Source organism: Streptomyces sp. NPDC001157 (assembly GCF_053598255.1).
The window spans coordinates 159,535-217,205 of sequence record NZ_JBSFJW010000007.1 but is presented as its reverse complement, the minus strand read 5'-3'; the positions used below and the strand labels follow the sequence as shown (position 1 = coordinate 217,205).

Genomic DNA, 57,671 nt, shown 5'->3' with positions numbered 1-57,671 from the left:
GAAGTCCACGAACGGATCTCCGTACGTCCGCCGGTGCCCCGCGACCGCGAAGTTGCCCTCCTGCCCCAGCTGCGCGGTGTTCGCGTAGTGACCGAGCCCCTTCTTCAGCGTGCCCACGGCGGTGTCCTCGAGCACGGGCTTGTTCCACGTGAAACCAAGCCGCGGAATGTACATGATCGCGAAGGGCTTGCCCGCGACATACGGTGCCGGCCTCCTGGGGCCGGTCGAACCGCCGGCCCCGGCGCTCACCCTGGGATGCGCCGTCTGCTTCGCCCACTGCTCGTGCAGCACATCGATCTGATGGCTCATCGCACCATCCGCCCGCACGCCGGTCCAGAACAGCACATAGACGACGAAGAGGACGATCAGGCTGCCCACGGTGATACAGAGTTCACTGACGGTCCTGACGACGACGCGCACCGGCAGCTCCCGAAACGGCTCAGTTCACTCCACGGGCTGGGCGTAGTGCAGATCCACTGTGCCCGAGTAGCCAGGCAGAGTCACCGTCCCGTCATGGGTCACTTTCCAGCCGAGGCCATACACATTCACGTAGACCATGTAGTTCTGGATCGCCGTGGAATCCGACAGCGCCTTGTTCAGCTTGTCGGGGTCCCCGATCGCCGTGATCTTGTACGGCGGTGAGTAGACGCGCCCCTGAAGGATCAACGTGTTGCCCACGCAGCGCACGGCACTGGTGGAGATCAGCCGCTGGTCCATCACCTTGATCCCCTTGGCGCCGCCCTGCCACAGCGCGTTCACCACGGCCTGCAGATCCTGCTGGTGGATGACCAGGTAGTCGGGCTGCGGCTCGGGATAGCCGGGCAGCTTGGCGGTGGCGTCCGGCGGGGCGTCGTTGAGTGTGACGGTGATCGCCTCGCCCTTCAGCTTCTGCGTGCCCGCACCCTTCTCCAGGCCCGCGAGCTTCTCGTCCTGCGCCTTGGTGCTGCCGTCGTCACGCTCGGCGAGGGACTCGACCTCCCGGCGCAGGGAGCCGTTGGACTCGTCCAGTTCGCCGTTCTTACGGCTGCGCTCCTGGATGAGGTCGGAAAGCTTCAGCAAGGACGTGTCCGTACGGATATTGGTGCCCTTGGCCGTGTTGAAACTGGTGAAGAAAATGAGCCCCGCGAGGGCGAAGACGGCCACCGTGAGCACCCGCACCGGCCTGAAACGGCGGCCGCGGGCAGGACTGGATCCGTCCTGGGGGGAGTCGGCAGAATTGCTCAACGTACCCTTATCTCCTTCGGCGCCGCGGAACCACTACGCTAACGGACGCCCGGGGGAGCGCTAAGAGTCCCCTTGTACGCTGCTCCGGAGCCAGCCACAGTTCCCTGCGCGGCCACGCAGCGCATCGACAGGAGAGACCCTCGTGCCGAAGTCACGTATCCGCAAGAAGGCCGACTACACGCCGCCGCCGGCGAAGCAGGCGACCAGCATCAAGCTGACCAGCCGCGCCTGGGTCGCACCCGTCATGCTGGCCATGTTCCTCATCGGCCTGGCCTGGATCGTCGTCTTCTACGTGACCGACGGTTCGCTGCCCATCGATGCGCTGGACAACTGGAACATCGTGGTGGGCTTCGGCTTCATCGCCGCCGGATTCGGCGTCTCCACTCAGTGGAAGTAACAGTCGAAGCCACGACCACGGGCCGGTGAACTCAGCTCTGCCCAGGACTATCCGCTGAGTTATCCACAGCCGGTTTCCACACGCTGGGGAAAAGAACGACCATCCAACGACCGTCTGTGGATAACCCAACGAATGTTGACGCCGGTGTGACTGGCACACCGGCAACCGCAAGCCTGTTCGCCCCCTTCCTGACCTGCGGAAACACCGGTCAGTGACAGGGGGCACAGCTGTTCCTGCACACTATGCACAAGATTGGCCACGCGCTGTGGACAAGCGGGCACATCAGGTGAGCTGAGCCGTCCTGAGCAGGGTGAGGACCACCACGACGACCAGGACCAGGGCGCAGGTGCCGTACTGGACGAGGGCGCGGTGTTCACGTGGAGCGTGGACCATGGCGTAGCCGGTGATGACGCCGGCGACGAGGCCGCCGATGTGGGCCTGCCAGGCGATGTTGCTCCAGCCGAAGGTGAAGATCAGGTTGATCACCAGCAGGGCGATGATCGGCCGCATGTCGTAGTTGAGGCGGCGCATGAGGACGGCGGTGGCGCCGAAGAGGCCGAAGATGGCGCCGGAGGCTCCGAGGGAGGCTTCTGACGGTGCGGCCAGCAGATAAGTGAGGGCACTGCCGGCCAGGCCCGAGACGAAGTAGAGGGAGAGGTAGCGGGCGCGTCCGAGGGCGGCTTCGAGGGGGCCGCCGAGCCACCAGAGGCTGAGCATGTTGAAGCCGATGTGCCAGGGCTCCTGGTGCGTGAACATTGCGGTCACCAGGCGGTACCACTCGCCGTCGGCGACTCCCTGGGTGGCTTTGAAGGGTGCCGGGGGCCATTCGCCGATGAGGACGAGGTGGTCCAGGAGCGAGGTCTGTACGTGGACGGCGATGAACACCGCCACGTTGATCCCGATGAGGATTTTGGTGAGCAGGCGGGGGTCGGCGGCGACGGTGCCGCCGGCGATGGTCCGGGGCCGGGCCGCGGCCGGGCTGTGTCCGGTGCCGGAGTCGCCGCGGGCGCATTCGGGGCACTGGAAGCCGACGGAGGCGTTGACCATGCACTCGGGGCAGATGGGGCGTTCGCAGCGGGTGCAGCGGATGCCGGTCTCGCGGTCGGGGTGGCGGTAGCAGCCGGGCAGGCTCTGGGCGTGCCGGGGTCCCTGGTCGTCCGGGCCCTGTGGGCTGCCTGGCGCCTGGTCCATGAGATCCCCTAGGTCGTCGTTCGGGTGCCGTGCACAAATGCACCGCCCCGCCCATCTTTACGGATGAGCGGGGCGTTTGGTTCCTGCTGTGCGGGGACTCGACCTTGCGGGTGGGGTCCTCGTGGGTCTCAGCCCTCGCGGGTCTCGACGACGACGGACTCGATGACGACGTCGTTGACCGGGCGGTCGGTGCGGGGGTTGGTCTGGGTGGTGGCGATGGCGTCGATCACCTTCTGGCTGGCCGCGTCGGTGACCTCGCCGAAGATGGTGTGCTTGCGGTTCAGCCACGTCGTGGGGGAGACGGTGATGAAGAACTGCGAGCCGTTGGTGCCCGGACCGGCGTTGGCCATGGCCAGCAGGTAGGGCTTGTTGAAGGAGAGGTCGGGGTGGAATTCGTCCTCGAACTGGTAGCCGGGACCACCGGTGCCGTTGCCCAGGGGGTCTCCGCCCTGGATCATGAATCCGCTGATCACCCGGTGGAAGACCGTGCCGTCGTAGAGCTTGTCCGTGGTCTTCTGGCCCGTCTCCGGGTTGACCCACTCACGCTCGCCCGTGGCGAGCTCGACAAAGTTCCGGACCGTCTTGGGCGCGTGGTTCGGCAGGAGCCGGACTTCGATGTCGCCGTTGTTGGTCTTCAGGGTGGCGTAAAGCTGCTCAGCCACGATCTGCCTTCCGTTGTCTTCCTGTGACCCCCTGATCCTCGCACGGTCTGGGTCGTGCGTCGCCCGGCGCCCGTCTGTGGGTGCTCGGCGGGGGATGTTGCCTGCAGAAAACCGGTCGAGTGTGTCCGGGCCGGGAGCGCTCGACGGCGATCCGTGGCATTGTCGACGACAAGCGCCTGTTGCCCCGTATTCATCCTCTATTGGACTCGATCGACTCTTGATCAGCTCTTGATCGGGATGGTCCTGAGTCGGTGTGCATGACCCGGATGCCCGCCCTCACATGCCCCGTTGTCGGTTGACAGGCATGATCCGTAAAAGGGTGGAAAGTCGAAATACCGTACGCCACCGAGGAGGAGGAACCCGTGACCCGCATCGACAGCGTGCGCGCCGCGACCGGTTCGGCGAAGGACAGCGTGCTGCACGCCGCGGAAGTGGTGGCGCCCTACGCCGACACGGCCAAGGACAGGGCCGCACACTACGCACACGAGGCACGCGTACGGCTCGCGCCGAAGGTGTCCCAAGCCGCGGATCAGGCCCGCGTCCAGTACGACGCCCATGTCGCGCCGCGTCTGGAGCTGGCCCGTACGCATGTGCCGCCGAAGGTCGACCAGGCCGCCCATGAGGCTGCCGTCCGCACCCGGCAGGCGGCCCGGCAGGCCGCCGACTATTCCCGGCCGAGGCTGGAGCAGGCGGTGGCTGTGGCCGGACCTGTCAGGGACGAGGCCGCCGCGCGCGGTGCGGCCGCATTGGCTGCGCTGCGCGGTCAGGTCTCGCCGAAGGAGATTCAGAAACTGGCTCGTCGGCATGAGCGTCGGGCGAGGGCCGGGAGTGCGGCGAAGGTGCTGCTGGTGCTCGGTGCTCTCGCGGGCGGTGCTTTCGCTGCCTGGAAGTGGTGGGACAAGCAGGCCAACCCTGACTGGCTGGTCGAGCCGCCTGCTGCGACGGAGGTTCCGGAGTCGAACCGGCTGTCGTCGGTGGACGGCAGTGGTCAGTCCTTGCTCGACCCTGAGGTGCAGGCCAAGGAGGCCGAGGAGGAGGCCGCGCGGCGCGACGACAGCCGGTGACGTGCCGTGGGCCCAACTACGGCGTGGGGCGGGAGACTTGAGGGTCTTCCGCCCCACGGCTGTGTTTCACGTGAAACACGTCTGGCGGCGCAGTCACCTCGCTGACGGCGTCCGTGGCGTCAGCGCCTTTCGGTGCCGGGGGGCTGCCTCGCTCAGCCTGGTGTGCGCTGACTTTTCCGGGTGTCGTGTGCAGGCGGGTCAGGTAGTCGTCGAGGGCGAGGCCGTGCTGGGGGACCGGCAGGCCGAGCGTTTCGCCGAGCAGGGCGACGAACTCGCGCAGTATCGGTGGGTGCGGATGGGCGGCATGGTGCACGGTGCCGAGTGGGATGGCTCGGGTTGCCCGGGCGAGGGTGGCCAGCAGTCGGGCCAGGTCGTCGACCGCCACCAGGGAGAGGAGGGCCCGGCCGTTTTCCGGCAACGCCGGTACCCGCTGCAGGAGTTCGGCAACGTCGGGGACGCCGGCGGTGGTGCTCACCAGGAGGGTTCGGTGGACGCCGGCGCGTTCTGCCTCGACAGCAGGGCGCGGTGCCGTCGACATTGACTGGCAGATGTCCCGCAGGGTGGTCGGTCTCCGGTCAGTGCGCGCAGGGCGGCCGAACGATGAACCCGGTGCCGCCCACGACCAGGATCTTGTCCATGCCCAGATGGAACGCGGTTGGCCGCTTGTGAGGCAGGCAGCCAACGGACCGACAGCAGGAACCAGACCGCTCGCCCTCTTTTTCTTCATGAGGAAATGGCACGAGTCACGTGGTGGACATCACTGTCGCGCAAGCATAGGCAGGTCAGGACGACATCACTCCTCGCGCCACCGCCCTCGGAGAGCCTACGGAAACAGACCGGGTGGTTCGGTGGGGTGACTACAGCGAACGCGCGGCCACCTCGGAGATCCTGCGCCGGGCGAAGGTCACCAAGGGTGCGATGTACTTCCACTTCCCGTCCAAAGAGTCGCCGGCCCAGGCGATCATGGGCAAGCAGACCGGTCTGGTCCCGGTGGAGCACCGGGCAGAAGCAGGGTGAGGTTCTCCCCCAGGTGGTGCCCAGGGAGACCGCGGAGTTCGTCGTCGCCGCGTTCACCGGTGTCCGGTTGGTGTCCGAGGCCATCAACCGGCGAGCCGATCTGCGCGGGCGGGTCGCCGTGATGTGGCGTCACATTCTGCCGTCCGTGGCCCATCCGGCGGCCATCTCGCGCCTGCGCCCGGAGGGCGCCACCGACCCGGCGGCCGCGACGGCGCGGGACGAGGACCGGGCCGAGGCCGACATCGAGGTAGGGGCCGTCACCGGCTGACCAGGGCGCTCGGCGGTCCGCCGCGGCGGGAGGCGGGAGGGGGCCGGCCTCGTGATGTCGGTCGCGGGAGCGAAAAATCCCCTCCGCACTGCGTTTCCGCAGGTCGGAGGGGATCCGGTGTGGAGCCTAGGGGAGTCGAACCCCTGACATCTGCCATGCAAAGACAGCGCTCTACCAACTGAGCTAAGGCCCCGGAAAGGGAGCATCCCCCGGAAGAAGCGCCTACCGGTGGGTGCCGCAGACCAGAGTACCGGGTCACCCCCGGGATCTCGCAAAAAGATTGGGGGTCCCCGTGGACGACCACTCTCCGTAAGATGCTCGGCGTGGTTCGCTACAGCGAACCACAGTACTTGGGGAAGCGATGGGGAGACGCAATGGACGCCGCACAGCAGGAAGCGACCGCAAGAGCGCGGGAACTGCAGCGGAACTGGTACGGGGAGCCGTTGGGGGCGCTCTTCCGTAAGCTCATAGAAGATCTTGGACTCAACCAGGCCCGTCTCGCGGGGGTGCTCGGGCTGTCCGCTCCGATGCTGTCGCAGTTGATGAGCGGCCAGCGGGCGAAGATCGGCAACCCGGCTGTTGTGCAGCGGGTGCAGCTGCTGCAGGACCTGGCGGGGCAGGTCGCGGACGGCAGCGTGAGCGCGGCCGAGGCCACGGAGCGCATGGAAGAGATCAAGAAGTCGCAGGGGGGCTCGGTGCTCAGCAACACCACGACCACGACGAGCAGTTCGGGAGCGCCCACGGTCAAGCGGGTGGTCCGCGAGATCCAGTCGCTGCTGCGCTCGGTGGCCGCTGCGGGCGACATCATCGACGCCGCGGACACTCTCGCCCCCAGTCATCCGGAACTGGCAGAGTTCCTCCGGGTGTACGGCGCCGGCCGCACTTCCGACGCGGTCACGCACTACCAGTCGCACCAGAGCTGAGCCCGTGGCCCGGTCGCCGAAGGGGGTTCGGCAGCCGGGCCGACGGCCGAGGAGAAGCGCGGGGGCTCGTATCACTCATCACACTCGTCGAGGAACGGCGCTGGGGGGAGTCGTATCACCCGTCGAGGGGCAGGCAAGGGGGTAGCCGAAGGGGGAGGAGCGACGCACAGCCATGGGTGAGGTCTTCGCCGGCCGGTACGAACTGGTCGACCCGATCGGGCGCGGAGGAGTCGGCGCTGTCTGGCGTGCCTGGGACCACCGCCGCCGCCGCTATGTGGCCGCCAAGGTGCTGCAGCAGCGCGACGCGCACTCTCTGCTGCGCTTCGTCCGCGAGCAGGCTCTGCGTATCGATCACCCCCATGTGCTGGCGCCCGCCAGCTGGGCCGCCGACGACGACAAGGTCCTGTTCACCATGGACCTCGTCGCCGGCGGCTCGCTGGTTCATCTGGTCGGGGACTACGGCCCCCTGCCCCCGGCCTTCGTGTGCACCTTGCTGGACCAGCTGCTTTCGGGGCTGGCCGCGGTACATGCGGAGGATGTGGTGCACCGCGACATCAAGCCGGCCAATGTCCTGCTGGAAGCCACCGGCACGGGCCGGCCGCGGCTGCGGTTGTCCGACTTCGGCATCGCCATGCGGCTGGGTGAACCGCGTCTGACGGAGACCAATCTCGTGGTGGGGACGCCGGGTTATCTCGCGCCCGAGCAGATGATGGGCGCGGAACCGGACTTTCCCGCCGACCTGTTCGCGGTGGGACTGCTCGCGTTGTATCTGCTGGAGGGCGCCAAGCCGGACGCCAAGGCGCTCATCCAGTACTTCGCGGCGCACGGGACACCCAGCGCGCCCAAGGGCATTCCCGAACCGCTGTGGCAGGTTGTGGCGACGCTGCTGCAGCCCGACCCGCAGGCCCGGTTCCGCACGGCCACAGGGGCGCGCAAGGCGCTCGCCTCCGCCAGGGAGTTGTTGCCGGAACCGGGTCCCGACGACGAGTTGATCGAGATCTTCGACCAACTCGGCCCGCTCCCGCCGGGGTTCGCTCCTTCGGGACCTCTCAAAGCCGCACCGGGGGTCGAGGAGAGGAGGGACGCTGACACTCACGAGACCGGTGTAAGTGAGGTCCCATCGCGGCGAGTTGAGCGGTCTGTTGAGGCAGAGGCGTCCTCCCTCTCGTCCGCGTCGGACGCGGACATGGTCGCGTCCACGGGCGTCACGCCGCTGCCCGATCCGCGCCAGGGCCCCGGGCACCGGCCGGAGCCGTCCGCCTCCACGCAGCCGCCCAGCATGTCGGACACCGGCAGCTTCCATCTGCCGCCCCCGCAGGCCACCGCCTCCTCCGCCCGAACTCCCGCTCCACAGCCGCCAATGCCCCACGCACAGGCGCACCCCCACCAGGGCAGCCAGTACCAGCCCGCCCACGCCTCCCCACACGACCCCACGCATGTACTGCCCTCCCCCCAGTCGCACACGCCGCTGCCCCCGGCCCAGGCCCATGCCCTGACGCCGACGCCGACGCCGTACCAGCGCGCTGATGTCTCTACTGTTTCGTACACCGCCCAGGTCCCCCAGGTTCCACCTCCCGCGCAGGCAATCTCGCAGGAGACGACGCGCCGCAGCCATCGCGCCCGCCCCGCACGTCGTCCCGGACCGCCCGCCAAGGTGGCGATCCCGCTCCTGCTTCTCGCGCTGACCTGCTACGCCGTGGGTTTCTGGGCGCTGACCCGTATCTGAGCAACCGTCTGTCCGAGCAACCGTCCGCCGCCCTCCGACCCGAGGGCCGCAGGACCTCACCGGGCCTCTGCCCCGCGCCGAGGCCGTACGCCGGGCCTACAAGGCTCGTGCTCTCCGCCGGGCCGCGACCGTCCACACCCCGAGCACGACGAGCACGACCGTGCCCGCTCCGATCCCACCCGCGGCGACCGCCTTCATCGTGGCGTGGGCGTCTGCGGTCCCGCCCTGCGCGGCTGCCTGCCGGTCCTGAGCGGTGACCTCGAAGACGTTCCCCGGCACGGACTGCCCCTCGTACGCGGGGCCGTCCTGCGCCGCGCCCTCGACCCCGACGCTCAGCGTCAGCCCGAACGGTCCGTCGCCGAACTTGTCGGCCACTGCTGCGGCGAGGTGCACCACCAGGTAGTACGAACCGGCGAACCGCATTCCGTTCACGCGGTCGGGGATGGCGTAGCGGTTGGTGTAGTCGACGGCAGGCACCGCGGCGAGGGAGGCCGACTTCTGCTTGCCGTCGTAGCCGATGTTCGCGTCCTCGACGTCGGCGCGGACGGGGTTGTAGAGCGTGAGGGCCAGGGCGTCGATGGCGTAGCCGTGGCCGTCGCCGTTCGCTCGGCTCAGTTCGGCCGTGGCGGACGGCTGTTGGCCCCAGCCGACCGGGACCTTGTAGAAGAGCGTCTGCCCGGGCGTGATCTCGGCGCTCCAGACGCCCCGTCCCACGGTGGCCGCCCGGGAGAAGCCCGCGCCGCCCTGGCTCCGCTGGACGGCGCCCGAGACGGGGGTGGGTGAGGCGGAGTTCCACACCTTGGGCGGGCTGGTCGCACCGGCCTGCTTCAGGCGCGGTTCGGTTGTGGTGGTGATCTCCAGGTCCCAGGCGCCGGGCGAGGAGTCGGCCGTACCGGTGCGTTCGACGACGACGTAGTAGGTGCCGGCCCCCTGGCACAGAGGGGCGGCCGGGGAGGTCGTTCGTGCGCCCCAGGCCGTGATGGGGTGCGGGCTCTTGGCGGCGCCGAAGCGGGCGCGCTCGTTGGAACAGGAGTGGTTGTGGGCGTCCTGCACCGACACCCTGATGCCGTCGGTGATGGAGAGCGTGGCGTCCGCGCGAGGGATCGCGGTGACGGACACGTACGCGTTGGACGCGGCGTCGAGATCAAGGCCGTAGTAGACCTTCGCGTTCCTGAGGATGGAGCTGCGGTAGGTCTTGCCGGCTTCCAGGAGCTGGGCGTCCGTGGTTCCCTTCGCTCCGTCCACAGGCTGTGCATCCTCCGCGAAGGCGTAGGAGGAGGCAGCGGTGGAGACGCCGGTGCCGGGGGTTTCGGCTGCCGCCGCGGCGGCGGTCGCCCAGGGTGTCGCAGCTGCCGTGCACAGCACCGCTGCGACGGCCGCCACGCGCGCGCGTGCCGACGGACGCTCGCGCCATGCCCTCGCGCGCCACCACGCCGTACGCCGCCCCATCACGCGCCACCCCTCGTCGTCGTCCTGACCGCTGGACCGTGGCCCATCCTGCCCCGCGAGGGTGCGCCTCATCCGGGCAACACAAAACCCCGACCGCAAGGACGGCCGGGGTCTGTTCAGATTCCGTTGTCGATACTCACGAACCCGTGGGCACGGAGTCAGTCGCCTCCGTCCACAGATCCTGCTCGGCGCGATCCGCCTGGATCTGGCGGTACACGAGGAGCCCGCCGATGGCGGCCAGTGCGACCAGGAGAAGCTTCTTCACCGCGCGACCTCGTCTTTCCTTGACGTAGGGGACCTCTGGCGCCCGACTATACACACCGACCGATACCGATCGGTGACCTGCGTGGACCCTCAACTCCCCTCCGGCAAACCGCAGTAGAACCGGAGGTCACCGCTCCGATCTGAGGGTGATCACACCCCCACGGACGGTTACTTTGCTCCCCATTCTCCTATTTACGAGCCGTTTGCGCCCATCCGGGTGTTGTTCATCTGAACATCGCCGCGCCACGGGCGTCGGTCCACCACTTCGCGGCCCCGATACACATCATGAGGAAAGTACGCAAATCGCCCGACCCGAAAGTGAGGGGCCATGGCCCAGAACCAGGTCATGAAGCTGTGGAACGTCCTCGTCACCGCCTTCCTGGCGCTGTGCACGACGCTCGGACTCATCACGACGACCGCCGCCGCGGCGGTACCGCAGACCGAGGCGACCGGCAACTGCAGCGCGCCGGTGACGATGCCGACGGCATCCCACTGGTCCTGGACCTACGCCAGGGCCCTGCCCCCCACGATGAAGCAGCGCATCCGCGCCGAGGCCCACGGAAAGTCCCCCAGCTGCCGCCACAGCCCGCTCACGGAGATGGAGACGGCCGCGGACCCCTCACAGCCGGCCACTCCCCTACAGCTGTGAGGCACCGCCCCTGCAACCTGGCGTAACGGCGAACTTGCGTACCCGAACCGCCCACGAAGAAGACCCCCAACCTGAATCGGTTGGGGGTCTTCTTCGTGCTGTGGGGCTAACAGGATTTGAACCTGTGGCCTCATCCTTATCAGGTCGATCATTGCGAGCTCTAGCCACTGGATCTTGGCTGCCATGCCGCGCGTGCGTGGTCACCAGGGTTCGCCCTGATCCGCCCTCGTCCGCCGCTGTCGGTGTCAACCGCTGGTGTCAGACACCAGTCGCCCACTCGACAGTCGTCCTGGATAGGGATTGAGGGCGGCACTCAGTCGCCGTCGCCAGCACGACGAGCCTTCGTGAATGCGCCGCCCCGGACCATAAGCACTGCACTGGGTGCGACGAGCCCCAAAGCTACGGTGGAAAGCACCATCGCCGCTCCGGAACAAAAGCCGAGGAGTCCGGGTCCTTCGTCCAGGTCGGGGCGCCGGCCATCGGGGGTCAGTGCCGTGCGGCTGCCGTACGGCGTCGCACCGCGAACAGCACGCCTGCGCCAGCCGTGATCACCACGGCGGCCGATCCGCCGATGAGAGTGGTGTCACTGCCGCCTCCGGTCTCGGCGAGTCCGGTGCCCGCAGCCGGCGAGGACGCGGACGTCGAGGGGACTGGGGACGTAGAGGTCGCAGGTGCGGCGGCCGGAGAGGTCGGCGTCGCGGTGACGGTCGGCGATGCCGAGGGGGCCGGGCCGGTCGGGGTGCTGGAGGGGTGGGAGGAGGTGGCCACGCAGGGGGTGTCCGGGGAGATCGGCAGGTTCGTCAACAGCTCTTCGTGGAAGTTGCCCGCCGTCACGTAGATGTTCCACTGGTAGCCCTGCACCCACGGCACCAGGACCGTCGTGCTCACACCTGCCGCGGTGGGGTGCTCGATGTGCCCGGTGCCGACGGTCTCGCCATCGCTACCAACCGCCATCCGCATCCGAACGGTGATGTCCGCAGGCGTGCCGGAGGGATCCTTGTCCGTGACCGTGATGGCGGCCCGAGCCTCGCCCGTGCTGGTGTCGCATGTCGCCTTCGCGGTGAAGTCGCTGATGCTGCAGGCATAGGCGCTTCCGGAGGCCAGGAGCACGGCAGCCGTCGCGGTCGCAGCGGCAAGGGTGACGGCACGCTTGAATGTCACGGGTCCCTCCCCAGGGAACGTTCCACGAAGGGTGGCCGGATGCGGGCACCCGTTCGCCGCGGGCACACACCCGCGAAAGGCTTCGAGGGGGCCGGAAGCCCGATCGGAGCGGCTCATCATTGCACCCTGGCGATCTGTCAACGGACCTGCCCCCCGGCTGCGAGAGACGGCCCGTCGGCTCCACCACCTGACGCGGCCCCGGCTGTTGGTGTCAGCCGTTGGTGTCAAAAGACCCCCGGACCAATGATCCGGGGGTCTTTTCGCTGGTGGGGCTAACAGGATTTGAACCTGTGGCCTCATCCTTATCAGGGATGCGCTCTAACCAACTGAGCTATAGCCCCGCCGCGCTCTGCGGTGTGTGTCCCGCGCGCTGACCCCTGAAGATTAGCGCACGACGTGGGCAGTCCCAAAATCGGTTGTCTCGGGACCGGTGGCAGAGGCCAGAACCCGGCTGCGGTCGGAACCGGTGGCAACGGTCAGCACCAGTGGCAACGGTCAGAACCGGTGATCGAGGTCAGTGCCGACGGCAGAGGCCAGATCCCGGCAGAGGTCAGAACCGGTGGTCAAGGTAAGAACCGGATGGCAGAGGTCAGAACCGATGGCAAAGGTTTGAAGCAACGCTCACGGTCAATGTCACTCGTCCTCGGCGAGGGTCAGCTCGATGCCGCCCACGAAGCCCGCGGAGAGGTTGTAGATGAACGCGCCGAGGGTCGCGAGAGCCGTCGCGAGGACGACGTCGATGACCGCGATGATCGACGTGAACGTCAGGACGTGCGGGAGCGACAGGAACGACTGCAGGTCAAAGCCGTTCGACTCGTTGGATCCGGTGGCTTCCGAGATCGTGCCGCCGACCGTCGAGAAGACGCCCATAGCGTCCATGACCATCCACAGCACCGCGGACGCGACGATCGTGCAGATGCCCAGCGCGATGGAGAGCAGGAAGCTCACCTTCATGACCGACCACGGATCGGCCTTCGCCACGCGCAGACGTGCCTTGCGGATACGGGGCGTGGTGCGCGCGCCGGTGCGCGGCCGCCGTACGGCACCGGTCGGTGAGTGGGTGGGCGCCTGTGCCTGGTTCTGGTAGGCCTGCGGCGGGTGGTAGGGCCCGGCCGGCTGCTGCGGCTGCCGCTCACCGGGGAGCGGAGAGGCCGCCTGCGGCGGTGCGGGCTGGGCCGGAGGCTGCTGCGGCTGCGGCTGGGCGGCCGGAGCCGCCCCGGCCTTCTGCTGCTGCGTCTGCGGGCCTCGGGCTTCCGTCACAGTTCCCCCCTGGGATCCATGAGTCTTGGACGAGGGCGAGTCGGTCTCGGCTGCGTCGATCTTGCGCAGTTGGGTCGTGTGCGGATCCGTCGCACGCGCGGCGGAGCCACGGCCGCCTCCGTCCGATTCCGTACCCGTGGGGGTAGCGGCCGATCCGGCGCCCGTGGCTCCGCTCACGATGACTCACTCCTCGTGCTACTCGTCCGAGGGCGCCTCACCCTCGTCCGTGCCGGTGGTCGCGGCACCTTCGGCGGTCTCGTCGACGGCCACATCGCCGTCGACCTCCTCCGCCTCGCGTCCCGCCTCGGCGTTACGAGCGATACCGACGACGGCATCGCGCTTGCCCAGGTTGATCAGTTGGACGCCCATGGTGTCACGGCCCGTCTCCCTGACCTCGTTGACTCGCGTACGAATCACACCGCCCGACAGCGTGATGGCGAGGATCTCGTCGGTCTCCTCGACCACCAGCGCGCCGACCAGCGAACCGCGGTCCTCCACGATCTTGGCGGCCTTGATACCGAGGCCGCCGCGACCCTGGACGCGGTACTCGTCGACGGCAGTCCGCTTCGCGTACCCACCGTCCGTAGCAGTGAACACGAACGTACCGGGTCGAACAACATTCATCGACAGAAGTTCATCGCCCTCACGGAAACTCATGCCCTTGACACCGGAGGTGGCACGGCCCATGGGCCGCAGGCTCTCGTCCGTGGCAGTGAACCTGATCGACTGCGCCTTCTTGCTGATCAGAAGCAGATCGTCATCGGGCGAAACGAGTTCGGCTCCGATCAGTTCGTCGTCCGAACCGTCCTCCGTCTCCCGGAGGTTGATCGCGATCACACCGCCGGAGCGGGGTGAATCGTAATCCTTCAGCGGCGTCTTCTTGACCAGGCCGCCCTTGGTGGCGAGGACCAGGTACGGCGCCGCCTCGTAGTCGCGGATCGCGAGGATCTCGGCGATCGCCTCGTCCGGCTGGAAGGCGAGCAGGTTCGCGACGTGCTGGCCGCGCGCCTCACGGCCGGCGTCCGGAAGCTCGTAGGCCTTCGCGCGGTAGACGCGGCCCTTGTTGGTGAAGAACAGCAGCCAGTGGTGCGTGGTCGACACGAAGAAGTGGTCGACGATGTCGTCCTGCTTCAGCTTCGTGCCGCGTACGCCCTTGCCGCCCCGCTTCTGCGAGCGGTAGTCCTCCGTCTTGGTGCGCTTGATGTAGCCGCCGCGCGTGATGGTGACGACGATGTCCTCTTCGGCGATCAGGTCCTCGATGGACATGTCACCGTCGAAGGGCACCAGCATCGTCTTGCGGTCGTCGCCGTACTTCTCGACGATCGCGGCGAGTTCCTCGCTGACGATGCCGCGCTGGCGGACCGGGGAGGCGAGGATCTCGTTGTACTCGGTGATCTTCGCCTGGAGCTCGTCGTGCTCCTGGATGATCTTCCGGCGCTCCAGGGCGGCCAGTCGGCGCAGCTGCATCTCGAGGATGGCGTTCGCCTGGATCTCGTCGATCTCCAGGAGCTCCATCAGGCCCGTGCGCGCGATGTCGACGGTGTCGCTGCGCCGGATCAGCGCGATGACCTCGTCGATGGCGTCCAGGGCCTTCAGCAGGCCGCGCAGGATGTGCGCCCGCTCCTCGGCCTTGCGCAGGCGGAAGCGCGTACGGCGGACGACGACCTCGATCTGGTGCGTCACCCAGTGGCGGATGAACGCGTCCAGGGAGAGCGTGCGCGGGACGCCGTCGACCAGCGCCAGCATGTTGGCGCCGAAGTTCGTCTGCAGGTCCGTGTGCTTGTACAGGTTGTTCAGGACGACCTTGGCGACCGCGTCACGCTTGAGGACGATGACGAGACGCTGACCGGTACGGGAGCTGGTCTCGTCGCGGACGTCCGCGATGCCGCCGATCTTGCCGTCCTTCACCAGGTCGGCGATCTTCTGCGCGAGGTTGTCGGGGTTGGTCTGGTACGGCAGCTCCGTGACCACCAGGCACTGGCGGTTCTGGATCTCCTCGACCTCGACGACCGCGCGCATGGTGATGGAGCCACGGCCGGTGCGGTAGGCCTCCTCGATGCCCTTGCGGCCGACGACGAGCGCGCCGGTCGGGAAGTCGGGGCCCTTGATGCGCTCCATGAGCGCGTCCAGCAGCTCCTCGTGGGAGACGTCGGGGTTCTCCAGGTACCACTGGGCACCGGCCGCGACCTCGCGCAGGTTGTGCGGCGGGATGTTGGTCGCCATGCCGACCGCGATACCGGCCGAGCCGTTGATCAGCAGGTTCGGGAAGCGGGCCGGCAGGACGGTCGGCTCCTGGGAGCGGCCGTCGTAGTTGTCCGTGAAGTCGACGGTCTCCTCGTCGATGTCACGGACCATCTCCATCGACAGCGGCGCCATCTTGCACTCGGTGTAGCGCATGGCCGCCGCCGGGTCGTTGCCCGGAGAGCCGAAGTTGCCGTTGGAGTCCACCAGCGGCATCCGCATCGACCACGGCTGCGCGAGGCGGACCAGCGCGTCGTAGATCGAGGAGTCGCCGTGCGGGTGGTAGTTGCCCATGACGTCGCCGACGACGCGGGCGCACTTGTAGAAGCCGCGCTCGGGGCGGTATCCGCCGTCGTACATGGCGTACAGGACGCGGCGATGGACGGGCTTGAGGCCGTCCCGGACGTCCGGCAGCGCTCGCGAGACGATGACGGACATCGCGTAGTCGAGGTACGAGCGCTGCATCTCCGTCTCGAGCCCCACGGGCTCGACACGCATCGCGAGTTCGCCGCCCTCTTCAGGGGTGACGGGAGTGTTCTCGTCGGCCATTGCTGGTGAAGATCCTTCCTGGTGCGGTCAGCTGAGACCGACTCAGATGTCGAGGAAGCGGACGTCCTTGGCGTTGCGCTGGATGAACTGGCGGCGCGCCTCCACGTCCTCGCCCATCAGGACCGAGAACAGGTCGTCGGCCTGCGCGGCGTCGTCCAGGGTGACCTGGCCGAGGACCCGGTGCTCCTGGTCCATCGTGGTCACGCGCAGTTCCTCGGCGTTCATCTCGCCGAGACCCTTGAAGCGCTGGATCGAGTCCTCACGGACGCGCTTGCCGCGCTGACGGCCCATCTCGATCAGCGCGTCACGCTCGCGGTCCGAGTAGGCGTACTCCACGTCGTCACGGCCCCACTTGATCTTGTACAGCGGGGGACGGGACAGGTACACGTGCCCGGCCTCGACCAGAGGCCGCATGAAGCGGAACAGGAAGGTCAGCAGCAGGGTGCTGATGTGCTGGCCGTCGACGTCGGCGTCCGCCATCAGGATGATCTTGTGATAGCGGAGCTTCTCGATGTCGAAGTCCTCGTGCACGCCCGTGCCGAAGGCCGAGATCAGCGCCTGGATCTCCTGGTTCTGCAGGATCTTGTCGATCCGCGCCTTCTCGACGTTGAGGATCTTTCCTCGGATCGGGAGGATCGCCTGGTACTGCGGGTTGCGGCCGGACTTGGCCGAGCCGCCGGCGGAGTCACCCTCGACGATGAAGATCTCGCACTTGGTGGGGTCGTTCGACTGGCAGTCGGAGAGCTTGCCCGGCAGGGACGCCGACTCCAGCAGGCCCTTACGACGCGTCAGGTCACGGGCCTTGCGGGCCGCCACGCGCGCGGTGGCCGCCTGGATGCCCTTGCGGATGATGTCCGCGGCCTCGTTCGGGTTGCGGTCCAGCCAGTCGTTGAGGTGCTCGTAGACCGCCTTCTGGACGAAGGTCTTCGCCTCCGTGTTGCCCAGCTTGGTCTTGGTCTGGCCCTCGAACTGCGGCTCGCTCAGCTTCACCGAGATGATCGCGGTCAGACCCTCGCGGATGTCGTCACCCGTGAGGTTGTCGTCCTTCTCGCGCAGCAGCTTCTTGTCGCGCGCGTACTTGTTGATCAGGTTGGTGAGCGCCGCGCGGAAGCCCTCTTCGTGCGTACCGCCCTCGTGCGTGTGGATGATGTTGGCGAAGGAGTACACGCCCTCGCTGTAACCGCTGTTCCACTGCATCGCGACTTCGAGGGAGAGGCTCTTCTCCTTGTCCTCCGCCTCGAGGTCGATCACCGTCGGGTGCACCACGTCTCCCTTGCGGGAGTTGAGGTACTTCACGAAGTCGACGATGCCGCCCTCGTAGTGGTACGTGACGTGCTTGACCTCGGCGGTCTCGTCGGCACCCGCCTCGTCCGCCCCGGAGGTGGCCTTCGCCGACTCGCGCTCATCAGTGAGTTTGATCGTCAAACCCTTGTTGAGGAACGCCATCTCCTGGAAGCGCCGCGAGAGCGTCTCGAAGGAGTAGTCGGTGGTCTCGAAGATGTCGGCGTCGGCCCAGAAGGTGACCGACGTGCCCGTCTCCTCGATGGCCTCGTGCTTGGCCAGCGGCGCCGTGGGGACGCCCATCTTGTAGTCCTGCGTCCAACGGTGACCGTCGGTCCTGACCTCGACCGCGACCTTCGAGGACAGCGCGTTCACGACGGAGACGCCGACGCCGTGCAGACCACCGGAGACCGCGTAGCCGCCACCGCCGAACTTGCCGCCCGCGTGCAGAACGGTCAGCACGACCTCGAGCGCCGGCTTCCCCTCGGAGGGCACGATGCCCACCGGGATGCCGCGGCCGTTGTCGACGACGCGGACGCCGCCGTCGGCGAGGATCGTCACGTCGATGGTGTCCGCGTGGCCGGCCAGTGCCTCGTCGACGGAGTTGTCGACGACCTCGTACACGAGGTGGTGCAGCCCTCGCTCACCGGTCGAGCCGATGTACATACCGGGGCGCTTGCGGACCGCGTCCAGGCCCTCGAGGACGGTGATGGCGCTGGCGTCGTACGAGGCGGTGACCTCGCCGTTCGACGAGGTCACCGCGCCGTTCTCGCCGGCGTCGGTGGACGGGATGTTCTCGTTGGGGTTGCCGGAATCGGCCACGAAGCGCCCTTTCTGGCACAGCACGAGCCAGGCTCTGGGGGGACCCCTCCGGGGGAGGGTTGCCGGAGCGGCTGCGGCATGTTGCGTTGGTAAGCCTTGTTCAGCGTTGCTCAGCTTTTCCCGGACGTCCCCACGACTGGGGCGGGATTGGCTTCCAGTCTACCGGTAGCGCCGACAGTGATGGGGGTTTGCCGGTACCTGAGTCCTCATGTGGCGCCCTGAACCGGCGTCTGCCGGGTCCCCATATACGGAGCAGGGCTCCAAGAGGCTCACGGAGGCACTCAGCGCTTCCGACTGTCAACCCTTGGCTACTTGGGAGTCAGGTCGCAATTCGCAACCGTGTGCGGCGGTACGACGCAGAGGCCGCCGAGGCCACGACCGGACCGCCGACGACCTGCAGATGTGAGGTCTGTCACCCATACGTGTCGCCGGGCCCCGTGCTGCCAGGGGCACGCAAGGGTCCGTAGCGACGGGCGGGACCGCCGGGACCGTTCACCTTGATCATCTTCACCGCGCCATGCCCGAGGTCCTCGTTGAGACGGGCCACGAGCGTCGGGGCGAGCAGGCGCAGATTCGTCGCCCAGGCCGTCGAATCGCAGCGCACCACCAGGACGCGCTCGTCCTCGTCGTACTTCTCCGGCACACAGTGCTTGGCCACGTCCTCGCCCACGATCTGCGGCCAGCGGCCCATCACCCCGCCCACGGCCGCCGGGGTCTCCCAACCCCGCTCGGTGATGAGCCGGTTGATCGCAGCACCGAGCGCCATCGGGTCGCGCCCGTCTGCGCGCGCGCCGGAGCGCAGTCCACCGCGCCGCGCCTGCTTCTTCTGCTGCGCCGCGTCCCCACGCGCGCGTGCCTGCTCCTTCGCCGCCCTCAGCGCCACGCGCGCGAGGTCGACGCCGGACGGCTCGGGGGCCTTCTTGGGCGCGGGCTCTTGGTCCGTCATGCGCGCTCCACCGTCCCGTCCGACACGGAATACCGCGTCCCGGTCAGTACGTGCGGTACGTCGTCGTCCACCGCGGCCGTCACCAGCACCTGCTCACCCGGCGCGACCAGCTCCGCCAGGCGCTCCCGGCGACGGGTGTCGAGCTCCGCGAAGACATCGTCGAGGACGAGCACCGGCTCATTCCCCTCGGCCCGCAGCAGGTCGTACGAGGCAAGGCGCAACGCCAGCGCATACGACCAGGACTCCCCGTGGGAGGCGTACCCCTTGGCGGGCAGCTGACCGAGTTTGAGAAGCAGATCGTCCCGATGGGGTCCTACGAGGGTGACGCCCCGCTCGATCTCCTGCTTGCGCGCCTCGGCGAGCGCCCCCATCAGCTGCTCGTAGAGATCGTCGCGGGTATGGGCCTCACCGGGCGCGGACGGCTTGTACTCCAGGCCGACCGGGCCGCCCCCCGGCGCCAGCTGCTCGTACGCCTTGTCGGCCAGCGGCTGGATCGCCTCGACCAGGTCCAGGCGCTGGGCGAGCAACTCGGCACCCACGCGCGCGAGATGCTGGTCCCAGACGTCGAGCGTGGACAGGTCCATGGAACGGCCGCCGTGCCGACGGGCCAGCGCGGCCGACTTCAGGAGCGTGTTGCGCTGCTTCAGGACCCGCTCGTAGTCGGAGCGCACGCCGGCCATCCGCGGGGAACGAGCGGTGATCAGCTCGTCCAGGAAACGACGCCGCTCACCGGGGTCCCCCTTGACCAGGGAAAGGTCCTCGGGCGCGAACAGGACAGTCCGTACGATGCCCAGCACATCACGCGGCCTGACCTGCGAGGACCTGTTGATGCGGGCACGGTTGGCCCTGCCGGGGTTCAGCTCCAGCTCGACCAGCTGCTGCCGCTCGCCCTGTTTGACCTGCGCCCGGATGACCGCGCGGTCGGCGCCCATGCGCACCAGAGGGGCGTCGGAGGCCACCCGATGACTGCCCAGGGTGGCGAGATATCCGACGGCCTCGACGAGGTTCGTCTTGCCCTGCCCGTTCGGGCCGACGAAAGCGGTGACGCCCGGGTCCAGCGGAACCTCGACCCGGGCGTACGAGCGGAAGTCGGCCAGCGACAGGTGCGTGACGTGCATGGTCGGTCGCCGACCTCCCCCAGGTTGCGGGCTGCCTTTTCAACAGCCCTGTGGATTACTTCTTCTCGACCGCGTGGCCGCCGAACTGGTTCCGCAGCGCCGCGATCATCTTCATCTGCGGAGAGTCCTCCTGACGCGACGCGAACCGCGCGAAGAGGGAGGCCGTGATCGCGGGCAGCGGCACGGCGTTGTCGATGGCGGCTTCCACAGTCCAGCGTCCCTCGCCGGAGTCCTGTGCAAAACCTTTCAGCCTGTCCAGGTGCTCGTCCTCGTCGAGGGCGTTCACCGCGAGGTCCAGCAGCCAGGAACGGATGACCGTGCCCTCCTGCCAGGAACGGAAGACCTCGCGCACATCCGTGACCGAGTCGACCTTCTCCAGCAGCTCCCAGCCCTCGGCGTAGGCCTGCATCATCGCGTACTCGATGCCGTTGTGGACCATCTTCGCGAAGTGGCCCGCGCCGACCTTGCCGGCGTGCACCGAGCCGAACTTCCCCTCGGGCTTCAGCGCGTCGAAGACCGGCTGCACCTTGGCGACGTTCTCCACGTCGCCGCCGTACATCAGCGCATAGCCGTTCTCCAGGCCCCAGACCCCGCCGGAGACACCGCAGTCGACGAAGCCGATGCCCTTGGCCGCCAGCTCCTCGGCGTGCTTCTCGTCGTCCGTCCAGCGGGAGTTGCCGCCGTCCACGACGACGTCTCCCGGCTCCAGGAGCTCGGCCAGCTCGTCGATCGTCGACTGGGTGGCGGCACCGGCCGGGACCATCACCCAGACCACGCGGGGCCCGCTGAGTTTGCCCACAAGCTCTTCCAGGCTGTGGACATCGGCGAGGTCCGGGTTGCGGTCGAATCCGATCACGGTGTGGCCTGCGCGGCGTATCCGCTCGCGCATGTTGCCGCCCATCTTGCCGAGGCCGACGAGACCGAGCTCCATCAGTTGTTCCTTAGGTTGCTGTGTGGCGTGTGGGGCACATTCGTACCTGCGTCCGAGCCTAAACCCGGACGCTCGCGCACACCTGTGGGCATACCCGCTCATAAGTACGCCCCTACCTGCGGATTCTCTGAGGGGAGAGATCAGCCGCTGAGCCGCACAGGCATGATCAGGTACTTGTAGGCCTCGTCCGCCTCGGCATCCAGCGCCGGCTTGCCGCTGAGCAGCGCGGGCTTGGTGGACGTCGTGAACGACAGCTGAGCCACCGGCGAGTCGATGGCGCTCAGGCCGTCCAGCAGGAACGTCGGGTTGAAGGCGATCGAGATGTCGTCGCCCTCGAGCTGCGCGTCCACGCGCTCCACAGCCTGTGCATCGTCGCTGGAGCCGGCCTCCAGGATCAGCACGCCCTGCTCGAAGCTCAGCCGCACCGGGGTGTTGCGCTCGGCGACCAGGGCCACACGCTTGACGGCCTCCACGAAGGGGGCGGTCTCGATGACGGCGACGGTGTTGAACTCCGTCGGGAACAGCGTGCGGTACTTCGGGAGGTCGCCCTCGAGGAGGCGGGTGGTGGTGCGCCGCCCGGCGCCCTCGAAACCGATCAGCCCCTCGCCCGCGCCGGAGCCGGACAGCGCCAGGATCACGCTGTCGCCGCTCGTGAGGGCCTTGGCGGTGTCCAGGAGCGTCTTGGCGGGCACCAGGGCGACCGCGGAGGCCTCGGGGTTCTCCGGCTTCCATAGGAACTCGCGGACCGCGAAACGGTAGCGGTCGGTGGAGGCCAGGGTGACGGTGTCGCCCTCGATCTCGATGCGCACACCGGTGAGGACGGGCAGCGTGTCGTCACGGCCGGCCGCGATGGCCACCTGGGCGGCAGCGGAGGCGAAGACCTCACCGGGGACGGTGCCCGTGGCGTTCGGCATCTGCGGCAGCGCCGGGTACTCCTCCACAGGCAGGGTGTGGAGTGTGAACCGCGAGGACCCACAGACCACGGTCGCCCGTACACCGTCTGTGGAAATCTCCACCGGGCGGTTGGGGAGGGCACGGCAGATGTCGGCGAGCAGCCGGCCGGAGACGAGGACGGTGCCCTCCTCCTCGACCTCCGCCTCCACGGACACACGCGCGGAGACCTCGTAGTCGAAGCTGGAGAGGCTGAGAGCGCCGTCCTCGGCCTTCAGCAGGAGGCCGGCGAGGACAGGCGCCGGCGGACGGGCCGGGAGGCTGCGCGCCGCCCAGGCAACTGCCTCCGCGAGTACGTCGCGTTCCACCCGGATCTTCACTGTTGCCGCCTCCTGCTGTTGCCGGCGCTTCTCGCCCTGCCTGGCTTCGTCGTCTGTCTCGGTGTCGTCGGTCCCTGCGGTGGGAAGGACACCGGGGACAGTCTGACGCACGGCACTGACAGTAGGTGCCTCTCGGGGTCAAGTCGTGACGAGGGGCAGCCGGAGGCCGGACGGCAAGTTGTGCACAGGACCCCCTTCGAAACGAACTTCTCGCTCTCTCTAGTCGGGAGTAGTAGTAGGGGCTGTGGAAACCGTGGATAACCCTGTTTTCCCAGCTCAGAGGCGAGATTTTGTCCACGGGCCCTGTGGGCGGAGACGGTGGACAACTTTGCAGGTCTGTGGAGAACGGAAAGTTCTGCACACTCCGTGCACAGCCTGAGGTGAGTTCTCCCCAGCGCCGTCCCCAGCTTTACCCACGTTGCCCACAGCCCAACCCGGCACCTTTGTGTGACGCCTTTCACTCGACGCGGTGATCAGGCGCGTCACGTTGCCGAACAGTGGACAGCGATGTGGAGAACGTGGTGTTCGCTGGGGACAATCGGGCTCAGCCTGTGGGTTGTCGGTGGACAACTTCGTGCACAGCTTGTGGATCGGTTGTCTGTCCACAGTCTGTGGAGATCCTCCATCCACGGATCCACAGCCACTTGACCTGCCTGAATGGTCCTTCAACGGGGCCCCTGTGGACCGAGCTCTGGACAACTTGGCAGTCCCCAGGATGTGGACGGCAGAAAGTCCTCGAATCTGTGGAGAGTGGCCGTAACTCGGCGAGTAATCGAACACCGGGCATCCCCGGGACGAAGAAGGGCGCCCCGGGAGCTTGTCCCGGGGCGCCCTCGACGAGGTGCGTGTGTGGCTGTCAGCCGTTCTTGATGCGGTTCGTCAGCTCGGTCACCTGGTTGTAGATGGAGCGTCGCTCGGCCATCAGATTGCGGATCTTGCGGTCGGCGTGCATCACCGTGGTGTGGTCGCGGCCGCCGAAGAGCGCGCCGATCTTCGGCAGGGAGAGGTCCGTCAGCTCCCGGCACAGGTACATGGCGATCTGGCGGGCCGTCACGAGCGCTCGGCCGCGTGAGGTGCCGCACAGGTCCTCGACGGTGAGGCCGAAGTAGTCGGCGGTCGCGCTCATGATGGCGGTCGAGGTGATCTCGGGCGCCGAGTCCTCGCCGCCGGGGATCAGGTCCTTGAGGACGATCTCGGTGAGGCCCAGGTCCACCGGCTGCCGGTTGAGCGAGGCGAACGCCGTCACGCGGATCAGCGCGCCCTCCAGCTCGCGGATGTTGCGCGAGATGCGGGAGGCGATGAACTCCAGTACCTCCGGCGGGGCGTTGAGCTGTTCCTGGACCGCCTTCTTGCGGAGGATCGCGATGCGGGTCTCCAGCTCGGGCGGCTGGACATCGGTGATCAGGCCCCACTCGAAACGGTTCCGCAGCCGGTCCTCCAGCGTCACCAGCTGCTTGGGTGGCCGGTCGCTGGAGAGCACGATCTGCTTGTTGGCGTTGTGGAGCGTGTTGAAGGTGTGGAAGAACTCCTCCTGGGTCGACTCCTTGTCCGCGAGGAACTGGATGTCGTCGACGAGCAGGATGTCCATCTCGCGGTAGCGCTTGCGGAAGCTGTCGCCCTTGCCGTCGCGGATGGAGTTGATGAACTCGTTGGTGAACTCCTCCGAGCTCACGTACCGCACACGTGTACCCGGGTAGAGGCTTCGCGCGTAGTGCCCGATGGCGTGCAGCAGGTGTGTCTTGCCGAGCCCTGACTCCCCGTAGATGAACAGGGGGTTGTACGCCTTTGCCGGTGCCTCGGCGACGGCGACCGCGGCCGCGTGTGCGAAGCGGTTGGAGGCGCCGATGACGAACGTGTCGAAGAGGTACTTCGGGTTCAGGCGCGCGGTGGGCTCACCGGGGCCGGTGGCCGGCGCGGGCTTCGCGGCCAGCGGACCGGGGGCGCCGCTGGAGGCGGGCAGCGAGGAGCCGACGGGGCCGCCGCGGTGGACGTGCCCGGAGCCGGGCGGCTGCTCGGGCAGTTCCCGGCGGGCGTCACGCTGGTCGTAATCGGGTCGGGGCTGGTCGTAGTCCGGGCGCGGCTGGTCGTAGTCGGGTCGCTGCGCCTCGTACGGCGGGCGTTCCATCGACTGCGGGCGGTAGTCCTGGGAGGGCGGGGCGTACGCGTCCTGTGCCGGGGAGCCGTAGGAGTCCTGGGGCGGCGAGGCGTACGGGTCCCGCTCGGGGAAGCCGAGGCGCTGCTGCTGCCAGCTGTACTCGTCCTGTGACGGGCGCGGCCAGGCGCCGGGCTCGGGGCGCTGGTACTCCGAGGGGTAGGCAGGGCGGGCCGTGGGGAGCTGGTCGCCCTGGTCGCCGGGGGGGTGCTCGGGGCGGTTCGCCCGGCGGTCGTCGGCGCGGTGGCGGCCGTAGCCGTCGTACTGGCCGGAGGGGAGCTCGGGCTCCTCGTAGCGCGGCTGGGGGCGGGCCGGTGGCGCCGGCGGGGCGGGGGGTTCGCCCGCGGAGTCGTCGACGGTGATCGCGATGCGGATCGGGCGGCCGCACTCGCGGCTCAGCGTCTCGCTGACGATCGGGGCGAGGCGGCCCTCGAGCACGCCTTTCGCGAACTCGTTCGGTACGGCGAGCAGTGCGGTGTCGGCGACCAGCGCGAGTGGCTGGCAGCGCCGGATCCAGTGCTCGTCCTTGGTCTCTACGCCCTGTCCGCGGCCCTCACCGAGAAGTTGCTCCAATACTCGTGGCCACACTGCGGCAAGATCGGCAGGTACGTCAGCCACAGGGCACGCTCTCTCACGGGTCCCACGAACGTGTGATTGTGGGACGGGTCGGGATTCAAATGGGGTGGGGCAGGTACAAGGGAACGAATCGGAGTTCAGCCACGGTAGTCAGGGCGGCGGGTGCGGTTCAAGTTGTTGTCCCCAGGCTGTGGATAGTGTCTCCCAGTGACCGCTGGTTTGACCGGATGGCGTAGCCCCGCGTACCGTAACCAGGTCGAGTTGTCGATGGCTGCTGCCGCCTGCCTCCGATGGGCACAGATCGCGTCAGGTGATCGGGAAGCGGTGCAATCGGGCGTAACTGCGAGCTACTCGTGGGCGCACGGTGACAGCCAGGGCGGCACCCGCCACCACCGATTGATTTCTGGAGCCCCCGAGTGAGCAAGCGCACCTTCCAGCCGAACAACCGTCGTCGCGCCAAGACCCACGGCTTCCGCCTGCGGATGCGTACCCGTGCCGGTCGCGCGATTCTGGCGAACCGCCGCAGCAAGGGTCGCGCCAGCCTGTCCGCCTGATCCCGGTCAGGTCATGCCGTCGTGCTGCCCACCGAGAACCGGCTGAGGCGGCGCGAGGACTTCGCGACCGCGGTACGACGAGGGCGCCGGGCCGGACGCCCGTCCCTCGTCGTCCATCTTCGTAGCGGTGCCACGGACCCGCACGCGCCTGGGGAGAGCGCTCCCCCGACGCGTGCGGGTTTCGTCGTGAGCAAAGCCGTGGGCGGTGCGGTGGTGCGCAACAAGGTCAAGCGCAGACTGCGCCACCTGATGCGCGACCGAGTCGTCCTGTTGCCCCCCGGTAGCCTGGTAGTCGTACGAGCGTTGCCCGGTGCGGGTGACGCCGACCATGCACAACTGGCCCGAGACCTGGATGCCGCCATCGAGCGGCTGCTGGGAGGGGGCGCGCGATGAAGTACCCGCTGCTGGCTCTGATCAAGCTGTACCAGTGGACGATCAGTCCGCTGCTCGGGCCGGTGTGCAAGTACTACCCGTCGTGTTCCCACTACGGCTACACGGCCATCGACCGGCATGGTGCGATCAAGGGCACTGCGCTCACCGCATGGCGCATCCTGCGGTGCAATCCGTGGTCGCTGGGCGGTGTGGATCATGTCCCGCCGCGCAAGCGTCCGCGGTGGCACGAAATGCTGCGTGGCGCCTGGCGTGCACGCAAGGGCGGGCCCTCCGCCGGCGAACCGGCCACCGAGGAGAATCTTCCTTCGAGCCCGGCCGCAGAGACCTCGTCCCATGCCCAAGGAGCATGATTAGTGGACACGATTGCCAGCCTCTTCAGCTTCATCACGACACCCGTTTCATGGGTCATCGTCCAGTTCCACTCGGTGTACGGGAAGATCTTCGGTCCCGACACGGGGTGGGCCTGGGGCCTGTCCATCGTGTCCCTGGTGATTCTGATCCGTATCTGCCTGATCCCGCTCTTCGTGAAGCAGATCAAGGCGACCCGGGCGATGCAGACACTGCAGCCCGAGATGAAGAAGATCCAGGAGCGCTACAAGAGCGACAAGCAGCGCCAGTCCGAAGAGATGATGAAGCTGTACAAGGAGACGGGCACCAACCCGCTCTCCTCGTGCCTTCCCATCCTGGCGCAGTCGCCGTTCTTCTTCGCCCTGTATCACGTGCTCAACGGCATCGCGACGGGCTCGACGATCGGTGTCATCAACGACTCGCTGCTCGCCAGTGCCCGTAAGGCGCACATCTTCGGTGCCCCTCTGGCGGCGAAGTTCACCGACAGCTCGGCGAAGGTGGAGTCGCTCGGCGCCTCCCTCACCGACGTCCGTGTGGTCACCGCGATCATGATCGTCCTGATGTCGGCGTCGCAGTTCTACACGCAGCGCCAGCTGATGACGAAGAACGTCGACACCACGGTGAAGACGCCGTTCATGCAGCAGCAGAAGATGCTGATGTACGTCTTCCCGGTCATGTTCGCCGTCTTCGGCATCAACTTCCCGGTCGGTGTCCTCGTCTACTGGCTGACCACCAACGTGTGGACCATGGGCCAGCAGATGTACGTCATCCACAACAACCCGACCCCGGGCTCCAAGGCCCAGGCCGCCTACCTGGAGCGCCTGGCCAAGCACGTCACGCACCACGGCAAGACCCGCAAGCGGAGCGAGAAGACCATCGTCAAGGCGATCGTCGCCAAGGGCCGTGACCGCAACGAGTTCGAGCGCAAGTTCATCAACGCCCTCAACAAGGCGGGTCTCGTTGCCCAGACCGACGGCACCGTGATGAAGAGCGAGAGTGCCGCCGCCGCCCAGTCCGAGGACGGCACGGCGACCACCGGTGGCGCCGCCGCTCCCAAGCGCCAGCAGCCCAAGCGGCAGAGCAAGGCCCAGCGCCAGTCCGGCAGTGCGAAGGCGGCCGGTGACTCCGAGCCGAAGACGTCGCTGAGCAAGTCGGACGAGCCGGAGGACGCCGAGCCCTCCGCCGCTGCGAAGAAGGCCGAGCCGAAGCCCGGCGGCGGTACCCGCAGCAAGGCCCAGTCCGGGCAGCGCAAGGGTCCGCAGCGCCCCAAGTCCCCGTCCAAGAAGTAAGAAGGAGCCCATCCCGTGACGGAAGGCACCACCTCCGCCGCTGCCGAGGGTGCAGACACCCTCACCCGCCTGGAGCAGGAGGGCGAGATCGCGGCGGATTACCTCGAGGGTCTGCTGGACATCGCCGATCTCGACGGCGACATCGACATGGACGTCGAGGCCGACCGCGCCGCTGTCTCGATCATCAGCGACGCGGGCAGCCGAGACCTGCAGAAGCTGGTCGGCCGTGACGGTGAGGTGCTGGAGGCGCTGCAGGAACTCACGCGCCTGGCCGTGCACCGGGAGACCGGGGACCGCAGCCGGCTGATGCTGGACATCGGCGGCTACCGCGCAAAGAAGCGCGCCGAGCTTTCCGAGCTGGGTGCGAAGGCGGCCGCCGAGGTCAGGAGCACCGGCGAGCCTGTGAAGATGAAGCCGATGACGCCGTTCGAGCGCAAGGTCGTGCACGACGCCGTCAAGGCTGCGGGCCTGCGCAGCGAGTCCGAGGGCGAGGAGCCGCAGCGCTTCGTCGTTGTGCTCCCGGCCTGATCGGTCCGTACGTTCCTCCGGCCCCGTCTGTCGCGCAGGCGGGGCCGAGCTTTGTCAGCCTGATAGTTCTGGTGGTCACGGCGCTCGGTGCGCTGATGCGGTACGGAAGGACGGTCCCCCGTGACGGAGGCAGCGGAGCTTCCCCCTGCGCCCGAGCAGGCGCGCGCGGTGTTCGGTGATCGCTTCGCGGACGCGGTCCGCTATGCGGAACTGCTCGCTGAGGCGGGTGTGCAGCGTGGTCTGATCGGCCCGCGTGAGGTGCCTCGTCTGTGGGAGCGGCATCTGCTGAACTGCGCGGTCCTTTCTGAGGTCGTGCCCGAGGGCGTGACCGTCTGCGATGTCGGCTCGGGTGCCGGCCTGCCGGGCATTCCACTGGCGTTGGTCCGCGAAGACCTGAAGATCACGCTGCTGGAACCCCTGCTGCGGCGTACGAACTTTCTCACCGAGGTCGTGGAGTTGCTCGGGCTGGACCATGTGACGGTCGTCCGCGGCCGTGCCGAGGAGGTCATGGGCAAGGTGACGCCGGTGCATGTCGTGACGGCACGGGCTGTGGCCCCTCTGGACCGACTGGCCACGTGGGGCATTCCGCTGCTTCGGCCGTACGGGGAGATGCTTGCACTCAAGGGCGACACCGCTGAGGAGGAGCTCAAGAGCGCGGCCACGGCGCTCAGTAAACTCGGTGCCGTGGAGACGTCCATCCTGCATGTGGGTGAGGGAGTGGTGGATCCTCTGTCCACCGTCGTGCGGGTCGAGGTCGGAGAGAGCCCCGGCGGGGTGCGCTTCGCGGCGAAGAAGGCCAAGGCCGCACGCACGGGGCGGGCACGTCGGCGCCGCTGATCCGGCCTGACGACGAGACGTACTCCACACAAGCTGCCAAACCTACGCACGCCGGAGTGTCGCGACAGTTCGGCCACCGCCGCTGTGCATCGTGTTTCACGTGAAACGTCGCTCACTGCTCCACGGCATCATCAGCCGCGGCCGCGCCGCTGCCGAACCCCGCGACCGTAAGCCTCTCGGTTCACTCGGAGAGGCATCCGTATCCGACGAGATCAGGTCCCCCGTGAGGGGGGCCGAGTTGTCCACAGAGGTGGATTTCTCCACAGAACAACAGGCCTCACTGGTTCACGACCCCGAAGACATGGGAGGCTCTGTTCATTGCGAGCCTGAAGTCGAGGAGAGTGAATCCTTGCGGTCCGACGCCAACATCGCGGGACCGATGACCGATCCGGTCCCCGGTCCCCGTACCGAGTCGACGGGGGAGGATGTTTCACGTGAAACACCGCCCCCGATGGACGACACTCCGATCGGTCGTGCTGCCCAACTGGCGGTGGAGGCTCTCGGCCGCGCAGGCGAGGGCCTGCCACGGCCCGAGCAGACACGCGTCATGGTGGTCGCCAACCAGAAGGGCGGTGTCGGCAAGACGACGACCACCGTCAACCTTGCCGCCTCCCTGGCCCTGCACGGCGGCCGAGTCCTGGTGATCGACCTCGACCCTCAGGGCAACGCATCCACTGCGCTGGGGATCGACCATCACGCCGAAGTCCCGTCCATCTACGACGTCCTGGTCGAGAGCAAGCCCCTGGCTGAGGTCGTCCAGCCGGTCCCCGATGTCGAGGGTCTCTTCTGCGCCCCCGCCACGATCGATCTCGCCGGTGCGGAGATCGAGCTGGTGTCCCTGGTGGCACGGGAGAGCCGACTGCAGCGAGCCATCCAGGCCTATGAGCAGCCGCTGGACTACATCCTGATTGACTGTCCCCCTTCGCTCGGCCTGTTGACGGTCAACGCGCTGGTGGCCGGCGCGGAGGTCCTCATCCCCATCCAGTGCGAGTACTACGCGCTGGAGGGTCTGGGGCAGCTGCTGCGCAACGTCGACCTGGTGCGGGGGCACCTCAACCCCACGCTGCATGTATCGACGATCCTGCTCACCATGTACGACGGTCGGACGCGCCTCGCGTCCCAGGTCGCGGACGAGGTGCGCAGCCACTTCGGCGAGGAGGTGCTGCGGACGAGCATTCCCCGCTCGGTCCGCATCTCCGAGGCGCCGAGCTATGGGCAGACGGTGCTGACCTACGATCCGGGATCGAGCGGCGCCCTGTCCTATCTTGAGGCGGCACGAGAAATTGCGCTGAAGGGCGTGGGCGTGACATACGACGCGCCGCATGCCCACATCGGCGCCCAGAGTGATCCAAGCATGGTGGAGGGGATTCAGTGAGTGAGCGACGGAGGGGTTTGGGCCGTGGTCTCGGCGCACTGATCCCTGCTGCCCCGACGGAGAAGACGCCGGCTCCGGCCGCGATGGGAGGCGCTGGTTCTGCGTCGCCGTCGGCGGTCCCGGTGCTGACCACCGACCGGGGAGTGGCCGCGGCGAAGGTGACAACGCTGCCGCCTGTTTCACATGAAACCGAGGAGCCGTCGCTGAACGGCGTCGCGGAGGCGCCCGAGTCTCCAGTGGGCGCCCACTTTGCGGAGCTGCCTCTCGACTCCATCACGCCGAACCCGCGCCAGCCGCGTGAGGTCTTCGACGAGGACGCGCTGCAGGAACTCGTCACCTCCATCAAGGAGGTGGGTCTCCTCCAGCCGGTTGTCGTACGGCAGTTGGGCCCCGCACGCTACGAGCTCATCATGGGCGAGCGGCGCTGGCGGGCCTGCCGTGAGGCCGGCCTGGAGGCGATCCCGGCGATCGTGCGGGCCACGGAGGACGAGAAGCTTCTCCTGGATGCCCTCCTGGAGAACCTGCATCGGGCGCAGCTGAACCCGCTGGAAGAGGCCGCTGCCTACGACCAGCTTCTGAAGGACTTCAACTGCACGCACGACCAGCTGGCCGACCGGATCGGTCGTTCCCGTCCGCAGGTCTCCAACACGCTGCGTCTGCTGAAGCTCTCGCCGGCGGTCCAGCGTCGGGTTGCTGCCGGGGTACTGTCCGCGGGTCATGCGAGGGCGCTGCTGTCCGTCGAGGACTCGGAGGAGCAGGACCGGCTGGCCCACCGGATCGTGGCCGAGGGACTGTCCGTGCGAGCCGTCGAGGAGATCGTGACCCTGATGGGGTCGCGGCCGCAGACGGCCCAGCGGTCCAAGGGGCCTAGGGCCGGTGCCCGGGTCTCCCCTGCGCTGACCGACCTCGCGACCCGTCTCTCGGACCGTTTCGAGACACGGGTGAAGGTCGACCTGGGGCAGAAGAAGGGCAAGATCACCGTCGAGTTCGCCTCCATGGAGGACCTGGAGCGGATCCTCAGCAGTCTCGCGCCCGGCGAGGGACCGGTCCTGCAGAAGAGCCTCCTGGAGGACGACGCCGAGGACCTCGAGGCCTAGACAGCCTGAGGTCGGCAGGGCGGTTTCGTTCTGTGGGCCGACAGAGTGGGCCGTGTCCGGTGTGTACCGGAACACGGCCCGCTCTTTGCTTTCAGGCGGTATCGATGGAATCGCTTCGTGGATACGATGCGTTCGGGTATGGCGCATCCACCTGGCAGTACCTCTGAGAGGGAGGCAGGGGCCATGCGAACGATGAGCCGCACCGGACTGGTGAGCGCAGGTCTCGGGCTGGGCGCGGTCGGCGGGTTCGTCGGCAGCCTGCTGAGGGAACGGAGCGCTCTGACAGTCGCCCGCGACGCGGCGGGCGAAGGAAGCGAGGAACAGGCTTCATGGGGCGTCGGCTTGTACCGCTCACGCTGGACAACCTTCAGGACCTTCCCAAACGCTGTCGGGCGTGTGTCTTCTGGGAGTTGGACCCAGTCAGCGGTGAGGCCGCGGTAAAAGCGGGCACGTCCGCCCTGGAGAAGGAAGCGTGGATCTCGGCGGTCCTGCTGGACTGGGGGTCCTGCGGCAGGGTCGTCTACGTCGACGATGTGCCGGTGGGCTTCGTTCTGTACGCCCCTCCGGCCTACGTTCCGCGCTCCACGGCTTTTCCCACGAGTCCCGTTTCGTCTGACGCCGTGCAGCTGATGACCTCGTTCATCATGCCGGGCTATCAGGGGCAGGGGCTCGGGCGGGTCATGGTCCAGACGGTCGCCAAGGATCTACTGCGGCGAGGCTTCAAAGCGATCGAGGCTTTCGGTGACGCACGGTGGAAGGAACCCGCGTGCGTCTTGCCGGCTGACCATCTTCTGGCCGTGGGTTTCAAGACGGTCCGCCCTCATCCGACTTACCCCCGTCTGAGGCTGGAACTGCGGACGACGCTGTCCTGGAAGGAAGACGTGGAGATGGCGCTCGACCGGCTGCTGGGGGCCGTGCAGAAGGAGCCGGTGCTGAGGCCGCTGTGAAAGGCGTCCGGACAAGCGAATGGGCCGACCCTGCGGGGTTGGCCCATTCGTGTTTCACGTGAAACATCCGCCGCTGACTCGACGGCTTTGCCGACTACTCGGCGATGAAGTCCTCAAGATCGCGGACGATCGCGGCCTTCGGCTTCGCACCGACGATGGTCTTGGCGACCTCGCCGCCCTGGTAGACGTTCAGCGTCGGGATGGACATGACGCCGTACTTGGCGGCCGTACCCGGGTTCTCATCGATGTTGAGCTTGACGACCTCGATCTTGTCGCCGTACTCGGCGGCAATCGCCTCAAGGGACGGCGCGATCTGGCGGCACGGGCCGCACCAGGCGGCCCAGAAGTCCACCAGGACAGGCTTGTCGCTCTTGAGGACGTCCTGCTCGAAGGAGTCGTCGGTCACATTCTTCAGGGTGCCGGCCACGGCGGGCTCCTTAACTGGTTGGTGCGTGGGGCGGATGGAGGTCAGACAGAGGTCTTCTCGGGCTCGGCCTGCTCCTCGTCCGCAAGCGCGGCGAGGAAGCGCTCGGCGTCGAGCGCGGCGGAGCAGCCGGTACCGGCGGCGGTGATCGCCTGGCGGTAGGTGTGGTCGACCACGTCACCGGCGGCGAAGACGCCGGTGACGTTGGTGCGGGTGGAAGGAGCGGCGACCTTGAGGTAACCCTCCTCGTCGAGGTCGAGCTGACCCTTGAAGAGTTCGGTGCGCGGGTCGTGGCCGATCGCGATGAACAGGCCGGTGACCGCCAGGTCCGAGAGTTCGCCGGTCTTGAGGTTGCGCAGCTTCAGACCCGAGAGCTTCGGGGCGCCCTGGATCTCGGCGACCTCGCTGTCCCAGATGAACTTGATCTTCGGGTCGGCGAAGGCGCGCTCCTGCATCGCCTTGGAGGCGCGCAGGGTGTCCCGGCGGTGGACGATCGTCACGGACTTGGCGAAGCGGGAGAGGAAGGTGGCCTCCTCCATCGCGGTGTCGCCGCCGCCGATCACGGCGATGTCCTGGTCCTTGAAGAAGAAGCCGTCACAGGTGGCGCACCAGGAGACACCGCGGCCGGAGAGGGCGTCCTCGTTCGGCAGGCCGAGCTTGCGGTGCTGGGAGCCGGTGGTGACGATGACGGCCTTTGCCTTGTGCACGGTGCCGGCGGTGTCGGTGACGGTCTTGATCTCACCGGTCAGGTCGACGGAGACGATGTCGTCCGGGACGAGTTCGGCGCCGAAGCGCTCGGCCTGGGCACGCATGTTGTCCATGAGCTCGGGGCCCATGATGCCGTCCCGGAAGCCGGGGAAGTTCTCCACGTCGGTGGTGTTCATCAGCGCGCCACCCGCGGTGACGGCGCCCTCGAACACGAGCGGCTTCAGCGACGCGCGCGCGGTGTAGAGCGCCGCCGTGTAGCCGGCGGGCCCGGAGCCGATGATGATCACGTTACGGACGTCGCTCACGGCTTGTTTCCTCGTCTCTGGACTGCGTCGTCGGACCGGGGGAGCCCCTCTCAGGACTCTCACCCCACCCAACGGATCCTAAGGGGCGCGCATTCCCACTGTGTCCGGGCACACGGAGACGCGACACGGTACGGAATACCACGCAGGACAGAGACGAAGCGTGCGCGTTCAGGGGCGGGTGTAGGAGTGTGTCAGGAGAACCTTTGCCTTGGCGGCGGACGCATGACTCACACAGCTCGCATCCACGATGTACGCGGTCACCTTGGTGCTGGCGGAGGCGTCCGACATGACCACGAGCAGGACGTCCGTCCTCTTGTAGGTCCCTGGTTTCGTCGCGAGCGCCGGGTCGGTGCGTCCGATGCCGTTTCGGACGCAGTCCGGCACTGTGGGCTCCTTGAAGACCTTGGGCTGGTTGGTGCCGCCCTCCACGCCGAGACTGTGCGGAGCATGGGAGCCGCTGCCGGAGCCGTGGCTCTTGAGGAGACCGGTTACCTGGCCCTCCAGGTTGGCCTCCGAGAAGGTGTCCGCGGTGGCGGGCTCCCGGCCCTGGGCCTCAGAGGCGGGTGGTTTCCCGTCGTTCAGCGACGTGAGCAGGATGGAGCCGAAGCCCAGTGCGGCGACTGTGAAGACGGTGCCCAGGATGGCGCCCCTTCGACGGCCTCCCCGCTTGCGCTGCTTGCGCCCCGGCCCGGTGGTGGAGGCGCGGGAATGCCCCGCGGGACGGTCTGCTGTTGCCGATGTTTCACGTGAAACATGCGCGCTGTCACGGGCGTCGTCCGTGGAACGGGAGGCGCCGACGAGCGTCGGGGCGTCCATGGCATCCGGTGCCGACGCGTTCAGCAGTGCCTCGGCAGCGAGCGCGGCATCGATACGGCCTGCGACATCGGCCGGCATACGGGTCGGGCCCGGCACCGAACCGAGCAGCCCTCGGATCTCCTCCAGTGACGCGTAGACGTCCGCGCAGAGCTCGCACTCGTCCAGGTGCCGCCGTAGATCCGTAGTCCGGGAGGGCGGAAGCAGGCCCTCGGTGAGGTCGGAGATTTCGGCGACGTCCGGGTGTCCGGCCATGTCCGTCGTGGATGTCACGCTCGCCCACCTCCGCCCTTCACAGCAGCTGAATCACTTGGCCCCGTATCCGGCCCTGTACCGCGTGGACCGGCAGCCGGTGGTCCCGCTGCCGGTGGGACGGATGTCCCCTGGGTCCGGTTCCGCCCCTCGCCCTGTTCCTTGCCGCCAGCGGCGGTTTCCGGCCGCAGATGGGTGAGGAGCGGCAGGAGTCTGGCTCTGCCGCGGGCGCAGCGGCTCTTCACGGTGCCGGTCGGGACGTCGAGTACGCGGGCGGCTTCGGCGACCGGGTATCCCTGCATGTCCACGAGGACGACGGCGGCACGCTGATCGGGCGGCAAGGTGCCGAGGGCCTCCAACAGCTGCCGGTGCAGATCCTTGCGCTCTGCGGGAGCCGATGCCTCCTCATGGGGCTCCAGCAACTGCTCCAGCCGCTCGGTGTCGTCGACGGGGGACGTCTTGCGCGAGGCGGCCTTACGGGCGCGGTCGAGGCAGGCGTTCACCGTGATCCGGTGCAGCCACGTCGTGACGGCCGACTGCCCCCGGAAGGTGTGGGCGGCTCGGTAGGCCGAGACGAGGGCGTCCTGAACGGCGTCAGCGGCTTCCTCCCGGTCCCCCAGCGTCCGCAGGGCCACCGCCCACAGCCGGTCACGATGACGCCGCACAAGCTCACTGAAGGCGTCCGGGTCGCCCTCTACATGGCGGGCCAGGAGGTCCTGATCGCTTGCGTCGCCGTATGCGGTGTCATCTGCCATCGGACCCCCTCCCCTGGGATGCGGTGCGTTGTCAGCCGGTGAACTTCACTTCGGTGATCGCCTGCTTGTAGCCGGCGCCGGTGTAGGCACTCGGGTCGGAGCCCGAGTACGGCACAGCGGTGAGCCACACGAGGACGTACTGCGTCTTCACCGCCTTGGAGATCTTCACCGTCGCGGCGGTTCCATTCGTGGTGATGCTGCCGACCTTTGTCATGTCACTCAGCGACGACGGTGTGAGTGAGTCGGCAGAGTACAGGTCGACGGTGGTGTGAGGGCCGGGGTAGCGGAGCCCGACGGTTGCCGCGGTGAGCTTCTGGCTCGAGCCGAGGTCGTAGACGATTCCCACGCCCGGCTTGTAGGGCGCGAGGGCCGGGCCCTCTATGAAGGTGTTGGTCTTCCAGTACGTGGACGTTTTGCCGTCGTAGGTCTTCTCGACGTCATTGGGGTGCTGGGCATCACCCTTGGCGACAAACTCCTGAGATCCGTGAATCCCAAGGGCCTTGGACGGCTTGTTGTTGTCGCCGTTCTTGTCGTGTCCGTCGTTCGTCTGCGTCTTGTTCGTGTCGTCGGACTTGTTGTTGTCCATGAGCGCGTCCGCGAGCTGCCAGCTGCCCAGGCCAAGGGCCGCGATGAGGAGGGCCGAGACCGCCCACTTCAGGGCCTTGCCGGTGCGGCTCTGCAGCGGGGCCGGAGGAGTTGGAACCGGCTGGGTGGCGCCGGGGTGCGGCGCCGGGCGGCCGTACGTGCCCTGCTGGTACGTGGTGCGCTGGTACTCCGGCGGCGCGGTGAACGCGGGCTCCGGCGGGCGGATGCGGGGCATTTCGCCGATCGCCTTCACCAGTTCCTCCGGCGTGGTGCACGGGGATTCGTGGCGGGAGGCGGTCGCCCCGTCGTTGGCGAGTGCGCGCATGGACAGCTCGGACAGACCGCGGTGGACACCGGCCCGCACCTGGTCGGGTGCGATCAGACCGACGTCCTTGGGCAGCCCCGACAGGCCGTACGCGTCGTTCTCGTACGGCCAGCGCTGGGTGAGCCCCGCGTACAGGAGCGCGCCGACGGACTCAGTGTCGGTGCGCTGTGGGGTGTCCGAACTGATGCCGCGCAGCGCGGCGTTCACGGCGAGGCCACGGATGCGCCACTGGCCGCTGGAGGTGCGCAGCACGGCGTTGGGGTTCAGCCGCAGATGGGCCAGGCCCTCGCGGTGCGCCGCAGCCATGGCGGAGGCGATCTGACTGACCATCTGGTACGCGTCGTGCGGCTCCAGCGGGCCGGAGGCGAGCAGGGTGCTCAGCTCGACGGCGTCGGGCAGCCACTCGTGGACGACGTAGACGAGGTCGTTCTCCTCGACGGCGTCCAGCACCTGGACGAAGCGGGGATCACCGAGCAGCGCCGAGGAGCGGGCCGCGGCCAGCACCGAACGCGCCCGTGAATGGTCCGCGGGCAGGATGTGGACGCCGACGGCGCGGCGAAGCTTCTCGTCCACGGCACGCCAACTGCTGAATCCGTCCAGACGGGTGACGCACTCCTCGAGCCGGTACCGTCTGGCGAGTTTGTGGCCGCTGTGCAGCTCGGGTGGTGAGGCCTTCCCGGGACCCTCGGTCCCGCCACTCCCCTGTGCCTCGTCGATCTCCGTGTCCCGCTCCCGGTTCTGGGCCACCCCGTCGGCCGTGGACTGGTCCGCCTCTGCGGTCAGCGGTTCGTCGCCGCTGTTGTCTGCCACGTCGACGGCAGCCGTACTCCGTTCCGCCACCGTCGTTCCTGCCTCCCCATTCATCGCGCGCCGGCCAACATCCGTGCGCGCTGTCCGACGCCGAAACCAATTGTGCCCACAGTCCGCCGCTATGCACGACACGCGGTGGCGGACGATGGTTGTGCGCGTACCCCCGCGTCAGCGTCCAAGACGCCCACGGACCATGCCGACCAGTGAGTTCAGCTCCTCGATGCGCATCTTGCGGGCGGCCAGGAAGAAGATCCCGAGCAGGACCACGCCGCCGGCCAGCAGGGCCGCGAGGGATCCGACGACGCCCTGGCCGAGCGTGTGGCCGATCTCGTAGCAGGCCGCGCCGCTGAGGGCCGCTGCGGGCACCGAGGCGATGCAGAGCCTGGCGTACGTCCGCAGGACGCGGGCGCCGTCCAGGTCGCCGCCCAGCCGCTTGCGCAGCCGGTTCCAGGCGACACCGACGCCGATCGCATAGGCGAGGCCGTACGAGGCGGCCATGCCGGCCACGGCCCAGCGGGACGGCAGCGCGACGTAACACAGCGCCGAGGCGCCCGCGTTGACCGCGGCCACGATGACCGTGTTGTAGAAGGGCGTGCGGGTGTCCTCGTAGGCGTAGAACGCGCGCAGGACGACGTACTGCACGGAGTACGGGATCAGGCCGAGGGCGAAGGCCATCAGCATGTAGCCCATGTTGGTGGCGGCTCCGGTGCCGGAGGTGCCGAAAATCAGGGTGCACATCGGGATGCCAAGGGCGAGGAAGCCGAAGGCGATCGGGACGATGGCGACGGCCGTGGTGCGCAGGCCCTGGGAGATGTCGTCGCGGACGGCGCCGCCGTCGTCCTCCGCCGCCGAGCGCGAGATGCGGGGCAGCAGGGCGGCCATCAGGGAGACGGTGATGATGGCCTGCGGCAGGCCCCAGATCAGCTGGGCGTTGGCGTAGGCGCTGAAGCCGGTTCCGGCGATGTTGGTGTCCTTGACGGCCGCGGTGGCCAGCTGGGTGACGACGAGGGCGCCGGCCTGGTTTGCGAGGACGAACAGCACCGTCCACTTGGCGAGCATCGCCGCCTTGCCGAGCCCGTGGCCCTTCCAGTCGAAACGCAGCCGTAGTCGGAATCCGGTCTCACGCAGGTACGGGATCATCGCCAGCGCCTGCACGACGAGTCCGAGAAGCACGCCGATGCCGAGGAGGCGCTGGCCCTCCGGCGGGATGTTGGTGACCGTCATGCCGGAGCTCGCCGAGGTGCCGTACACCCAGAAGAACATGCCCAGCGTCACGATGATGACGATGTTGTTCAGGACCGGGGTCCACATCATCGCCCCGAACTTGCCGCGGGCGTTGAGGATCTGGCCCATCACCACGTGGATGCCCATGAAGAAGATCGAGGGCAGGAAGTAGCGGGTGAAGGTGACGGCGACTTCATTGGCGGCTGGGTCGTCGGCAACCTTCACCGACAGCACCCGTACCAGTAGCGGTGCGGCGAAGACAGCGACCGCGGTGAGCGCCGCGAGGGCCACGATCACCAAGGTCAGCAGTCGGTTGGCGAAAGCCTCGCCACCGTCCTCGTCCTCCTTCATGGCGCGAACGAGCTGCGGCACGAAGACGGAGTTGAGACCGCCACCGACTGTGAGGATGTAGATCATGGTCGGCAGCTGGTAGGCAACCTGGAAGGTGTCGCCGAGGAGTGCGGTGCCCAGCGCTGACACGATCAGCGCCGAGCGGATGAACCCGGTGAGGCGCGACACCATCGTGCCTGCCGCCATCACGGCGCTGGACTTGAGCAGGCCGCCGCCCTTCTTCGCCGGGGCCACAGGAGCTGCTGGGGGCGTCGGAGCCGCGGGCGGCGTGGTGCCGAGGTTCATGGTCTGGTCGGTCGCGGGCGTGGGTGGCGCCGGAGCCTGGTACTGCTGGGTCGGCGTCGACGCACCCGGCGCGGCCGCCGGGCCGGGCACCGACGGGGGATCCGACGGCGGGTATCCGCCGTTCTGCTGCTGGTCCCGGAAGAGATGCGCGAAGGCGTCCGGCTCGTGGCGCTCCTCGCCGGCCTGGGTGACCAGATCGTCGACGCCCACGTACTGGGTCGTGCGGGGGTCGTCGCCGTACGGGAGGTACTGGCTCGGGCCGTCCGGCTCCGGCGCCGGTGTCTGCGCCCAGACCCGGGAGTCGGGGGCGTGCGGGGACTGAGGCGGCTGGGCGTACAGCGGCTGCTGCGGCTGGTAGGTCCCCGGGGGCGGCGGGGGGTGCGCGGCGCGGTCGTAGAGGGCCTCGGCGACCGGGTCCTGCGCGGAGAGGTCCTGTGCCCGGTAGGGGTCCTGGTCGTAGGCGTCCTGGAGGTACATGTCCGCGGGGGGCTGCGGCGGTACCTGGCCGTGCTCGGGCAGCGGGCCCTCGGGGGGGCCCGAGCTGCCCGCGGCCTGGCCGCGGTCACCGTCGTACGGCGCGTTCATGGTTACCCCACCTCATCGTCCCGGGCCCACCGGCCACGACATCCTCAACGGTCCACTCTCTCACCCGTGCCGGACGGGTCGTTGCTTTCCGGTGCGGTGTCCGGTGTCGGGTCACTCGGCTGCTCAGGGTCGTCTGCCCGGGCGTCGGTGCCGGACTCCTCCTTGAGACGGTCTTCGGGGCCCTCGGGGTTCTTCGGCCCCTCGGTGGGCTCGCCGGCCTCGTCGGGACCGCCCTCCTCGGCCTCCCGAGCGGCCGCCCGCTTGCGCTGTGTGTACATCCGGAAGCCGGCGAGGACGAGCAGGAGGAAGCCGCCGCCGATGACCAGCATCACGGTGGCCGTGAACTCGGTGACCTTGACGTCGAAGGTGACGGCGTGGCCGTATTCCTGGCCGTCCTCCGTGTACAGCTGGGCGACCACCGTCGCCTGGCCGTTGGCCTTGGCCGTCGTGGTGAACTTCACCGTCTGGCTGTGCCCGCCGGAGACCGTCACCGGTTGCTCCTGGTAGGCGTGACCGCCGATCTGGAGGCGGGTGGGGCTCGTCGAGGTGAGGCGCAGCGTCAGGTGCTGGACACCCTGTACCAGATTGTTCTGGACGGTCACGGGGATGGTGGCGCTGCGTCCGGAGAGCTTGGTGTCGGACTTGTCGATCAGCTTGACCTGTCCGGTCAGATCGGTGAGGTGGCTGTCGACGTCGTCGCGGAAGCTCGCCGCGGCGGCCGCGTCGCCCCGCCACGACGTGGACATCCCGCGGTTCATGGCGCGCCCGAAGGGGGTCACCACACGGGACTCGTCGCTGAGGATCACCTTGAAGTTGTCGAGTTCGTCCTGTGTGGTCGCGATCTCCTCGAAGGCCGAGCGCGGCAGCTCCTGCTTGCGCAGCGAGGACGGGTACGCGGATGTCGACGGCACGTTCGTCGTGGCACCCGGGTCCGGTTTGGCCTTGGCGGCCGACGTGAGCTTCTGGGACTCGGACCAGTTGCCGCTCTGGAGGGCGCCCAGTGCGTCGGCCATGGTCTGGGCCTGGTGTGTCGTGGGCATGCGCTGGGGAGCGACGACGATGCTGCGCTGCTTGTTCGTCTGGAGGTTGAGGGCCAGGCTCTGGGCAAGGAACTGCTGCACGGCGAGGGTGCCGTCAGAGGCCGTCGTGAGGTCGCCCTGGAATGCCTGCGACAGGCGGGCGTCCGCGACCACCGCCGTGGTGCCGCCGCCGATCGGACGTGCCGCGGAGGGGGTGTAGGACAGGCCGCCGGTCTCCTGGAGGCTGTCGCTGCGCGCGATGACCTGGTCGGCGCCGGCGGAGGTGGCGACCTTCACGATCGACGGGTCGACGGCGCCGTCCACGGGCCAGGCGAAGTCCGTGCTCGGCTTCACGTGGAGGATCGGCTCCACCGTGTTGGCCACGACGTCGGTGGCCTCCTTGAGGTGGCTCAGCGAGCCGGTCACGCTCGTGCCGTTGTGGGCGAGGGAGGCGAGGTCCGGGTCGGCGAAGGGCAGCGCGACGACCTCCTTGTCGGCCACCGCCCTCTGCAGTTCGGCGAGCCACTGCTTGGCGACCGCCTGGTGCGTGCCCGCCGTGGTGGTGTTGCCTGCGGCCCGCACCCGATAGTTGCGGGTCATCGCGTCGACCGAGGCCAGCAGGTCCGGGTCGATCACCCACGTGACGTCGAGGCTCTCGCCCAGGGACAGCATCTCGTCCAGGCGGCCGCCCGGGGAGATCTCCTTGGCGAGATCGTCATTGAGGAAGACGGGTGTCTGCTGCTCGTTCGAACCTGTCTCCGCCGTCATGTGGACGGTGGAGACCAGCGGCCACAGAAACGTCGTCTTCGTCTTGGTGTCGGCCTCGTCGGGCTGCCAGGGCAGGAAGGTCCGCTGGATGCCGAGGACGTGGTTCCACGGCTGCGCGGACGTCTGGCCGGACAGCGAGACGGCGAACTGGTAGACCCCGTCGTCACCGAGGTTCAGCTTGTCGACCGGCACGGTGATACTGAAGGGCTCGGCGACGCCCGGAGTGAGCTTGGAGAACTTCTCGACGTACTTGTCGCCGATCTCCGAGCCGGTCGCGCCCTGGACGTTGCCACTGTCCTGGGCGATGTCCTCGATGGCCGAGCGTGTGTTCAGCTGGGGGCCCACGTGCAGTCCCACGTGGGCTCCGGTGACCGTCTGCTTGCCGTTGTTGGTCACGGTGCCCGACACGGTCAGCGTGTCGCCGTCCGTGGGGACATAGGGGCTGAGCGAATCGAGGGCGACGGCCACCGAACCCGAGCCTGAGGCGTCCTGGGGGGACGTCTGACCAGTAGCGTTCGCGGAAGCCGCGCAGGGCAGCTGGAGGAGGCCGGCCAGCAGAGGCGCCCCTGCGAGCAGTGCTCCGGTGCGCCGCAGCCACCGGCGGGCAGGTGAGGGATTCGTCCCCTGGAAGTCTGCCGCCTCGGCCACGCGCTCGTCCGTCCCTCGTCGTCGTCAGTGGTCGTCGGAATGTGCGTCCACGCATGGTAACGATGCGCGCTGAGGGGAAGTGCCGCGGACTGCCGCACAAGATCGGGAGGCAGGGCCGACCTGTCCTTTATGTGACCGTATAAAGGGGAGCGCCACCTGTACACCTCAAGGGCGTCCCTTGTGCCCGTATCTGCCGAGGTGTCCGTGAACGTTTAATGGAGGCGCTTGCGGTCGCCCCGGCCACGTACCCTCTTCTGTTGTGCCGAACGCCAACGAAGCCAACCTCAGTGCCCCGATCCAGGAGCCGCACCGCGTGCCGAGCGAACCGCTGCGGGTGGATCCTGTCGCCGACGACCTCGCCCACCGTTTCCAGGAGGCCGGGTTCTCGCTCGCCCTGGTCGGAGGCTCGGTCAGGGACGCGCTGCTCGGCCGGCTCGGCAACGATCTCGACTTCACGACCGACGCACGGCCCGAGGACGTCCTGAAGATCGTCCGTCCATGGGCGGATGCCGTGTGGGAGGTGGGCATCGCCTTCGGGACGGTCGGAGCTCAGAAGAACGGCTTCCAGATCGAGGTGACGACTTACCGGTCGGAGGCCTACGACCGCACCTCGCGCAAGCCCGAGGTGTCGTACGGCGACTCCATCGAGGAAGATCTCGTCCGGCGGGACTTCACCGTCAACGCGATGGCCCTCGCCCTCCCGGAGAAGAAGTTCATCGACCCGCACGGCGGACGGGACGATCTCGCCGCGCGCGTCCTGCGCACCCCCGGCACTCCCGAGGCGTCCTTCTCCGACGATCCGCTGCGGATGATGCGGGCCGCACGCTTCGCCGCGCAGCTCGACTTCGAGGTGGCTCCTGAGGTCGTGACGGCCATGAAGGAGATGGCCGGCCGTATCGAGATCGTCTCGGCCGAGCGGGTCCGGGACGAGCTGAACAAGCTGATCCTGTCCGCGAACCCGCGGAAGGGCCTGACGCTGTTGGTGGAGACCGGTCTCGCGGACCATGTACTGCCGGAGCTCCCGGCGCTGCGGCTGGAGCGTGACGAGCACCATCGGCACAAGGACGTCTACGAGCACACGCTGATCGTCTTGGAACAGGCGATCGCGCTGGAGGAGAACGGCCCGGACCTGACTCTCCGCTTGGCCGCGCTGCTGCACGACATCGGCAAGCCGCGCACCCGCCGCTTCGAGCAGGACGGTCGGGTCTCGTTCCACCACCACGAGGTGGTCGGCGCGAAGATGACCAAGAAGCGTATGACGGCGCTCAAGTACTCCAATGAGCTCGTGAAGGACGTCTCACGTCTGGTCGAACTGCACCTGCGGTTCCACGGCTACGGCACGGGCGAGTGGACGGACTCGGCGGTCCGTCGCTACGTCCGTGACGCCGGGCCACTCCTCGACCGCCTCCACAAGCTGACCCGCTCGGACTGCACGACGCGGAACAAGCGCAAGGCGGCGGCGCTGTCCCGGGCGTACGACGGTCTGGAGGAACGCATCGCCCAGCTCCAGGAGCAGGAGGAGCTGGACGCGATCCGTCCCGACCTCGACGGGAACCAGATCATGGAGATCCTCGGCGTAGGCCCCGGCCCGGCCGTCGGTCAGGCCTACAAGTTCCTGCTGGAGCTGCGGCTGGAGAACGGGCCGATGGAGCACGATGCGGCGGTGGCGGCGCTCAAGGAATGGTGGACTGAGCAGAGCTGAGGCTGTGAAACGGGGGCATGTTTCACGTGAAACATGCCCCCTGGGATGCGCGGTGGGGCGGTGTTTCACGTGAAACACCGCCCCACATTTCATGGCAGCCGGGCTGTTACTTGGCATCCTTCAAGCAGAGCACCACGTCGTGGCCGTGGCCGTATTGGACGTACGAGATCGTTGCCTCCGTGACGGCCTCGCACTTGCTGTCGTCGCTGGAGCCGTCAAACTTCTGGACCACCTTGTACTGGGCCTCGCTGGAAGAGCAGTCCACTTCCTTGAGCTCGGGATCCTTGTTGGAACCGTCGTTGTGCATGCAGGCCCCCACTGACGTCGTCTCCGCGTCGTCGCGGGTCAGGAACCAGCCGGCACCGAACTTGAGGAGGCCGACGATGACGGCGACGACGATGGCCCCGATGATGCGTATGGCCTTCTTGCCCATGCGCTTGCCCGCCGGTGCGGGCGGCGGCACCGGTGCGCCGCCCTGATTGGGGAACGGCGCGTAGGGCGCCTGCGGGGGAACACCCGGCTGCCCCGGCTGCTGCGGGTAGCCGCCCTGGGGCGGATAAGGAGCCGAGCCCTGGGGCGGATACGGTGCCTGGCCCTGAGGAGGGTAAGGCGCCTGGCCCTGTGCGAACGGGTTCTGGCCCTGGGGCGGAGTGGTCACGTGAGGGTCCCTCTGAAGAGTTGGTGAGCGGCCTGCATAAGAGCCGTGTAAGACCCCGGTAAGTTATCGGCTGCCACTGACACTTCTGTAACCCGGAGGGACTCTGTGGCCTTGATGTGACACTTACCGGCACTCAAAGCGGGCCATGGCCGCCGCGACCGCCGCGTAGACAACGGCGACCGTGACGACCAGCGGTACTGACCGCCCATCCGGCGGCAGCATCAGCGCTGCCACCGCCGCCGCCCCGACGAAGGCCACGTTGAACAGGACGTCGTAGACGGAGAAGATCCGACCCCGGAAGCCGTCGTCCACGGAGGACTGCACGACCGTGTCCGTCGCGATCTTCGCGCCCTGGGTGGTGAGGCCGAGGACGAACGTCGCGACCAGCATCGGAGCGATGGCGAACGGAAGTCCGAGGGCAGGTTCCAGGACGGCGGCCGCCGCGGCGCACACCACGATCCAGCGGCCCGGACCGAGGCGCCCCGCAGCCCAGGGCGTCACCACGGCCGCCGCGAAGAAGCCGGCGGCGGAAGTCCCCAACGCCAGCCCCAGCAGGCGCAGTCCGTCGTCCGTGGTGGAGGCGAAGGTGTACCGGCACAGCATCAGCAGCATGACCAGCAACGCGCCGTAGCAGAAGCGCATCAGGGTCATCGTGACGAGTGCCCAGGCCGCTTCCCGGCGCGGGGGTGCCGCGAGGTGTCGTACACCTGCCGTCAGGTCGCGGGCCGTGCCGGTGAGCGCCGTGGCCAGCCTCGGCTGCACCAACTCGGCGTCCGGCCCCAGCAGTTCCGGTGCCAGGCGCAGCGACGCGAGTGCCGCGAACAGATAGAGGGCGGCGCCCAGCAGGACCACGGCGGCGTCGGAGTCCGCCACCACCAGCCGTACGACGAAGGCGAGACCGCCGCCCGCGGTCGCGGCGAGCGTACCGGCGGTCGGGGAAAGGGAGTTGGCCATCACCAGCCGCTCGGCGTCGACGACGCGCGGCAGCGCGGCGGACAGTCCCGCGAGGACGAAACGGTTGACGGCGGTCACGCACAGCGCGGAGACGTAGAAGAGCCAGTCCGGAGCGTGGCTGAGGATCAGGGCCGCTGTCGCCGACGCCAGTAGGGCGCGCAGCAGGTTGCCGTAGAGGAAGACCTGGCGGCGGCGCCAGCGGTCCAGGAGGATGCCGGCGAAGGGGCCCACCAGGGAGTACGGGAGCAACAGGACCGCCATGGCGGAGGCGACCGCGGTGGCCGAGGTCTCTTTCTCCGGCGAGAAGACGACGTAGGCGGCGAGTGCGACCTGGTAGACGCCGTCGGCGCCCTGGGAGAGCAGGCGTACGGCGAGCAGGCGCCGGAAGTTCGCGAAGCGCAGAAGAGTGCGCAGATCACGGACGACGGCCATGGGGCACAGCCTCACATACGGGGAGGGTCCCCGGGCGTGCAACCCGGGGACCCTCGACGCCCTGGCAGGAGCAGTTGTGCCGGCGCTTAGCGCTCGACCTCACCCTTGATGAACTTCTCGACGTTCTCCCGGGCCTGGTCGTCGAAGTACTGGACCGGCGGAGACTTCATGAAGTAGCTGGAGGCCGACAGGATCGGGCCGCCGATGCCGCGGTCCTTGGCGATCTTCGCGGCGCGCAGGGCGTCGATGATGACACCCGCGGAGTTCGGGGAGTCCCAGACCTCGAGCTTGTACTCCAGGTTCAGCGGGACGTCACCGAAGGCACGGCCCTCGAGGCGGACGTACGCCCACTTGCGGTCGTCCAGCCAGGCGACGTAGTCGGACGGGCCGATGTGGACGTTCTTCTCGCCGAGGTCCCGGTCGGGGATCTGGGAGGTGACGGCCTGCGTCTTGGAGATCTTCTTGGACTCCAGGCGCTCGCGCTCGAGCATGTTCTTGAAGTCCATGTTGCCGCCGACGTTCAGCTGCATCGTGCGGTCCAGGATGACGCCCCGGTCCTCGAACAGCTTCGCCATGACGCGGTGCGTGATGGTGGCGCCGACCTGCGACTTGATGTCGTCACCGACGATCGGGACGCCCGCCTCGGTGAACTTGTCCGCCCACTCCTTGGTACCGGCGATGAAGACCGGGAGGGCGTTGACGAAGGCGACCTTGGCGTCGATGGCGCACTGGGCGTAGAACTTCGCCGCGTCCTCGGAACCCACCGGCAGGTAGCAGACGAGCACGTCGACCTGCTTGTCCTTGAGGACCTGGACGACGTCGACGGGATCGGCGTCGGACTCCTCGATGGTCTCGCGGTAGTACTTGCCGAGGCCGTCGAGGGTGTGGCCGCGCTGGACGGTGACACCGGAGGTGGGCACGTCGCAGATCTTGATGGTGTTGTTCTCGGAGGCGCCGATGGCGTCCGCGAGGTCGAGGCCGACCTTCTTCGCGTCGACGTCGAAGGCGGCGACGAACTCGACGTCACGGACGTGGTAGTCGCCGAACTGGACGTGCATCAGGCCGGGGACCTTGGACGCCGGATCGGCGTCCTTGTAGTACTCGACTCCCTGAACCAGTGACGCGGCGCAGTTGCCCACACCGACGATGGCTACGCGAACCGAACCCATTCCGGTTGCTCCCTGTGTGTACGAGTGAGGCCCTGACTGGACTCTCACGTGGCGGTGTCGTCGGGCGTATCCGTCCCGGGGGTGTCCCCGGGACGGGGCAGGACGCCCGGCGCTCCAGATGTGTTGTTCTGCTGAGCGGACCCCCCGGAGGCGGGACCCTTCAGGTCCCGTCCGGCCCGCTCGCTCTCGATGAGCTCGTTCAGCCAGCGCACTTCGCGCTCCACGGACTCCATCCCGTGGCGCTGGAGCTCAAGCGTGTAGTCGTCGAGGCGCTCCCGGGTGCGCGCCAGGGAGGCGCGCATCTTCTCCAGACGCTCCTCGAGCCGGCTGCGGCGGCCCTCCAGCACGCGCATGCGCACATCGCGCGACGTCTGCCCGAAGAAGGCGAAACGGGCGGCGAAGTGCTCGTCCTCGTACGCGTCGGGGCCCGTCTGTGAGAGCAGCTCCTCGAAGTGCTCCTTACCTTCCGCCGTCAACCGGTAGACGATCTTGGCGCGACGCCCTGCGAGTGGCGCCGCGAGGGCGTCCTCGGAGGTGTGTCCCGGCTCTTCGATCAACCAGCCGTTGGCGACCAGCGTCTTGAGGCAGGGGTAGAGCGTTCCGTAGCTGAACGCACGGAACACGCCCAGTGACGTGTTGAGTCGTTTCCGCAGCTCATAGCCGTGCATCGGGGACTCGCGGAGCAGGCCGAGTACGGCGAACTCAAGGATCCCGGAACGCCGGCTCATCCGCTCGCCTCCTGGCCTTGTCTCGCTCCGATGTATCGACTCGATACATCATGACGATAGAACGGCCTTCCGGATGCGACAAGTGGGGAGACGGTGAACGGGATCACATCACTTATTCATCCGAGGCAAGTTGCCTGATTTGGGGTGAACTCTGGGGCTCAGTGGGTTTTGGCGGTGCGTAGTCTGTGCGGCATGCAAATCACCGGGAGCCGAGTGACGCCAGGGTGTGTCGTGGCTTCCGGCGCAGTACGGGTGAATGCGGGATCGACCACATCCGTACTTCGGGGGGACCGGAAACCAGCCGCCGTTTCCAGGCGCGCAGGGGTGCGCCTGCCCGAGGAGTAGTCGTTCGATGAGCGAGCACCGTCGCAAACCGCCGCAGCCGCAGGGAGGCGGACGTGCCGCGGCCCGACGCGGCCAGTCCGGCTCGTCCTCCGGCCGCCGCGCGGCACCGCGGGGCGCCACCGGGTCCCCGGCCGATTACGGACTGGGCCAGGGGTCGACTGACGAGGAGCGGTCGTACAGCGGCCGCGCCGAAGCCCGCCGCGCGGCACAGAGAACAGGAGGCGGCCGCCGCAGAGCGGCCGAACCGGGCCGCGGAGGTCGACGCGGCGCGCCCGGCGGACCCGGCCGGGGCAGAGGGCGAGCACCCGATCCCGGCAGGAAACGCCTGATCGACTATCCGCGCGCGGGCAAGTACGGCGCGGCGCGCTGGGTGCCGTCGTGGAAGCTGGTGACAGGCCTGTTCATCGGCTTCATCGGAAGCCTGGTGGCCGTGGCGGGCATCGGGTACGCCATGGTGAGCGTCCCGAATGAGGCCGACACGGCGACGGCGCAGAACAACGTCTTCTACTGGTCCGACAAGAGCGAGATGGTCGCCACGGGCGGTGAGACGAACCGCCAGATCGTCAACCTCTCGCAGATCCCCAAGGCGATGCAGTACGCCGTCGTCTCGCAGGAGAACAAGACCTTCTACACCGACAGCGGCATCGACCCGAAGGGCATCGCCCGCGCCGTGTTCAACATGGCCCGGGGCGGCGAGACGCAGGGTGGCTCCACCATCACTCAGCAGTACGTCAAGAACGCGCGGTTGGACGACCAGTCCCAGACGATCACGCGTAAGTTCAAGGAGATCTTCATCTCGATAAAGGTGGGCGCCACGGTCTCCAAGGACAAGATCATGCAGGGCTACCTGAACTCTGCGTATTACGGGCGCAACGCCTACGGCATCCAGGCGGCCGCCCGCGCGTACTTCAACAAGGACTCCGTCCAGCTGAACCCGGGCGAGTGCGCGTTCCTGGCGGCGATGCTCAAGGGCGCCACGTACTACGACCCGGCGGGCGCCACCTCCATCGACCCGGCGGCCACCCCGGAGGACAACAGCAGGCGTGCGCTGCGCCAGATGCAGAACACCCTCGACAAGATGGTCCAGTACCACCACCTGGACGCGGCGACCCGAGCCAAGTACACCAAGCTCCCCGACGTGAAGAACCCGCGGTCGAACACCCAGCTCGCCGGCCAGGTCGGCTACCTCGTGGACTTGGCGAAGGCGTATCTGATCAACAACACCAACATCACCGCCAACGACCTGCAGCGGGGCGGCTACTCGATCTACACGACTTTCGACAAGAAGAAGGTCAAGGAGCTCGAGGCCTCGGTCAAGAACGTCCAGAAGAACAACATCAAGCCCAAGGAACGTCCGAAGACGGACACCCACGTCCAGTTCGGCGGCGCTTCCGTGGACCCGACGACCGGCGCCATCAAGGCCATCTACGGCGGCGAGGACGCGACCAAGCACTTCACCAACAACGCCGACGTCACCGGTGCTCAGGTCGGTTCGACGTTCAAGCCGTTCGTGCTGGCGGCGGCGATGAAGTGGGGCGTGCGGGACAAGAGCCTCGGCCCGGAGCAGGCGCAGGACGAACGTACGCAGGTCTCTCCGAAGAGCCTGTACAGCGGCCAGAACAAGCTCAAGATCAAGGAGTACGACAACACGGTCTGGAAGAACGACAAGGGCGAGGAGTGGCTGCAGACCAACGACGGCAACGAGTCGTACGGCAGTCCGCCCAAGTACCAGATCGACTTGCGTGAGGCGATGCGGGAGTCGGTGAACTCCGCCTATGTGCAGCTCGGAATGGACGTCGGGCTGGACAAGGTGAAGGAGGCGGCCATGGACGCCGGCCTCAAGGAGAACAGCCTCACTGGTACGAGCTATCCGTCGTTCTCGATTGGTATTTCCGACCCGAGTGCGATCCGCATGGCTGGCGCTTACGCCACTTTCGCGGCCAGCGGTGAGAAGCGCGATCCGTACTCGGTGGAGAAAGTCACGAGCGAGAAGGGGGTGGATTATCAGCACAAGGACGCTGCGAAGGAAGTATTCACCCCAAAGGTCGCCGATAACGTGACAGACGTCCTCAAGACCGTTGTCGACAAGGGCACAGGCACCGCTGCTCAGCTGACGGGCCGTGATGTGGCCGGCAAGACTGGTACCACCGACGGCAATAAGTCCGCCTGGTTCGTGGGCTACACCCCGCAGCTGTCCACGTCGATCACGATGTTCCGGTACAACGACGACGAGTCGGAGAAGAACCGCACCTTCCTGAAGATGTATGGAACGGGCGGTCAGAAGAAGATCCACGGTGCGTCGTTCCCGGCCGAAATCTGGCACGACTACATGGCGGAGGCGCTGAAGAACGAGCCGGTGAAGAACTTCCCGCCGCCGGAGCCCATTGGGGAGGTCGTCAACGACGTGCCGAGCCCGACGGCCGTTCCGACGCCCAGTGAGACCTTGACGAGCCCGTCACCGAGTCCGTCGCCCAGTGAGACCTTGACGAGCCCGTCGCCCTCGGCGAGCGAGTCGTGCAAGTTCGGCTGGCAGTGCACGGACACCGGCGGTACGGACACCGGCGGCACCGACGGAGGCGTGACCTCAACGCCGACGGCCACGGACACGTCAGGGACCGGCAACAGCAGAGGCAACGGCAACGGAGGGCTCTTCGCGGGCCCCGCCGGGTAGGTATTGTCGGGTCACTTCGAATGGAGCCGGTTGCCCCATCATCAGGGCTGCGACCGGCTCCATTCGCAGTTGAGTGGGATGGGGCGGTCTGCGGCGAAAATGGTCGAAATCATTCTGATCGAGACGCCGTAAACCCTTGTTGGTGATCGAATCTCTGTGCTAAATTTTGGGTTGACCAAATCGGGGTGGAATAAAATCGGGGTGGAGTAAGTTCAAATGTCTCGCTCATTCAAGAAAATAGGCGTTACGGCCCTCGCGGGTGCCACTTTCATGACCGGTCTCGCATTCGCGGGTGCACCGCAGGCCGCAGCTGCAGATAGGTGTAGCGCCTATCAATCCAACGAGTTCGACACTCCTGGGTACAACGTCGACGTGAAGATCAGGTTCTGTATAAGGAAGAGCGGCGGCGTGCACCTGGCGTATGCGGAGGGCACGTGGGGCGACGGTGGCGGCGTCGTAGCCAATTTCGAGCAGTTTGACATCCACGTTCGTGTCGAGCGCAACGATGTCGTGAAGCACGAGACCACGTGCAGCTTGTCAGGCGACCTCAACCTGTATGACTCGGGTTCCTTCGACGAGCACGGAACCTCGCACAGCGGAAGTCTCCACTGCGGGTTCATGTCGTCCACGACGGCGAGCGGGACCGGAGGATGGAGCGCGGACGGCAGCGTCCGCTACAACATCAACAACAATGGTGACGGCGCGCACACCTGGGATCTCGGCGGATCGCCGACCATCGGCTGACGGTGCTTCCGTCACGAGGGCCGCCGCACCACCAGGTGCGGCGGCCCTCGGCGTACTCCTGGACACGTACGGCAGGATGTGCGGCATGGCCAGCGCAGAATCGACGCAAGCGAGCGTGCACGAGCAGGACCCGGTGCGGCCGACCAAGGAGGACGAGGTCGCCGCGTCCGGCAGCGAGCTGATCGGCGGACCTCTGGGGCGGCGCGCCCTGCTCGGGACGTCCTGGTGGACTCCCGTACGGGTCGTCGCGCTCGTGGCGATCGGCATGTTCGCCCTCGGGCTGATCCAGAAGGCGCCCTGCTACAACGGCGCGTGGTTCTTCGGCGCCAGCTCGCAGTACACGAAGGCGTGCTACTCGGACATCCCGCACCTGTACCAGGGCCGCGGTTTCGCCGACGGCCTCGTGCCGTACTTCGACAAGCTCTCCGGCGACATGCCGTACCTCGAGTACCCCGTTCTGACCGGCGTGTTCATGGAAGTCGCCTCCTGGCTCACGCCGGGCAGCGGCAGCATCCAGGACCAGGAGCAGTGGTACTGGATGGTCAACGCCGGGATGCTGATGGTGTGCGCGGCCGTCATCGCGGTCTGCGTGGCCCGTACCCACGCCCGACGTCCCTGGGACGGTCTGCTGGTCGCCCTGGCACCCGCCTTCGCGCTCACCGCCACCATCAACTGGGACCTGTTGGCGGTCGCTCTGACGGCTGCGGCGATGCTGATGTGGTCCCGGAGCCGCTCACTCGCGTTCGGTGTCCTCCTGGGGCTTGCCACGGCTGCCAAGCTCTATCCCGTGTTCCTGCTGGGTCCACTGCTCCTGCTGTGCTGGCGTGCGGGCAGGTGGCGGGACTTCGGCAAGGCCCTGGCAGGAACAGTCGTCGCCTGGCTCGCCGTGAACCTGCCGGTGATGCTCTTCGCCTGGGACGGCTGGTCGCAGTTCTACAAGTTCAGCCATGACCGGGGCGTGGACTTCGGGTCGTTCTGGCTGATCATGGCTCAGAACTCCACCGACCCCCTCACCACCGACACCGTCAACAACCTGGCCACGGCGCTGGTGGTGCTGTGTTTCGTGGGTCTTGGCGTGCTCACCATGACCGCTCCGCGTCGCCCGCGCTTCGCCCAGCTCGCTTTCCTGATCGTCGCGGCGTTCATCCTCACCAACAAGGTCTACTCCCCGCAGTACGTCCTGTGGCTGGTTCCGCTCGCTGTGCTGGCCCGGCCGAAGTGGCGGGACTTCCTGATCTGGCAGGCGTGCGAGGTCGCGTACTTCCTCGGCATCTGGCTGTATCTCGCGTACACGACCAGTGGGGACGCTCATAAGGGACTGCCGCAGGACGGCTACCACTGGGCCATCGGCGTGCACCTGCTGGGGACGCTCTACCTCTGCGGCGTCGTCGTGCGCGACATCCTCATGCCGGAGCGGGATCCGGTGCGCCGGGCCGGTGACGACGACCCGTCAGGGGGCGTGCTGGACGGCGCGGAGGACGTCTTCGTCCTTGGCGCTGCGGCTCGTCCGCCGCGGCACGCCGCTCATTTCGACGGGCCGCAGGTCGAGTGGGGCATTAATGGAACAGCATCTTCCACGGACGGTTCACTCTGAGCGAACAGGTCATCGGTGGCGGTGGGCGACCCAGAGGCGGCCCCGTTGCCGACATGCGAAAAGGCCGTACACGGTAGCTACCGTGTACGGCCTTTTGGTCGGCCGACGCCCTCGCTCAGCGGTCGACGATGCGGTCGAACTGCGTGGTGGTGTGCCGCAGATGGGCCACCAGCTCCTCGCCGACCTTCGGTTCCGGTGCGTCCGCCGGCACGAAGAGGATGGAGACCTGCATGTGCGGCGGCTCCGCGAACCAGCGCTGCTTGCCGCCCCAGACGAACGGAGAAAGGTTCCGGTTCACCGTGGCGAGGCCGGCCCGGGCGACGCCCTTGGCGCGCGGCATGACGCCGTGCAGCGCCTTCGGAGCCTCCAGGCCCACCCCGTGCGACGTGCCGCCCGCCACGACCACCAGGAAGCCGTCGGAGGCCGCCTTCTGCTGGCGGTAGCCGAACCGGTCCCCCTTGGCGACACGGGTGACGTCCAGGACCGCCCCGCGGTACTCGGTGGCCTCGTGGTCCCCCAGCCACAGCCGCGTGCCGATTCGGGCGCGGAAGCGGGTCTGCGGGAACTGCTGCTGGAGCCGGTGGAGTTCGTCGGCCTTGAGGTGGCTGACGAACATCGTGTGCAGGGGCAGGCGGGCGGCACGCAGGTGGTCCATCCAGCCGATGACCTCCTCGACGGCGTCGGAGCCGTCCGTGCGGTCCAGGGGCAGGTGGATGGCGAAGCCCTCGAGGCGGACGTTCTCAATGGCGGCGTGCAGCTGCGGCAGGTCCTGCGCGCTGATGCCGTGCCGCTTCATCGAGGACATCACCTCGATGACCACACGGGCGCCCACGAGGCCGTACACGCCGTCCACCGACGACACCGAGCGGATGACCCGGTCGGGCAGCGGGACGGGCTCCTCGCCGCGCCGGTACGGCGTCAGCACCAGCAGGTCACCGCCGAAGAAGTCCTTGATGCGGGCGGCCTCGTAGGTCGTGCCGACGGCGAGGACGTCCGAGCCCAGCCGTGTGGCCTCCTCCGCCAGCCGCTCGTGCCCGAAGCCGTAGCCGTTGCCCTTGCAGACCGGGACGAGCCCTGGGAACTGGTCCTGCACGTGCTTGTGGTGCGCACGCCAGCGCGCGGTGTCGACGTAGAGCGTGAGCGCCATGGCCGGACCTGGAACCTTTCTCGTGGCTGCGGTGTATCAAAGATATGGAAGCGAACGAGGCTGTCGGACTTGTCGGAGCAATCGAAGCAAACGGCGGGGGCCGGTGGGTCTCAGCGGCGCGACATGTAGATGTCGAGTGCCTTGTGGAGCAGCTTGTTGAGAGGGAAGTCCCACTCGCCGAGGTACTCGGCAGCCTGCCCGCCGGTGCCCACCTTGAACTGGATCAGGCCGAAGAGGTGGTCGGTCTCGTCCAGGGAGTCGGAGATGCCGCGCAGGTCGTAGACGGTCGCGCCGAGGGCGTACGCGTCGCGCAGCATCCGCCACTGCATCGCGTTCGAGGGCCGGACCTCACGGCCGATGTTGTCGGAGGCGCCGTAGGAGTACCAGACGTGCCCGCCGACGATCAGCATGGTCGCGGCCGACAGGTTCACGCCGTTGTGCCGCGCGAAGTACAGCCGCATGCGGTTGGGGTCCTCGGTGTTGAGGGCCGTCCACATGCGCTGGAAGTACGACAGCGGGCGCGGCCGGAAATGGTCACGCACGGCCGTGATCTCGTACAGCCGCTGCCATTCCTCAAGGTCCTGGTAGCCGCCCTGGACGACCTCGACGCCGGCCTTCTCGGCCTTCTTGATATTGCGGCGCCACAGCTGGTTGAAGTTCTTGTGGACCTCTTCCAAGGACCGGTTCGCCAGCGGCACCTGGAAGACATAGCGGGGCTGTACGTCGCCGAAGCCCGCCCCGCCGTCCTCGCCCTGCTGCCAGCCCATACGGCGCAGCTTGTCGGCCACCTCGAAGGCGCGCGGTTCGATGAAGTCCGCCTCGATGTCGCGCAGCCGCTTCACGTCCGGGCTCTGGATGCCCTGCTTGATGGAGCCGGCCTCCCAGCGCCGGATGATCACCGGCGGACCCATCTTCACGGAGAAGGCACCCTGCTGCTTCAGGTGCGCGAGCATCGGTTCCAGCCACTCGGTCAGATTCGGCGCGAACCAGTTGATGACCGGGCCCTCGGGCAGATAGGCCAAGTAGCGCTTGATCTTGGGCAGTTGGCGGTAGAGGACGAGGCCGGCCCCGACCATCTCGCCGGTGCGCTCGTCGAACCAGCCGAGGCTCTCGGAGCGCCACTCCGCCTTGACATCGGCCCAGGCCGGAACCTGCATGTGGCTCGCCGAGGGCAGGCTCTGGATGTACGCCAGATGCTGCTCGCGGCTGATCGTCCTCAGGGTCAGGCTCATTCGGGGCGCTCCTCGGGCTGGTGTGTCCCCATGGGTACAGGGGCTCCGGCTCTCGCGCCGAAGCCTACTGCGCCTTGCGAGCGCCCCGACTGGGCGTACGGCACCTGCACCTCGGCTTGTCTGCCGCCGGGGCGTTCAGTGGCGCTTTGTCTGGGGTTGGAGAGCCGGTGTCCCTGGCTTCAGCCGATGACCCCACCGAAGAGGCCGCCGTGCGCCATGCCGAGGAAGAAGCCGACTGCCGAGGCCCCGAGACCCAGGATGAGTCCGAAGCGCTCGCGGGTCGTCTCCGAGATCCACTGGCCGTACGCACCGGTGAGGATCCCCACCAGGCCGGCCCAGGAGCTGAGCAGGTGCAGGTTGTGGAAGAAGCCCGTCACGAACGCCGTCACTCCGACAACCAGGGTCACCGCGAGCAGCGTGTCCTGGATGGGGTGGGGCTTTCCGTCCGTGGCGAAAAGGCCTCCGACGGTGTTGGGTCGCAATGCCTGTGCCATGGGGCACCTCCTGCGGAAGACGGCGCATCGTAGCGCCATGCACACCCGATGTGTACAGATTGACGGCCCTCACGGCCGGATTTCAACCGGAAGCAGGTGTGCAGGTAGTCTGTACGGTCTGCACCGGTGTCTGCCCAGGCAGAGCCAGGGAACCGTCCAGGCCAGTCCGGGGATGTCGCTCGCCGACCCCCGATTGTCAGTGGCGGCCGATACCGTTGCGTACGCATCACGACCCTCCTGCCACGGAACGACCGTGGCCGCTGAGTCCAAAGGAGGTGGGTTCCACATGCGTCACTACGAGGTGATGGTCATCCTCGACCCCGATCTGGAGGAGCGCGCTGTCGCCCCCCTGATCGAGAACTTCCTCTCCGTCGTCCGTGAGGGCAACGGCAAGGTCGAGAAGGTCGACACCTGGGGCCGTCGTCGTCTCTCGTACGAGATCAAGAAGAAGCCCGAGGGCATCTACTCGGTCATCGACCTGCAGGCCGAGCCTGCGGTCGTCAAGGAGCTCGACCGCCAGATGAACCTGAACGAGTCGGTCCTCCGGACCAAGGTCCTCCGCCCCGAGACCCACTGAGCTCTCCCGCTCAGTTGATCCCGGGATTCGAGTAGCAGCACCAAGCAGCCAGCAGCAAACCCGCCGAGAGGTTCCCCCATGGCAGGCGAGACCGTCATCACGGTCGTCGGCAATCTTGTCGATGACCCCGAGCTGCGCTTCACCCCTTCCGGTGCGGCGGTCGCGAAGTTCCGTGTCGCGTCCACTCCCCGTACCTTCGACCGCCAGACGAACGAGTGGAAGGACGGCGAGAGCCTGTTCCTGACCTGCTCGGTCTGGCGTCAGGCGGCGGAGAACGTCGCCGAGTCGCTCCAGCGAGGCATGCGCGTCATCGTGCAGGGCCGGCTGAAGCAGCGGTCCTACGAGGACCGTGAGGGCGTCAAGCGCACGGTCTACGAACTGGACGTCGAGGAAGTCGGCGCCAGCCTGCGCAATGCCACGGCCAAGGTCACCAAGACCGCCGGCCGCGGTGGGCAGGGTCAGGGCGGTTACGGCGGCGGTGGCGGCCAGGGTGGCGGCGGCTGGGGTGGAAACTCCGGCGGCGGTCAGCAGGGCGGCGGTGCTCCCGCCGACGACCCGTGGGCGACCGGCGCTCCCGCCGGTGGCCAGCAGGGCGGCGGCGGTGGCGGCGGCTGGGGTGGAAACTCCGGCGGCGGCGGTGGCGGCTACTCGGACGAGCCCCCCTTCTAGGCCTTTGGCCGAAGGGTGGGTCGTACCCAAACTTCTTGATCACACAGGAGAAACACCATGGCGAAGCCGCCTGTGCGCAAGCCTAAGAAGAAGGTCTGCGCTTTCTGCAAGGACAAGGTCACGTACGTGGACTACAAGGACACGAACATGCTGCGGAAGTTCATTTCCGACCGCGGCAAGATCCGTGC

53 protein-coding genes and 2 tRNA genes (1 of these 55 running past the window's edge) are annotated in these 57,671 nt (G+C 67.7%); 23 read left to right on the top strand and 32 right to left on the bottom strand.

Features of this window, described 5'->3' with window-relative positions:
* A protein-coding gene (locus tag ACWDAG_RS15800) for a class E sortase (RefSeq protein WP_450696151.1) crosses the window boundary here: on the bottom strand, positions 1-420 show its 5' portion. 273 nt of this gene lie to the left of the window's left edge; the window shows 420 of its 693 coding nt (coding positions 1-420); the start codon lies at positions 418-420; its stop codon lies beyond the left edge, outside the window.
* Between the two features lie 24 nt (positions 421-444).
* Complete coding sequence (locus ACWDAG_RS15795) at positions 445-1,224, bottom strand: DUF881 domain-containing protein (protein ID WP_450696150.1); 780 nt, start codon at positions 1,222-1,224, stop codon at positions 445-447.
* Positions 1,225-1,366: 142 nt separating this feature from the next.
* On the opposite strand from ACWDAG_RS15795, the gene crgA reads away from it, so the two are divergent.
* Positions 1,367-1,621 carry a cell division protein CrgA gene (gene crgA, locus ACWDAG_RS15790; protein ID WP_450696149.1) on the top strand — a complete coding sequence of 85 codons (255 nt, stop codon included), beginning with the start codon at positions 1,367-1,369 and terminating at the stop codon, positions 1,619-1,621.
* 282 nt (positions 1,622-1,903) lie between these two features.
* On the opposite strand, the gene ACWDAG_RS15785 is transcribed toward crgA, so the two are convergent.
* Both ACWDAG_RS15785 and ACWDAG_RS15780 read right to left on the bottom strand, forming a co-directional pair.
* Positions 1,904-2,812 carry a rhomboid family intramembrane serine protease gene (locus tag ACWDAG_RS15785; protein WP_450696148.1) on the bottom strand — a complete coding sequence of 303 codons (909 nt, stop codon included), beginning with the start codon at positions 2,810-2,812 and terminating at the stop codon, positions 1,904-1,906.
* 128 nt (positions 2,813-2,940) lie between these two features.
* Positions 2,941-3,474, bottom strand: coding sequence for a peptidylprolyl isomerase (locus ACWDAG_RS15780; RefSeq protein WP_030939002.1), 534 nt, complete (start codon positions 3,472-3,474; stop codon positions 2,941-2,943).
* 362 nt (positions 3,475-3,836) lie between these two features.
* Here ACWDAG_RS15780 and ACWDAG_RS15775 point away from each other — a divergent pair, with 362 nt between their 5' ends.
* Positions 3,837-4,538 (top strand): DUF5324 family protein, encoded by a 702-nt coding sequence (locus ACWDAG_RS15775; RefSeq protein ID WP_450696147.1) that lies wholly within the window; start codon positions 3,837-3,839, stop codon positions 4,536-4,538.
* 16 nt (positions 4,539-4,554) lie between these two features.
* On the opposite strand, the gene ACWDAG_RS15770 is transcribed toward ACWDAG_RS15775, so the two are convergent.
* Positions 4,555-5,013, bottom strand: a complete 459-nt coding sequence (locus ACWDAG_RS15770; protein ID WP_450696146.1) for a hypothetical protein — start codon at positions 5,011-5,013, stop codon at positions 4,555-4,557.
* A 365-nt stretch (positions 5,014-5,378) separates the two neighbouring features.
* Between ACWDAG_RS15770 and ACWDAG_RS15765 the strand changes: the two genes are divergently transcribed.
* Together ACWDAG_RS15765 and ACWDAG_RS15760 are read left to right on the top strand one after the other, a co-directional pair.
* A complete protein-coding gene (locus ACWDAG_RS15765) occupies positions 5,379-5,555 on the top strand; it encodes a TetR family transcriptional regulator (RefSeq protein ID WP_450696145.1) in 177 nt (58 codons plus the stop codon).
* A gap of 16 nt (positions 5,556-5,571) precedes the next feature.
* Complete coding sequence (locus ACWDAG_RS15760; RefSeq protein ID WP_450696144.1) at positions 5,572-5,823, top strand: hypothetical protein; 252 nt, start codon at positions 5,572-5,574, stop codon at positions 5,821-5,823.
* A gap of 120 nt (positions 5,824-5,943) precedes the next feature.
* Here ACWDAG_RS15760 and ACWDAG_RS15755 read toward each other — a convergent pair.
* Positions 5,944-6,016, bottom strand: a tRNA-Ala gene (locus ACWDAG_RS15755).
* Between the two features lie 181 nt (positions 6,017-6,197).
* On the opposite strand from ACWDAG_RS15755, the gene ACWDAG_RS15750 reads away from it, so the two are divergent.
* Together ACWDAG_RS15750 and ACWDAG_RS15745 are read left to right on the top strand one after the other, a co-directional pair.
* A complete protein-coding gene (locus ACWDAG_RS15750) occupies positions 6,198-6,746 on the top strand; it encodes a helix-turn-helix domain-containing protein (RefSeq protein ID WP_030938997.1) in 549 nt (182 codons plus the stop codon).
* A gap of 172 nt (positions 6,747-6,918) precedes the next feature.
* Positions 6,919-8,472: a protein kinase domain-containing protein gene (locus ACWDAG_RS15745; protein WP_450696143.1), complete on the top strand. Its 1,554-nt coding sequence runs from the start codon at positions 6,919-6,921 to the stop codon at positions 8,470-8,472.
* 96 nt (positions 8,473-8,568) lie between these two features.
* Here ACWDAG_RS15745 and ACWDAG_RS15740 read toward each other — a convergent pair whose 3' ends face one another.
* Entirely contained in the window at positions 8,569-9,993 is a 1,425-nt protein-coding gene (locus ACWDAG_RS15740) for a hypothetical protein (RefSeq protein WP_450696142.1), read from the bottom strand.
* A gap of 64 nt (positions 9,994-10,057) precedes the next feature.
* Positions 10,058-10,186, bottom strand: coding sequence for a DLW-39 family protein (locus ACWDAG_RS15735; protein WP_003999697.1), 129 nt, complete (start codon positions 10,184-10,186; stop codon positions 10,058-10,060).
* Between the two features lie 327 nt (positions 10,187-10,513).
* On the opposite strand from ACWDAG_RS15735, the gene ACWDAG_RS15730 reads away from it, so the two are divergent.
* On the top strand, positions 10,514-10,834 hold the full coding sequence (locus ACWDAG_RS15730; RefSeq protein WP_450696141.1) for a DUF6344 domain-containing protein: 321 nt from the start codon (positions 10,514-10,516) through the stop codon (positions 10,832-10,834).
* Positions 10,835-11,320: 486 nt separating this feature from the next.
* On the opposite strand, the gene ACWDAG_RS15725 is transcribed toward ACWDAG_RS15730, so the two are convergent.
* The 10 genes from ACWDAG_RS15725 to dnaA form a co-directional block, all read right to left on the bottom strand.
* Positions 11,321-11,995 (bottom strand): LAETG motif-containing sortase-dependent surface protein, encoded by a 675-nt coding sequence (locus ACWDAG_RS15725; protein WP_450696140.1) that lies wholly within the window; start codon positions 11,993-11,995, stop codon positions 11,321-11,323.
* 264 nt (positions 11,996-12,259) lie between these two features.
* Positions 12,260-12,336: transfer RNA gene (locus ACWDAG_RS15720), tRNA-Ile, on the bottom strand.
* A gap of 292 nt (positions 12,337-12,628) precedes the next feature.
* Positions 12,629-13,432: a DUF3566 domain-containing protein gene (locus ACWDAG_RS15715; protein ID WP_450696139.1), complete on the bottom strand. Its 804-nt coding sequence runs from the start codon at positions 13,430-13,432 to the stop codon at positions 12,629-12,631.
* Between the two features lie 18 nt (positions 13,433-13,450).
* Positions 13,451-16,045 (bottom strand): DNA gyrase subunit A, encoded by a 2,595-nt coding sequence (gene gyrA, locus ACWDAG_RS15710; RefSeq protein WP_450696138.1) that lies wholly within the window; start codon positions 16,043-16,045, stop codon positions 13,451-13,453.
* Positions 16,046-16,087: 42 nt separating this feature from the next.
* Complete coding sequence (gene gyrB / locus ACWDAG_RS15705) at positions 16,088-18,148, bottom strand: DNA topoisomerase (ATP-hydrolyzing) subunit B (protein WP_450696137.1); 2,061 nt, start codon at positions 18,146-18,148, stop codon at positions 16,088-16,090.
* 412 nt (positions 18,149-18,560) lie between these two features.
* Positions 18,561-19,094 (bottom strand): DUF721 domain-containing protein, encoded by a 534-nt coding sequence (locus ACWDAG_RS15700; RefSeq protein ID WP_450696136.1) that lies wholly within the window; start codon positions 19,092-19,094, stop codon positions 18,561-18,563.
* Complete coding sequence (gene recF, locus ACWDAG_RS15695) at positions 19,091-20,212, bottom strand: DNA replication/repair protein RecF (protein ID WP_450696135.1); 1,122 nt, start codon at positions 20,210-20,212, stop codon at positions 19,091-19,093. The genes ACWDAG_RS15700 and recF overlap by 4 nt, the downstream gene beginning before the upstream one ends.
* Before the next feature lie 55 nt (positions 20,213-20,267).
* Complete coding sequence (gene gnd / locus ACWDAG_RS15690; protein WP_450696134.1) at positions 20,268-21,143, bottom strand: phosphogluconate dehydrogenase (NAD(+)-dependent, decarboxylating); 876 nt, start codon at positions 21,141-21,143, stop codon at positions 20,268-20,270.
* Between the two features lie 140 nt (positions 21,144-21,283).
* On the bottom strand, positions 21,284-22,414 hold the full coding sequence (gene dnaN / locus ACWDAG_RS15685; protein WP_450696328.1) for a DNA polymerase III subunit beta: 1,131 nt from the start codon (positions 22,412-22,414) through the stop codon (positions 21,284-21,286).
* A gap of 856 nt (positions 22,415-23,270) precedes the next feature.
* Positions 23,271-25,184, bottom strand: a complete 1,914-nt coding sequence (dnaA, locus tag ACWDAG_RS15680) for a chromosomal replication initiator protein DnaA (RefSeq protein WP_450696133.1) — start codon at positions 25,182-25,184, stop codon at positions 23,271-23,273.
* Positions 25,185-25,558: 374 nt separating this feature from the next.
* Between dnaA and rpmH the strand changes: the two genes are divergently transcribed.
* The 9 genes from rpmH (at position 25,559) to ACWDAG_RS15635 (ending at position 32,510) form a co-directional block, all read left to right on the top strand.
* A complete protein-coding gene (gene rpmH, locus ACWDAG_RS15675) occupies positions 25,559-25,696 on the top strand; it encodes a 50S ribosomal protein L34 (protein ID WP_005482975.1) in 138 nt (45 codons plus the stop codon).
* Between the two features lie 21 nt (positions 25,697-25,717).
* The gene (rnpA, locus tag ACWDAG_RS15670) at positions 25,718-26,089 is read left to right on the top strand and encodes a ribonuclease P protein component (RefSeq protein WP_351473067.1); all 372 of its coding nucleotides are present in this window, start codon (positions 25,718-25,720) and stop codon (positions 26,087-26,089) included.
* The gene (gene yidD / locus ACWDAG_RS15665; protein ID WP_266957591.1) at positions 26,086-26,439 is read left to right on the top strand and encodes a membrane protein insertion efficiency factor YidD; all 354 of its coding nucleotides are present in this window, start codon (positions 26,086-26,088) and stop codon (positions 26,437-26,439) included. The genes rnpA and yidD overlap by 4 nt, the downstream gene beginning before the upstream one ends.
* 3 nt (positions 26,440-26,442) lie before the next feature.
* Positions 26,443-27,726, top strand: a complete 1,284-nt coding sequence (gene yidC, locus ACWDAG_RS15660; RefSeq protein WP_450696132.1) for a membrane protein insertase YidC — start codon at positions 26,443-26,445, stop codon at positions 27,724-27,726.
* A gap of 15 nt (positions 27,727-27,741) precedes the next feature.
* Complete coding sequence (locus ACWDAG_RS15655) at positions 27,742-28,254, top strand: R3H domain-containing nucleic acid-binding protein (RefSeq protein WP_266957587.1); 513 nt, start codon at positions 27,742-27,744, stop codon at positions 28,252-28,254.
* Positions 28,255-28,374: 120 nt separating this feature from the next.
* Positions 28,375-29,091, top strand: a complete 717-nt coding sequence (gene rsmG / locus ACWDAG_RS15650; protein ID WP_450696131.1) for a 16S rRNA (guanine(527)-N(7))-methyltransferase RsmG — start codon at positions 28,375-28,377, stop codon at positions 29,089-29,091.
* 301 nt (positions 29,092-29,392) lie between these two features.
* A complete protein-coding gene (locus ACWDAG_RS15645; RefSeq protein WP_450696327.1) occupies positions 29,393-30,466 on the top strand; it encodes a ParA family protein in 1,074 nt (357 codons plus the stop codon).
* Positions 30,463-31,563, top strand: coding sequence for a ParB/RepB/Spo0J family partition protein (locus ACWDAG_RS15640; protein ID WP_450696130.1), 1,101 nt, complete (start codon positions 30,463-30,465; stop codon positions 31,561-31,563). The genes ACWDAG_RS15645 and ACWDAG_RS15640 overlap by 4 nt, the downstream gene beginning before the upstream one ends.
* 329 nt (positions 31,564-31,892) lie before the next feature.
* The gene (locus tag ACWDAG_RS15635; protein WP_450696129.1) at positions 31,893-32,510 is read left to right on the top strand and encodes a GNAT family N-acetyltransferase; all 618 of its coding nucleotides are present in this window, start codon (positions 31,893-31,895) and stop codon (positions 32,508-32,510) included.
* Positions 32,511-32,604: 94 nt separating this feature from the next.
* Here ACWDAG_RS15635 and trxA read toward each other — a convergent pair whose 3' ends face one another.
* The 7 genes from trxA to ACWDAG_RS15600 form a co-directional block, all read right to left on the bottom strand.
* The gene (gene trxA, locus ACWDAG_RS15630; protein ID WP_003991504.1) at positions 32,605-32,937 is read right to left on the bottom strand and encodes a thioredoxin; all 333 of its coding nucleotides are present in this window, start codon (positions 32,935-32,937) and stop codon (positions 32,605-32,607) included.
* Between the two features lie 41 nt (positions 32,938-32,978).
* The gene (gene trxB / locus ACWDAG_RS15625; protein ID WP_450696128.1) at positions 32,979-33,947 is read right to left on the bottom strand and encodes a thioredoxin-disulfide reductase; all 969 of its coding nucleotides are present in this window, start codon (positions 33,945-33,947) and stop codon (positions 32,979-32,981) included.
* Positions 33,948-34,115: 168 nt separating this feature from the next.
* Entirely contained in the window at positions 34,116-35,033 is a 918-nt protein-coding gene (locus tag ACWDAG_RS15620; RefSeq protein WP_450696127.1) for an anti-sigma factor family protein, read from the bottom strand.
* Positions 35,030-35,767, bottom strand: a complete 738-nt coding sequence (gene sigM / locus ACWDAG_RS15615) for an RNA polymerase sigma factor SigM (RefSeq protein ID WP_450696126.1) — start codon at positions 35,765-35,767, stop codon at positions 35,030-35,032. The genes ACWDAG_RS15620 and sigM overlap by 4 nt, the downstream gene beginning before the upstream one ends.
* A gap of 31 nt (positions 35,768-35,798) precedes the next feature.
* Complete coding sequence (locus ACWDAG_RS15610) at positions 35,799-37,517, bottom strand: serine/threonine protein kinase (protein WP_450696125.1); 1,719 nt, start codon at positions 37,515-37,517, stop codon at positions 35,799-35,801.
* A 138-nt stretch (positions 37,518-37,655) separates the two neighbouring features.
* The gene (gene murJ, locus ACWDAG_RS15605; RefSeq protein ID WP_450696124.1) at positions 37,656-39,932 is read right to left on the bottom strand and encodes a murein biosynthesis integral membrane protein MurJ; all 2,277 of its coding nucleotides are present in this window, start codon (positions 39,930-39,932) and stop codon (positions 37,656-37,658) included.
* Between the two features lie 44 nt (positions 39,933-39,976).
* The gene (locus ACWDAG_RS15600) at positions 39,977-42,367 is read right to left on the bottom strand and encodes a DUF6049 family protein (RefSeq protein WP_450696123.1); all 2,391 of its coding nucleotides are present in this window, start codon (positions 42,365-42,367) and stop codon (positions 39,977-39,979) included.
* A gap of 259 nt (positions 42,368-42,626) precedes the next feature.
* On the opposite strand from ACWDAG_RS15600, the gene ACWDAG_RS15595 reads away from it, so the two are divergent.
* Entirely contained in the window at positions 42,627-44,069 is a 1,443-nt protein-coding gene (locus ACWDAG_RS15595) for a CCA tRNA nucleotidyltransferase (protein ID WP_450696122.1), read from the top strand.
* Between the two features lie 106 nt (positions 44,070-44,175).
* Here ACWDAG_RS15595 and ACWDAG_RS15590 read toward each other — a convergent pair whose 3' ends face one another.
* The 4 genes from ACWDAG_RS15590 to ACWDAG_RS15575 all read right to left on the bottom strand — a co-directional run bounded on the left by ACWDAG_RS15590 (position 44,176) and on the right by ACWDAG_RS15575 (position 48,010).
* Entirely contained in the window at positions 44,176-44,727 is a 552-nt protein-coding gene (locus ACWDAG_RS15590; RefSeq protein WP_450696121.1) for an LppU/SCO3897 family protein, read from the bottom strand.
* Between the two features lie 123 nt (positions 44,728-44,850).
* Positions 44,851-46,113: an MFS transporter gene (locus ACWDAG_RS15585; protein WP_450696120.1), complete on the bottom strand. Its 1,263-nt coding sequence runs from the start codon at positions 46,111-46,113 to the stop codon at positions 44,851-44,853.
* 86 nt (positions 46,114-46,199) lie between these two features.
* Entirely contained in the window at positions 46,200-47,282 is a 1,083-nt protein-coding gene (locus ACWDAG_RS15580) for an inositol-3-phosphate synthase (RefSeq protein WP_450696119.1), read from the bottom strand.
* Between the two features lie 44 nt (positions 47,283-47,326).
* Complete coding sequence (locus ACWDAG_RS15575; RefSeq protein WP_450696118.1) at positions 47,327-48,010, bottom strand: helix-turn-helix transcriptional regulator; 684 nt, start codon at positions 48,008-48,010, stop codon at positions 47,327-47,329.
* Positions 48,011-48,362: 352 nt separating this feature from the next.
* On the opposite strand from ACWDAG_RS15575, the gene ACWDAG_RS15570 reads away from it, so the two are divergent.
* The 3 genes from ACWDAG_RS15570 (at position 48,363) to ACWDAG_RS15560 (ending at position 53,364) form a co-directional block, all read left to right on the top strand.
* Positions 48,363-51,026: a transglycosylase domain-containing protein gene (locus ACWDAG_RS15570; RefSeq protein ID WP_450696117.1), complete on the top strand. Its 2,664-nt coding sequence runs from the start codon at positions 48,363-48,365 to the stop codon at positions 51,024-51,026.
* Positions 51,027-51,296: 270 nt separating this feature from the next.
* Complete coding sequence (locus ACWDAG_RS15565; RefSeq protein ID WP_450696116.1) at positions 51,297-51,770, top strand: hypothetical protein; 474 nt, start codon at positions 51,297-51,299, stop codon at positions 51,768-51,770.
* 85 nt (positions 51,771-51,855) lie between these two features.
* Positions 51,856-53,364, top strand: coding sequence for a glycosyltransferase family 87 protein (locus tag ACWDAG_RS15560; protein ID WP_450696115.1), 1,509 nt, complete (start codon positions 51,856-51,858; stop codon positions 53,362-53,364).
* 115 nt (positions 53,365-53,479) lie between these two features.
* Here the strand turns inward: ACWDAG_RS15560 and ACWDAG_RS15555 are convergent, their stop codons facing one another.
* From ACWDAG_RS15555 to ACWDAG_RS15545, 3 genes are all read right to left on the bottom strand, one after another.
* Positions 53,480-54,511, bottom strand: coding sequence for an alanine racemase (locus tag ACWDAG_RS15555; RefSeq protein WP_365834097.1), 1,032 nt, complete (start codon positions 54,509-54,511; stop codon positions 53,480-53,482).
* A gap of 110 nt (positions 54,512-54,621) precedes the next feature.
* On the bottom strand, positions 54,622-55,743 hold the full coding sequence (femX, locus tag ACWDAG_RS15550; RefSeq protein WP_115907084.1) for a peptidoglycan bridge formation glycyltransferase FemX: 1,122 nt from the start codon (positions 55,741-55,743) through the stop codon (positions 54,622-54,624).
* A 179-nt stretch (positions 55,744-55,922) separates the two neighbouring features.
* Complete coding sequence (locus ACWDAG_RS15545) at positions 55,923-56,237, bottom strand: hypothetical protein (RefSeq protein WP_365834099.1); 315 nt, start codon at positions 56,235-56,237, stop codon at positions 55,923-55,925.
* A gap of 286 nt (positions 56,238-56,523) precedes the next feature.
* Between ACWDAG_RS15545 and rpsF the strand changes: the two genes are divergently transcribed.
* From rpsF to rpsR, 3 genes are all read left to right on the top strand, one after another.
* Positions 56,524-56,814: a 30S ribosomal protein S6 gene (rpsF, locus tag ACWDAG_RS15540; protein ID WP_005482942.1), complete on the top strand. Its 291-nt coding sequence runs from the start codon at positions 56,524-56,526 to the stop codon at positions 56,812-56,814.
* 78 nt (positions 56,815-56,892) lie between these two features.
* On the top strand, positions 56,893-57,483 hold the full coding sequence (locus ACWDAG_RS15535) for a single-stranded DNA-binding protein (protein ID WP_450696114.1): 591 nt from the start codon (positions 56,893-56,895) through the stop codon (positions 57,481-57,483).
* 57 nt (positions 57,484-57,540) lie between these two features.
* A partial coding sequence (gene rpsR / locus ACWDAG_RS15530) for a 30S ribosomal protein S18 (protein WP_450696326.1) occupies positions 57,541-57,671 on the top strand: 131 nt, incomplete at its 3' end.

Coding starts and splice junctions, on each gene's coding strand:
- ACWDAG_RS15785 (WP_450696148.1), bottom strand. CDS start 2,812: ATGGACCAGGCGCCAGGCAGCCCACAGGGCCCGGACGACCAGGGACCC.
- ACWDAG_RS15750 (WP_030938997.1), top strand. CDS start 6,198: ATGGACGCCGCACAGCAGGAAGCGACCGCAAGAGCGCGGGAACTGCAG.
- ACWDAG_RS15745 (WP_450696143.1), top strand. CDS start 6,919: ATGGGTGAGGTCTTCGCCGGCCGGTACGAACTGGTCGACCCGATCGGG.
- ACWDAG_RS15740 (WP_450696142.1), bottom strand. CDS start 9,993: ATGAGGCGCACCCTCGCGGGGCAGGATGGGCCACGGTCCAGCGGTCAG.
- ACWDAG_RS15730 (WP_450696141.1), top strand. CDS start 10,514: ATGGCCCAGAACCAGGTCATGAAGCTGTGGAACGTCCTCGTCACCGCC.
- gyrA (WP_450696138.1), bottom strand. CDS start 16,045: ATGGCCGACGAGAACACTCCCGTCACCCCTGAAGAGGGCGGCGAACTC.
- ACWDAG_RS15700 (WP_450696136.1), bottom strand. CDS start 19,094: ATGACGGACCAAGAGCCCGCGCCCAAGAAGGCCCCCGAGCCGTCCGGC.
- recF (WP_450696135.1), bottom strand. CDS start 20,212: ATGCACGTCACGCACCTGTCGCTGGCCGACTTCCGCTCGTACGCCCGG.
- gnd (WP_450696134.1), bottom strand. CDS start 21,143: ATGGAGCTCGGTCTCGTCGGCCTCGGCAAGATGGGCGGCAACATGCGC.
- yidD (WP_266957591.1), top strand. CDS start 26,086: ATGAAGTACCCGCTGCTGGCTCTGATCAAGCTGTACCAGTGGACGATC.
- ACWDAG_RS15645 (WP_450696327.1), top strand. CDS start 29,393: ATGGGAGGCTCTGTTCATTGCGAGCCTGAAGTCGAGGAGAGTGAATCC.
- ACWDAG_RS15635 (WP_450696129.1), top strand. CDS start 31,893: ATGGGGCGTCGGCTTGTACCGCTCACGCTGGACAACCTTCAGGACCTT.
- sigM (WP_450696126.1), bottom strand. CDS start 35,767: ATGGCAGATGACACCGCATACGGCGACGCAAGCGATCAGGACCTCCTG.
- murJ (WP_450696124.1), bottom strand. CDS start 39,932: ATGAACGCGCCGTACGACGGTGACCGCGGCCAGGCCGCGGGCAGCTCG.
- ACWDAG_RS15585 (WP_450696120.1), bottom strand. CDS start 46,113: ATGGCCGTCGTCCGTGATCTGCGCACTCTTCTGCGCTTCGCGAACTTC.
- ACWDAG_RS15580 (WP_450696119.1), bottom strand. CDS start 47,282: ATGGGTTCGGTTCGCGTAGCCATCGTCGGTGTGGGCAACTGCGCCGCG.
- ACWDAG_RS15575 (WP_450696118.1), bottom strand. CDS start 48,010: ATGAGCCGGCGTTCCGGGATCCTTGAGTTCGCCGTACTCGGCCTGCTC.
- ACWDAG_RS15570 (WP_450696117.1), top strand. CDS start 48,363: ATGAGCGAGCACCGTCGCAAACCGCCGCAGCCGCAGGGAGGCGGACGT.
- ACWDAG_RS15565 (WP_450696116.1), top strand. CDS start 51,297: ATGACCGGTCTCGCATTCGCGGGTGCACCGCAGGCCGCAGCTGCAGAT.
- ACWDAG_RS15560 (WP_450696115.1), top strand. CDS start 51,856: ATGGCCAGCGCAGAATCGACGCAAGCGAGCGTGCACGAGCAGGACCCG.
- ACWDAG_RS15555 (WP_365834097.1), bottom strand. CDS start 54,511: ATGGCGCTCACGCTCTACGTCGACACCGCGCGCTGGCGTGCGCACCAC.
- femX (WP_115907084.1), bottom strand. CDS start 55,743: ATGAGCCTGACCCTGAGGACGATCAGCCGCGAGCAGCATCTGGCGTAC.
- ACWDAG_RS15545 (WP_365834099.1), bottom strand. CDS start 56,237: ATGGCACAGGCATTGCGACCCAACACCGTCGGAGGCCTTTTCGCCACG.
- rpsF (WP_005482942.1), top strand. CDS start 56,524: ATGCGTCACTACGAGGTGATGGTCATCCTCGACCCCGATCTGGAGGAG.
- ACWDAG_RS15535 (WP_450696114.1), top strand. CDS start 56,893: ATGGCAGGCGAGACCGTCATCACGGTCGTCGGCAATCTTGTCGATGAC.